Origin of the sequence: Lentzea waywayandensis, from assembly GCF_900115955.1 — a bacterium.
GTDB lineage: Bacteria > Actinomycetota > Actinomycetes > Mycobacteriales > Pseudonocardiaceae > Lentzea > Lentzea waywayandensis.
Genome location: NZ_FOYL01000003.1, coordinates 338045 through 393217 on the forward strand (window position 1 = coordinate 338045; position 55173 = coordinate 393217).

Below are 55173 nucleotides of genomic sequence, written 5' to 3' on the forward strand. Positions count from 1 at the left end.
GCAGGGCATCCGTGCCGTAGCCGCCACCCCAGTGGTCCTTCTCGCCGATGTAGATGTCGACCTCGGCCCGCGCGTTGACCGGGTCCGCGTCCCGCAGCACGACGACGCCGATGAGCTTGCCGTCCTTCAGCGTCTCGATGCAGAAGGTGACCTTCTCGTACGAGTTCTCCTGACGGTCCGCGAAGCGTTTGCGTGCCGACGCCAGCGACGAGTGGTAGTAGCTCTGCAGCCACCGCATGACTTCCTCGTCGTTGTGCCAGCGGTGGAACGCGTCGGCGTCCTCCGGCTCGACGGGCCGCAGCCGGACCAGGTCTCCAGCAAGCATGTTCACACGCTCCAACGCACTCGAACGACACCGTCGTCATCGGGAAGTACCGCTTCGGCCAGCGGAGGATCTTCGTCTTCTTCGTGGAGGGTCAGCACCATCGCGCCGCGCGCCTGTGTCAGTTCGACGGCGATCATGGGGCGCTCTTCGCCGTCGGCGGTGCGGCTGGTGATCACGCCGTCCCGGTCCTCCCAGACGAGCAGGGCGACGTCCCTGTCGTCCAGTGTTCGAAGCTCCCCGACGACGTCCTCGTTCAGCTCCGGCCAGACCGTGAGTGCCGCCCGCGGCGCGATCCCGCTGCGGACGGCCGGGATGTCGGAGGCCCGCAGACGATGCCAGCGCGAGCGGCCGATGAAGGCCCGTTCCTGCAGGAGCACGGTGCCGCAGGCGGTCACGAGCTCGGACACCTCCGCCCAGAACGCGTCGTCGGCCGGGCGCGGGACCTCCAGTTCCACGCCGTGGAAGCCCCACGGCGAGCGAGGGACCATCACGGGGAACAGGCCAAGGTCGCGTACCCGAGCAACAGCGTCATCGCACGGCTCGGAGCTGCCGATGTACATGTACTGGTCGTAGCCGATGTGGACGAAGAACCTCTCGTCCACCTCCAGCCGGCACCAGGCTCCGTTGTCCCGCAACATGGCCCTGACCAGCGCGACCCCGGTGGCGAGCGGAATCCGCGCACCGTCGTGGTAGCCGGTCAGGTCGGGCGGGAACAGCCCGATCAGCCCGTACCCCTCGACGGCCGGCTCCAGCCCGCCTCCTCCGACGCCGGGCTCGCGGATCGTCAGCTCCGTCACGCCGCTGTCCTCGGGCGAACGCCTCGACGGCCGCGAGGTAGGCGGCTTCCACCTGTCCGTGATCACTCATGCTGTCCAAAGGCCCGAAGTACCCGCGATTGCCGAAGTGATCCGGGTTGTACTTCGTCACCTTGTGGACGTGCATGATCCGGAGCCTAAGAGCCGCCCAGCGCGTCCCGCGACCGAGTTTCCGGCTTGCGCGCGAACGGCAGCGAAGGCGACTCCGGCGCGTCGACCTGCAACAGCCCGGCCGCGATCGCCACCGCCCGGTCCCATTCCGGATCCGACGTGTAGTCCGAGTGCGCAGACACCCCGGAGCGCCACCGCCGTCCGGGGAACGGACCCCGCTGCGGATCCGGCAGCCAGTGGTCGCCGCCCAGCACCAACGCCCCTGTGGGCCCGCGCAACGCCGGTGCCAGCGCGCCCTCCGAGCCGTCCTCCCGGTAGCCGACGCCGAGCAGCATGCCGTCGAACACCTGCCGCCGCCACGTCGTCACCGCGCCGCCCAACGGGTCCGTGCCCCGGCACAGCGCGCGCCAGCGCCCGTCCAGCCCGCCGGCCAGCCGGGCCAGCGACGCGTGCGGCACCACGGCGGGAAACGCCCGCGGATAGGCCCACTGCAGCTGCGAACCGGCCGTCAGCAGCCCGATCCGTTCGCGGTCGTGCGCGGGCAGGTCCTCCAGCAACCGGGCGGCGGCGACGGCGACCAGCAGGGACCCCTGGGAGTGTCCACAGAGGACGACGCGGGTGCCGGGGTCGCGCAGGTGGTCCTGCACGCGGGCGACGAGCTCCGGCACGACCTTCAGCGCGTAGCAGGGCGGCACGATCGGGTGTGCTTCGCGCGGCCAGAACTGCGCGATGTCCGCGATGATCCCGAGCCGCCGTCCGGACTCCGGTTGCCGCGCCGCCAGATAGACGGCGCGCAGCAGCGACACGGCGAGCAGGCCGAGCACGAACACGCCGAAAGCCGAGAACACCGTCCACGGCCCCAGCGGGACGTTCTGCACGCGCAGCACGGAAGCCAGCGCGGCGCCGACCACCAGCACGGACGCGATGATCAGGATCATGTGATGGCCGTGGTTGCGTTCCCATCGAGCCCACCACCACGCGCGCGTCGCGGTGCGCAGGTCACGCATCCGGCCGGAGTGCAGCAACGACGCCTCGCGCGCCCACAGCTTGCCCTTGCGGAACGCCCGCCACCGCACGGCGCCGGTGAACGACACCACCGCGAACATGCTCAACAGCGCCAACGCGCCCGCCACACCCCACAACAGGGTGATGTACTCGTAGCCGATCGGCAGCCTCAGCCCGTCGCCCAGAGCCTTGCGCACCGGCAACGCCACTCCGGCACCGAAACCACCGCCGAGCAGCCCGCCGATCGCCAGCACCGGCGCGGAGAACCAGCCGCCCGCCCACGGCCGCAGTTCGCGCGGCAACGACTTCCAGGTGCCCCGCGCGAGCAGGGCGGCAGGGATCAGCAGCAGCCCGAACAGCACCAGCACGAACGCCATCAGCAACGCCACGACCTGCACGGTCACGTCCGCGCCGGGCACCCGCAACGGCAGTTGTTCCTGCAAGCCCAATGTCGTCAGGATCAGTAGCACCGAGAACAACAGCAGCATCCGCCGCGGCTTACGACCCAACGCCGCGCGCAGCCACCGTCCGCCGCGATGAGGCGCACCGCCCGTGGGGTCGTCCAGCAGCAGCACACCGAGCACGGACACGCCGATGAGCACGAGCGACACGATCCAGGCCACCGTGATCGCCACGCCCATGCCGCCGGTGGCCGTGAGCTGCTTCAACGGGCCGCCCAGGGCGATCAGCGCCGTCACCGCGAGCGCCGCCACGACGTGCAGCGACCGCAACGCCGGCGTGTCCGGGTCGGTCGCGACGTGGGCGCCGGGCAGTCCGGACGAGGGCTGTTTCTCCTGCTCCTCGGCGTCGGCGATCGCCTTGCGCTCGATCCGCCACTCGACGTGCGAGACGCGCCGGATCACCGCGATCACCACGATGATCGGCAGCAGCCCCAGGAAGGTCCGGAACCAGGGAAACGTGCGCACATCGGTCGGAATGCTGGTCAAACACGCAGTACCCGGCCGGAGACACTGGGCGGCGAGCAGGTCCAGGCTGACCACGGAGATCTGCGCGACCAGCAATGCCGTCAGCAGCAGGGCGAACACCCGCAACAACGACCGCAGACCGATGCCGAGCAGGTGGGCGGGCAGATTCCGTTCGGGGACGGGAGGGAGCATCCAGTGCGCGACGTTCGCGATGCTGAATGGGAAGAGCAGCGCCCAAGTGGCCTTGGCCACACCTCCGGACGTCATTCCACCCCACAGGTACCCCTCCACCACGCGAGGAATCGGACGTCCCTCGGTCTGCAGCACCGGTCCGGGCGCGGGCCTGCGGAGTCTGTCGGCGGGGCGCACGATGCGCCCGAGCCCGTCTCCCGCAACGTCCACGGCCGCAACGGCGTCGACGAGCGTCTCCGGCGTCGTTCCTTGAACGCCGTGCACGCGCAGCTCGACGACACGTGTGTCCGGGCCGGCAATCAACACCCGAGACCTCCCTCACCCAACGTGGGGGACATAGTGGTGCATCAGCGGGCGGTATGGTCGGACGACACCCTCTCTGAAGTGCCTTGGAGGACTTCGCAATGACCGCGGAACGGTTGCAGACCCGCAACGGCATTGACTTCGCAGTGGCCGACCTGTCGCTCCACGAGTTCGGCCGCAAGGAGATCCGTCTGGCCGAGCACGAGATGCCCGGCCTCATGGCGTTCCGCCGCGAGTACTCCGGGGTGTACCCGCTCAAGGGCGCCCGCATCTCCGGCTCGCTGCACATGACGATCCAGACGGCTGTCCTCATCGAGACCCTGGTTGACCTGGGCGCCGAGGTGCGCTGGGCCTCCTGCAACATCTTCTCGACGCAGGACCACGCGGCGGCCGCCGTCGTCGTGGGCCCCCACGGCACGGAGGAGGAGCCCAAGGGCGTCGCCTGCTTCGCCTGGAAGGGCGAGACCCTGCCGGAGTACTGGTGGACCGCCGAGCAGATGCTCACCTGGCCCGACGGCAAGGGCCCGAACATGATCCTGGACGACGGTGGCGACGCCACCCTGCTCGTCCACAAGGGCGTTCAGTACGAGGCGGCCGGTGTCGTCCCGTCGGCTGAAGCAGACGACCCGGAAGAGTGGCAGATCGTCCTCGAGACGCTGCGCAACTCCCTCGCCGCGGACGGCAAGAAGTGGACCAACATCGCCGAGGGCATCCGCGGCGTCACCGAGGAGACCACTACGGGCGTCATGCGCCTGTACCAGCTGGCCGCCGCCGGTGACCTGCTCTTCCCGGCCATCAACGTCAACGACGCCGTCACCAAGTCGAAGTTCGACAACCGCTACGGCATCCGCCACTCGCTGATCGACGGCATCAACCGCGGCACCGACGTCCTCATGGGCGGCAAGGTCGCGGTCGTCTGCGGCTACGGCGACGTCGGCAAGGGCTCGGCCGAGTCCCTTCGCGGCCAGGGCGCCCGCGTCATCGTCACCGAGATCGACCCGATCTGCGCCCTGCAGGCCGCGATGGACGGCTACCAGGTCGCGCGCCTGGAGACGGTCCTGCCGATCGCGGACATCGTGATCACAACGACCGGCAACAAGGACGTCGTCACCGTCGAGCACATGTCGCAGATGAAGCACCAGGCGATCCTGGGCAACGTCGGCCACTTCGACAACGAGCTCGACATGGCCGGCCTGCAGCGCTACCCCGGCATCCGCAAGAACAACATCAAGCCGCAGGTCGACGAGTGGATCTTCCCGACGGGCCGCACGATCATCGTGCTGTCCGAGGGCCGCCTGATGAACCTCGGCAACGCCACCGGCCACCCGTCGTTCGTCATGTCGAACTCCTTCTCGAACCAGGTGATCGCTCAGATCGAGCTGTTCACCAAGTTCAAGGAGTACGACAACGAGGTCTACCGCCTGCCCAAGGTGCTGGACGAGAAGGTCGCCCGCATCCACCTCGAGGCGCTCGGCGGCGAGCTCACCAAGCTCACCAAGGACCAGGCCGAGTACATCGACGTGGACGTCGAGGGCCCGTTCAAGGCGGACCACTACCGCTACTGAGTTTCTGGTTTGAGGGGCACCCCGGCCAGGGGTGCCCCTTTCGCTTTCCGGAAGAAGCCACATGGCGATCCCCGCCGAACTGAAGTCGGCGTTGAACGAGATGCGCGCGGTCCGCGCCCGCCGTCCACAGGGCCCGTCCACCACGCGGCAGTACGCGGAGTGGCGGATCAACATGGCGGTAGCGCTGGAGTCTCTGTCTGCCGTTCTCTCGCATCCCGCGGACAGGCAGATGGCGACTGAGGAAGCCGCAGCGGCGCGAGCCGAGGCGTCTTCCATAATTCAGGCGATCGAGTCGCCGCACGCGGACCAGGAGCAGTAGTGGGATTCTTCGGCACTTACGCCTACGAGCACGGTTCCTGGAAGACGCTGTCCGAGGGCGAGCTGCCGCCCCTCGCGGAGCCGTTCCTGTGGATCGACATCCACGACAGCGACATCACCTCGGTCGTCTACGCCCCCGCCGGACCCGGCGCCGGCGTCGCCTACCTGGGCCTGACGCCGCGCACCTACTTCGAGAACCCGAAAGCGTCCGATCCGACCGACGTCCTGCGCGAGGCCGCGGGACTGGCCGCGTGGTGGGCGCTGTCGAACTCCGGTGACGTTCCGGCCAAGCAGGCGGAGCTCCTGGCGTTCCTCGCCGAGGACGAGGATCCGAACGGGTTCGAGTGGGACGAGTCGGAGGACGTCGACGAGATCGACGACGGGGAGGTGTTCGTCGAGGTCAAGACTCGGCGGTTCCTCGCGGCGCTCGACCTGCCGCTGCCCGACGGCCTCAGCTGACGGGCGCCAGGTGTGGGAAGTCCGCGGGGATCAGGCCGCCGTGATCGAGGTAGGCCGCCAGCACCACCCGGACGGTTGCCAGCGGAACTTCGCAGCTCGCGGCCACCAACGTCTCATGGCCTTGAAAATCGTAGACACGCTCCCCGGTCGCGTCCGGGGAGCCTGGTGTCGCACGAAGCTCGTCTGCGCCGCTGACGCGGACGTATCCACGGTCAGAACCGATGCCCGCGTTGATGGTGGGGAAGCCGTACGGGTCTTCCGCGATGGACACTTCGACCACCGATGGGCACGGTTGCGCACCAGACCGCTCGCTCACGCGGTCGATGAACGCCGTCAGCTCCTCGTGTGTGGTCACGATGATGGCGGGGTCGCCGGGGCCGTAGTCGTTGTCCGGCTTCTGGTCGTACCAGATCTCTAGCGTTGCCACGGCGGGCGCTTCCCCCTGTGAACGTCTTCCGGTAATTCGGCCCGTACACGGTCAGCGTGCATCCCTCAGGCAGAAGTACCGGCAGCAGGTTGTCACAACCCCACTTTCATGCGGCATGGCGTGTAGTTGATGACCACGCTTGCGTGCCGGACGTTCTCACGCCTCATTCGCACAGCGAGCTTGGTCTCCACGTGGGTGATGGTGAGTGGCGGACCCTTTTCCGGGAACCGTGTTTCTTGCAGGACGCGCCAGACCTCCGCAGACTCGGCGTCCTCGCCGCTCACGATCGAGCGCGGCTCCACGCTGCCGGGCGTGAACCATCGCCCGTGCGTCTTCTGTCCGCTACCTGCCTGTACTGGAGGTGGCAGTTGACGGCGCAGAGCTTCGACCTGCTCAGCGGTGCTCTGAGAAGGCTGCGGCGGGGAGACTTCTTGCGCGAGGCCGTGACGGTGGAGGTAAGAGCGGATTTCGTCGGCGATGGTCGCGAGTGTGGACACCTGACCTTCCGGCTCGCTGATTCCCTCGATCACGCGGGTGAACCACGAGCAGGCCTGTTCCACGTCAGCCTGGCTGCTGCCAGAGCCGACAGCGCGGAGAAGCTCTAGCGCGTGTTCGGCGAGTTCAGAAGCTTCGTGGTGCGCCGTTATCGACTGGTCGATCGTGTGCAGTACGCGCCGCAGCGCGTCACCTACGTCGCCCAGCGAAGCCACACCAGGCCTCCTTTAGCGATCGAACGCCCCCACGAACACCTGCCAGGCTCCGGCGCTGAACCCGAGCTCGGGGCCTGCGGTGTTCTTGGAGTCACGCACGCGCACAGCCTGGGCGAACGCCACCTCGACGCAGTTGCTCCCGTCGGTGCCACCGCTGTAGCTGCTCTTACGCCAGGTGCAGTTTCCGGCCACTGAGGTCCTCCCGCGATCTGCTGGCGAGATCCGCCACCATCGACCGCGATTGTTCCTCATCGAGTGCGAGCGCATCCAGGTGCGCGAAGATCAGCTTGCAGTGCTTGATCCCGGCCAGATCCTGCACGAACACCTGCGCGAGATCCGACTCCGTGTAGGCCGTGCTGCCGCGCTTCTCCCACTCCCACAGCACGTAGTTGGCCGCGAAGACTCCTGACATGCCGATCGCCGCGGGCACGATCCGGATGACGTGCGTGTGGAAGAGCAGTCGCATGAGCTGGTCCTCCATGATCTCGTCGCTGCCGACCTTGAACCTCAGCGCGTGCTCGTGGATGTAGAAGGTGCACTGCGGGCGGTTGTGCCGTCGGAGGATCGCCTGCCGCTCTGTGCGGAAGCGGACATTCCTCTCGATCACGTCCGGAGCGGCCAAGCGTGCCTCGAACAGCGCGGCTGCGTACTCCTCCGACTGCACAAGGCCGGGTATGGACGTCAGGTCGTAGCTGGTGATCTTGTCCGCCGACGACTCGGCCATCGACATCGTGCGCAGGTTGTCGGGCACCTGCACGAAGTAGGGGTTGAAAGCGGATCGGTAGCGGTTCAGGAAGTCCTCGATGAAGTTCTGGGGACGTCCGCACCGCCCCAGGTACTGGATGATGTCGATCTCGCTCGCCCGCACCTTGCCGTGCTCGATGTTGGACACCTTGCCGGGGTCCCACCCGAGCATTCGGGCGATCCGGCGGGCGCGGAAGGTCGTGAAGCGCTCGCGCACCTGACGCAACTCATCGCCCAGGTCACGGCTGTATGGAGTGGACGGATCGCCGTTCATGAGAATCGACGTTAGGCGATGGAGGAAAAACAACAGCGTGCCCAAACGGGTGGAATTACGCTGCCACGCGTGAACGAGTTCGGCCTTACCTTCGAACCGCACGACGTCGTGCACGAGGACGTGATCGTGCCGCTCATCGACGGCGTCCCGCTCACCGAATGGCTCGAACTGCACGACGACCCGTCGTTCAGCGGTGTGCGTAGGGAAGACCTCGACGCCGAGCCGTTCCGGCCGGGCAAGGCGAAGCTGGTGCTCGGTTGCGACTGCGGCATCGCGAGCTGCGGGCCGCTGGTCGCGCGCATCACGGCCGACGGCACCACGATCGTCTGGGACAGCTTCCGACGGCCACATCGTGGTGGCCGGGTGTACGACGAGCTCGGGCCGTTCCGGTTCGACCGCGCGGACTACGAGAAGTTGGTGCTGGAACTCGGTTGACGTGCGGGTTTTACTGACCTGGTGCGGACGACCATCATCAAGAAGACCCTGCGCGTGCCGGCCTCGGACGGTGCGCCGGGTGACGGTGCCGCGGTCGCGAGGCAGTTGGACGCCGCGCTGATCAGCTCGGGCTTCAAGGCGTCGCGCGACCTGCTGGAGCACGTCGGCGGGCTTGCCGAGGCCGAGGACTTCGCCGCCGAAACAGTGCGCGCGGTCAAGGAGCTCATCGGCGCGCGAGGGCAGCACAACCCGTACTTCAAGGAGTTCCCGCACAACGTGCCGGACACCCTCGCGTTCTGGTGGGAGTGCCTGCGGGACGCGCTCGAGCAAGGCATCGAGCCGACGAACAACCTGCTCGACCTGCCGAAGTACGGCCGGGTCCAGCACTCCTACGAGGAGATGCTGCGGGCGCACGACGAGCTGATTCCTTCGCTGAAGGACCGCATCACGGTCGTGCACCTCGGAGGCACGCTCGAGGAAGAGGTGCGGCGCCTCTTCGAGGAACTCGCCACCAGCCCGATTCCGTTGGCGGAGAACGACAGGGTGTTGCTCGGCGAGTTGGCGGTGCTCTGCGTCGACGCCGAAGTAGTTGTTCCCGTTCGGGAGAATCGCGCGATTCTCAACACGGCGCGGCTCGTCGCGCAACGGCCACTCCGGGGCATTGACACCGTCACCGACGTGCTGCGCCTCGCGGCGGAGGCATCCGGGGGAGACGTCACGCTCAAGGAGCCGACGCGGTTTCGGTCGTTTCGCCGGCCGGAGCGCAGGGCGTTGCTCGGCGCGTTGAACGAGGTGGCGGAGAGCAAGTTCGGTGACGTCAATGTCAACCGTGAGGCGTGGAAGCGCCTTGGCGAGCGGTTGCACCCGCACGAGTACCCGTTCGAGCGGGCGCAGGACGTGTTCGCGGTGGCGCGCGGGGAGAAGGTCGCGCGGTCGTTCGCCGGGCAGGTCGAGCTGGCGTTCGTGGAGAACGACGTCGAGCGCGCGATCGGCATTTTGGCCAAGGCGCCGGGCATGTTGCTGCGACAGCTCGACAGGCTTCTCCGGCACGGCGCGGAAAACCTCGCGGAGCACGTTGAAGCTGCCGTGCCCGAGGTGTCGAGCAGGGTCCTCATCTCGGTGCTGGAGCACCTGTCGAACCGCACGACGCCGGACACCGCGCGCGTCTTCGCCAGTCGTGCGCGCAGGGTGTGGATTGCTGACGACGACCGTGAGCCGCTCGAGCCGAAGGCCGTCGAGGCGATCGTCAAGGTGGTCGAGAACGAGCTGATCCGCAGGCTGCCGGAGTACTCCGAGCTGATCGTGGACGACGAGGTGCTCGACGTCGTGGTGCCGGTTTCCGGTACGGAGGAAGGCTTCGGTGTGCTTCCGCGCGGGTCGAAGCTCTGGTTCGGCGGCGACGTGCTGCGGTTCTTCGTGCACTGGCGGCAGCAGGCCAAGCGGACCGACTACGACCTGTCCGCGGTGCTGCTCAACGAGAACTTCGAGTACCAGGGTCAGGTTTCGTGGACGAACCTCAAGCAGGCCGGCGCCTACTACTCGGGTGACCTCACCGATGCCTCGGACGGCGCGACGGAGTTCATCGACCTGCACCGCGACGCGATGAGGGCGAAGTACGTCGTGCCGCAGGTGAACATCTACTCGGGGGAGGGGTTCGACGACGTCGCCGAGTCGATGTTCGGGTTCATGAGTCGCGACCTCGACCAGATGGGCAAGCCGTTCGAGCCGAGCACGGTTCGCGCGCGCTCTTCCATGCGCGGCAAGGGAAAGGTCGCGCTTCCGGTGATGTTCGAACGGGAGGGTGACTCCTGGTTCGGCACGTGGCTGCATCTCTACCTGCGCGGCACGTCGTGGGGCAACCGGGTGGAGGAGAACCGCGACGTCGTGAAGCTGATCGCTGCGGCGGCGTTGCGGCGCAAGTACTTCACCGTGGCGAGGGTGCGGGATCTGTTCGCGCGCAAGGGATCCACAATGGACGCTGCGGTGATCCGCATCGGGTTGACGCAGGACGAGACCGGAACCGTCACCACGGTGGCAGAACTTGGGAAACTCCTGTCGGACTGACCCACATCGCTGCTAACGTGGTAAACGCGAGGCCATGAGAGAGCTTCCTTCTAAATCCGGAACCGGAATGGTCTTCGGACCGCCGGTCTTTAGCCCTCTCGCTTTCCTCGCCCTCACTCAGGGGACGTGTGTCCGCGGAACGCGCGGACCGCGTCGCTCGCAGTGCCTTCTGGGGACACCCCAGACCCCGGGCTCAGCTCCACTCGACGGCGATGCCCGCGATTCCCGGCCCGACGTCGCCGAAGTACGCGCTGACGACGCCGCCGAGCCCGCACACGAGCTCGTCGACGTCGACCGGCGTGGCGTCGGCCGAGGCCAGGAACTGCTTCATGCAGCGCGCGGGCATCGCGCGCCGGTGGAACGAGAGCTGCACGAGGTAAGAGCCGCACGTGTCGCGGAACGTCCGGTGGTGGCCCGGCGTCGCGCTGCCGGTGTCGTCGGCGATCGTGAAGCTGAAGACGTGCTCCTCGCCCGCCGCGAGCCGCCGGTCGAACAACATTTCCACGGCGAGGTTGTGGGAAGCGCTTTCCCGGCGCAGGCGCCCCTGCCGGCAGCCTTCGCCGGATCTCACCATCGCGTTCTCGATCAGCGAGCCTTCGTCGCCGTGGTGCATCGCGAGGTATCGGTCCGGTCCCTGCCGCACGGCGCGCACGACCAGCCGTGTGGTGATGGAGCGTTGCTCGCGGTGCATGCCTATCTGGACGGTGTCGTGCACCGAGAGCACTTCGAGGTCGGCGTTGCCTCGTGCCGCTTCTGGTACGGAGTCGAACGTCGCGAGCAACGGTGCGGGCTCCGGCCAGGTCGCGACCGGACGTGGCGCGTAGGTGTTCGCGGTGCGCGGGCCGATGAGGTCCAACAAGGACGATGGCGGCAAGCGCAGCACGGTCTCCAGCGCGCGCACTGTGCTGATGGCGCGTGGCACCTCGGGATGGCGCAGGCCGCGTTGCCAGTACGAGAGCGTCGACTGGCCCACTTGGACACCCAGTTGCTCAAGATGAGCGCGCAGTCGTGCGAGCGAGAGGCCACGGTGGGCGATCGCCTCGCGCAAAGCGCGGTGGAACGGCCCGTAGCGCAGCGTCTCGGCGAGAGGGGTCGGTAGACCCCCGGTCGGGAGCCCGATCGGTTCGTCGACCGACCCGGCGTGCCCGGAATCCGCGGCCACCGCGGCACCTACCCTTCACACGCGCCGTGTGACTGTTCACCGTAGTCACTCGTTCTGGTGATCGAAAGATCGGATTTCGCCCGTGTGGGGGACGTGCTGCGGCCGTGTGAGTGGCTGGGACCGCTCCCGTTAGGGTTTTGGCGTGGGAAAGCTCGTAGTGATCGAAGGCCTCGACGGTGCCGGCAAGCGCACTCTCGCCAACGGCTTGACCGAGGCGTTGGCCGCTCAGGGCAGGACCGTGGCCGGCCACGCGTTCCCGCGCTACGGCCAGAGCGTGCACGCGGACCTGGTCCGCGACGGCCTCTACGGCAGGCTCGGCGACCTCAGCGACTCGGTCTACGGGATGGCCGTCCTCTACGCGCTGGACCGGCGCGGCGCGGCCGACCAGATCCGGAAGGACCTCGAGGAGCACGACGTGGTGTTGCTCGATCGGTACGTGGCGTCGAGTGCCGCGTACAGCGCCGCGCGCCTGCACCAGGACGAGCACGGCGAGTTCGTGCGGTGGGTGCGCGAGCTGGAGATCGACCGGTTCGGGCTGCCCGTTCCCGACCTGCACCTGCTGCTGCGCGTGCCCGTGGAGGTCGCGGCCGAGCGGGCGGCCAAGCGCGAGCAGGACGACGATTCGCGGGCCCGCGACATCTACGAGTCCGATGGCTCGCTGCAGGCCCGGTGCGGTGTCGTTTACGACGGATTGGCGAAGATCGGCTGGCTCGCCCCCTGGCAAGTGGTCGACGGGCGGTCAAACGTGAACTTTCATTCGCTTCTGGAACCACTCTTCACTCCTTGAGTGGTCGCTCACGTGCGTACCGATTGACACGATCGAGTGTCCGGTAGGTAACGGTGAGTGAATAGGAGATCGTAATTTGAAGCGTGTCCTGCAGCGCCCTCCGGTCGGTGTCGCCCGTACGGCGGTGCTGATCGCTGCCGCCCGCGCCAACGAACAAGGTCATCTCCGCCGCCTCTTCGACGACCCACTGGCCGCAGGACTCGTGGAGGCCGCCGGCTCCGCGAGCGACCTGAACGGCGTCCGCAACCTCGCGGGCGATCACTTCGTCCTGCGCACCCGGTACTTCGACGACGAGCTCCTCGGCACGGCCCAGCCCCAGGTCGTGATCATGGCGGCGGGCCTCGACACAAGAGCGTTCCGGCTGCAGTGGCCGCCGGGCACAACAGTCTTCGAACTCGATCTGCCCGAGTTGATCGAGTTCAAGGAGGACGCTCTGCGCGAACAGCTCGCCCAGCCCGCCTGCGACCGCGTCGTCGTCCCGTGCGACCTGCGTGACGACTGGGCGACAGCGCTCATACGTGCAGGGTTCGACCCGAAGAGGCCCACGGCGTGGTTGCTGGAGGGCCTCTTCATGTTTCTGCCGCCGGACGCGGGCGAGCAGATCCTGTACTGGGTGAGCGCGATGTCCGCCCGCGGCAGCACGCTCGCACTCGAACACGTCAACCGCGCCTTCCGCGAGTTGCCGCAGATGAAGGCGGTGCATCAGCGGTTCGACGCGCTGGACGCCCGCTGGCAGTCCGACGTGGAGGACCCCGTCGAGTGGCTCGGCGGCTACGGCTGGGACGCCACGGTGACGCATCAGGTCGACCTGGCCGCGCGGCACGACCGCGCGGTGCCGGCGATCACCGACCCGCGGAAGGTGGGCGACGCGCGCATCTGGCTGGCCTCTGCCGTCCGCACGGCCTGAGAACACCCGGTAACGAAAGGTGATCCTCGCGCGGATACTCCCGCGACGAACAGGTCAAACGGGGCGAGGTGGGGTACGTGGAACGACAGTTCCGGCCGGTTACCGAACGAGCGCACATCGCCACCAGCAGCAACGGAACGTGGGCGGTGCGCGAACGTACGACCGGGAGTGCGACGATGTTGAGTATGAAGGCACGCGTGCTCGTCGTCGATGACGACCCCGCCCTGGCGGAGATGCTGACGATCGTGTTGCGCGGGGAGGGCTTCGACACCGCGGTGGTCGCCGACGGTGCCCGTGCCCTGCCCGCGCTGCGCGAGCTCAAGCCCGACCTGGTGCTGCTCGACCTGATGTTGCCGGGTATGAACGGCATCGACGTCTGCAAGGCGATCAGGTCCGAGTCGGGCGTGCCGATCGTCATGCTCACGGCGAAGAGCGACACGGTCGACGTGGTGCTGGGTCTCGAGTCCGGCGCGGACGACTACGTCGTCAAGCCGTTCAAGCCAAAGGAGCTGGTGGCCCGCATCCGGGCGCGCCTGCGCCGCACCGAGGCCGAGCCGTCCGAGGTCCTGCAGATCGGCGATCTCACGATCGACGTCCCCGGCCACGAGGTGCTGCGCGAGGGCAGGCCGATCCAGCTCACGCCGCTGGAGTTCGACCTCCTCGTCGCGCTGGCCCGCAAGCCGCGTCAGGTGTTCACCCGCGAGGTGCTGCTCGAGCAGGTGTGGGGTTACCGCCACGCCGCCGACACGCGCCTGGTGAACGTCCACGTGCAGCGGCTGCGTTCCAAGGTCGAACGGGACCCGGAACACCCCGAGGTGGTGTTGACTGTCCGCGGTGTCGGGTACAAGGCCGGCCCTCCGTGACAGGTGGCGTATGAAGTTCGTTCGGCCGGCCATCGCGAAGGCGCAGTTCCTCGTCGAGGAAGCGCGTAAGCGATGGTCCGCGTTTGGTGACCTCTGGCGTCGTTCGCTCCAGTTGCGCGTCGTCGTGTCCACGCTCGCGCTCTCGTCGGCCGTGGTGTTCGTACTGGGCATGGTGCTGCAGATGCAGATCACCAACCAGCTGCTGAACACCAAGGACGAGGCCGCGGTGCGCCAGGCCATGGCCTCGCGCAACCTGATCCAGTCCGATCTGGTCGGTCTGAATCCGGGCCCGGACAGCGTGCAGACGCGGTTCACCAGCGCGATCAACAAGCTCGCCGTCGGTGGCGCCGGTACGGACGCCACGACGGCGGGTGCCGGCGCGTTCGAACCGGTCCTGGCCGACGGGCTGGGCTCCGCCGGCGCCGGGCGCGTGCCGTCCGTCGGCAAGCTCGACGACGTGCCGCGCGGCCTGCGCGAGATGGTCGAGGACGGCGGCTCCGGCACTCAGATCCACACCGTGCAGCGCGACGGCGTGCAGACCACGTTGTTCGTCGTGGGCCTGCCCATCAGCACGTCCGCGCGCTCGATGCAGCTGTACCTGATCTTCCCGCTGACCGCCGAGCAGCGCACGGCCGAGGTCGTGCAGTCGACGCTCGCGGTCGGCGGCATCGTGCTGCTGGTCCTGCTCGCGCTCATCGCGAACCTGGTGACGCGCCAGGTGGTGCGGCCGGTGCGGCAGGCCGCCGAGGTCGCGGAACGGTTCGCGGACGGCACTTTGCACGAACGCATGCACGTCGTGGGCGAGGACGACGTGGCACGCCTGGCCGAGTCGTTCAACGAGATGGCCGAGTCGATCCAGGCGCAGTTCAAACAGCTGGAGGAGTTCGGCCAACTGCAGCGCCGGTTCACCTCGGACGTCTCGCACGAGCTGCGCACGCCGTTGACGACGGTGCGCATGGCCGCGGACGTCCTGCACGCCTCGCGCGAACAGTTCCCCGCCGGACTCGCCCGCTCCACCGAACTCCTGGTCGACGAGCTCGACCGGTTCGAGTCGCTGCTGGGCGACCTGCTGGAGATCTCCCGCCTGGACGCCGGCGTCGAGGAGCTCACCGCAGACCAGGTCGACATCCGCGTGCTGGCGCGCCGGGCGCACGACTCGGTGCGCGCGATCTCGACGAGCGCCGGTTCGCCGGTGGTGCTGGACCTGCCGGACGACGAGCTCGTCGCCGAGCTCGATTCCCGCCGCGTGGAACGGATTCTGCGCAACCTGCTGGCGAACGCCATCGACCACGGCGAGGGCCAGCCGGTCGAACTCACCATGCGCGGCAACGCCGACGCCGTCGCGATGACGGTGCGGGACCACGGCGTCGGCCTGCGCCAGGGCGAGGCCGAACTGGTGTTCAGCCGCTTCTGGCGCGCCGACCCGTCGCGCAACCGCCGCACCGGCGGCACCGGTCTCGGTCTGTCGATCTCGCTGGAGGACGCCCGGCTGCACGGCGGCTGGCTGGAGGCGTGGGGCGAGCCCGGCCACGGTGCCGTGTTCCGGTTGACGTTGCCCCGCAGGCACGGCGAGGAGCTGCGCGAGAGCCCGCTGCCGCTGGCGCCCGCGATCGAGCTGGAGCCCGTCGCAGTCGTGGAGGAGCCGATCGCCGACGAGGAGCCGGGCGAGATCGAGCTGCGGCCGGAGGAGATCACCTGGCAGCCCGCGGAGCCCGTCGACGGGACTCCCGCGGACAAGGCCAAGGCGGCGGACGAGGTTTCGGAGGAAGTGCGGTGAAGCGGCTGTCGTTGCTGGTGCTCGTCCTCGTGACCCTGACCGGGTGCGCCGCGATCCCGACGAACACCCAGCCGAAACCGATCGGGTCGAAGGACAGCAAGGCGTCCAACACCCCGGTCGCGCCGGAACCGCGCCAGAACATCGACCCGTTCATGCTCGTGCGCGACTTCCTCAACGCGACGGCGAACCCGGACAGCGACTACGCGGCGGCCCGCGCGTTCATGACGCCCGAGGCCAACAAGAACTGGGACACCAAGAACCCCACGATCATCGAGACCGGCTTCTCCACCGTGCCGACCTCGCAGGCGCCGCAGGACAAGACGCAGACCGTTCTCTTGCAGGGCAACTACGTCGGCCGGCTGGGCAGCGACAACGCGTTCGTGCCGCAGCTCGGCGAGTTCCGCATCCCGGTGAAGGTCGAGCGCACCAGCGACAACCAGTGGCGGATCTCCGAGCCGCCACTCGGCGTCTACATGCCGCAGAACCTGTTCAACACCACCTACCGCAGGGTGACGCTGTACTTCTACAACCCCGAGTTCACCGTGCTGGTGCCGGATCCGCGCTACGTCGTGATCCCGCCGGCGACGAGCATCCCGACGCGCGTCACCGAACTGCTGATCGCGGGCCCCGGTGACGCGGTGCGCGACACGCTGGTGAGCGCCCTCGGCACGGAGACCGAGAAGTTCGAGGACACCAGGGAGTCCGACGACGGCGCGTTGGAGGTGAACCTCACCAACGTGGGCAAGGACCTGACGCCGGAGAAGCGCAAGCAGATCGTGGCGCAGGTCGTGAAGTCGTACTCGGGCGTCACCTCGTCGCGGGTGCGCGTGCTCGTCGACGGCCAGCAGATCCTGCCGGACCAGCGCGACTATCGGCCGTCCGACGTGTCGGCGACCGCGGGTGAGGCGTTGCTGGCGCTGAATGCGAACCTCCAGGGCATGCTCGTGGCGGACGGGTCGATCAAGTCGCTGACCGACGGCAACCCGATCAAGGGCCCCGCCGGCGCGGGTGCCTACGGCGCCGTGTCGGCAGCGCAGTCCCTCGACGGCTCCCGGCTCGCCGTGGTGTCGCGTGCGGACGGCGGAATGCGTCTGCGCGTGGGTGAGCTGGAGCAGGACCTGTCCGAAGTGGACCAGCGCGCGACCACGCTCTCCAGACCGACGTGGCAGCTCTCGACCGGCCCCGGCACCGAGGTCTGGACGGCCGTGGACGGCACCTCGGTCGCCCGCGTGACCCGCTCCGACAACGGCAGCTGGACCGCCAAGGGCGTCAACATCACCGACATCGTGCCGTTCGGCTCGATCAGCGAACTGCGCCTGTCCCGCGACGGCACGAGGGCCGCGCTGGTGATCGCCGGCAAGCTCTACATCGCGTCGGTGGTGCGCAACAACCAGGACGTGGCCCTGCGCTCACCCCGGCAGCTGCAGCCGTCGATCCTGGACGGGTCCGTGCAGTCGATCGACTGGCTCTCCCAGGACGTGCTGGTGGTCTCCTCCTCGCTGCCCGCGTGGCCGGTCACCAAGATCTACACCGACGGCTACAAGATGGACCGCTACAGCCAGTCGAACCTCACCGTGCCGGTGAGATCGGTGGCGGCGGCCGCGGCGCGTCAGGTGCAGGTGATCGACCCTTCCGGGCTGTGGTCGGCTTCGGACATCACGGACGTGTGGAAGTCGAGCGCGATCCGGGTGCCGGAAGGCGCGCTGGTGTTCTACCCGGGCTGACTCGGCCTGGGCGCGCGCGGTTGGGCTGACGGCAGCCGGGTTCGGGTGGGTGGGCTGACGCCGGCGGGCGGGTGCGCGGTTGGGCTGGCGTAGCAGGGCCTGAGATGGGCGGGCTGACGCCAGCGGCCGATGGCGGTTGGTCTGGCGTGGTTGGCGCGACTCGGTCGCCGTCGGTGTCGGCTGGTCGACTCCGTCGGCGTCGGTGTGGGCTGGTCGATCCGGTTGGGCTGGAGTTGCAGGACCTGAGGTCGGCGGACAGGTCTGATCGAGGTCGTCTCCGCCATTGGAACCGGTCGTCGTGGTGTCGGCGAGGTCAGAGCCGGGCCGAATCGACGTGTGGCCGTGGCGGCAGCAAGCCGTTCCCGTGCCCGCCGAAGCCCGAAGCCCGAAGCCCAGGGCCCTACTGCCCTGGCCGATGCGGCCGGGCCGAGGTCAGCACGAGGACCGCGTTCGTGCGCACTCCCGCCTGGCGTAAGGCGCGAACGCACGCTGACGCCGTGGCGCCGGTGGTGATCACGTCGTCCAGCAGCACCGTGGTGCCCGGCGGCGCCGGACCGCACACCTCCACTCGCCCGGCCAGGTTGCGTCTGCGCGCGATCGCGGTCAGGCCCACGGAATCGGCCACGCCCGGTGCGAGCCGGAGTACCGGTGCGACGGTGGCGATGTCCGTCTCCCGGGCGATCCGGAGCATGTGGTCGCCGCCGCGGTCCCGCGCGGCACTGCGGCGGGAGGGCGCTGGGATGAGCGTCCACGGTGGAGGGCCGACCGCGACCAGGGCGACCGCGACGAGGGCGCCGAACCACGCTGCGAGGGCTCGTGCGCCTCGTTCCTTGAAGGCCAGCACAAGTTCCCTCGCGGTGCCGTGATAGGCCGCCAGCGTCCACACAGGCGGCCCCACACCGGGTACCTGGAGTCGTGCGGGCGGGCCGAAGCCGTCGAGGCACGTGACGCAGCAGGCGGTGCCGGCTACGCCGCAGCCGGAGCAGGTGGCTGGCAGGAGCAGGTCGAAAGCTGTCATGGGATCAGGATGGCGGCGAGGTCTGACAGAAAATCGAGGCTGGGACCGGGGAGCGTCCTAATCGGGCCGCGAAACGGGACGGGCGGGGACTTTCGGCACCGCCCACAAGGGTGAAGTTGCGGTGGCGATGTCGATCTCCGGCGCGGTCGCGGCGGGCGAAAAACCCCAGTTCGGCGCGCGTTCTGTGACGATGCCCCAAGATCTTGTAACTCGTTTCGCCCCGTTTGTCCCAACCTCTGTTGAGCCGACGTTTCAGAACTGAGGCGTCCGCACGTCGGGACGTCGATCAAGGTCCCCGTGGGGCGGCGATCGCCTCGAGGGGTGACCCGAAGACGGGCGTCTCACACCCGCCCGTAGTTAACGATTATTCACGTATGGAGCTGACCAGCGGTTATTCATTGGAATGCCGGTACGTCCCGTCACGACGGTGATCGACTGCCTTGTCCTCCATTGGGCGAAATCCCCCGTTCAGCCGGGCGTGACAGGGCCGTGATCGGGTATCGGGGCCCCTCAGTTCCGTTGGAAGAAGTGCGTCAGGCGTCCGCGGAGTGGTTCGGAATCGATCTCTTCCAGGTTTCGGGAACATGACGCGGGGGTCGCCCGTTGGCTGGGTATGAGGCCGCGACTGGACCCGTTCGACGCAGCGAGACTGCCGTCGAGTGCCGGTCGGGCCGTGCGCCGTTCGGGTGAGCGAGGTGCTGTGGGGTTTGGTTCGGAGCACGCTCGGGAAACGCATGGCAACGCGCTGTCGTCGCGCTGCGTAGTCACCAAAAAATCTCGTTGTTCCCCCGGCAAGGGGGCTTACGCGACGGTGAATCCCAAGCTAACGTGCACCGCTATCAGCGTTCCCGGCCCTCGGGGAGGAGGCGAACAGCCCATGATCCTGGCGCCGTGAGAGCTGAGGGAGACGACCCTCTGCGACACATCCGCGATCCAAGATCGCCACGGCGCTTTTAAAGCAGTCCAGCCATAGCTCGCAGCAAAGCGAGGGAGGTCGTGTATGGACATCGTCGTTAAGGGCCGCAACGTCGAGGTGCCCGATCACTACAGGGTGCACGTCGCCGAAAAGCTGGCCCGGCTTGAGCGCTACGACCGCAAGGTCATCCGCTTCGACGTGGAGCTTTTCCACGAGCCGAACCGCCGACAGTCGAAGAACTGCCAGCGGGTCGAAATCACCGGCAAGGGACGTGGACCCGTGGTCCGTTCCGAAGCCTGCGCGGGTGACTTCTACGCCGCGCTCGATTCTGCGGTCGCGAAGCTCGAGAACCGTCTGCGTCGGTCACACGACCGCAGGCGCGTCCACCACGGGGCCCGCGCCCCGATCTCGGTGGCCGAAGCGACAAGCGGACTGGTTGACCAGTCCGCCGGCGAAAGCATGACGTCGCGCCGCGCCAAGACCGCGGTGCTCGACGCACCCGAGGCCGACTACGAGGGCATGGCGGAAGTGCCCACGCAGCGTTGGGACGACGGCCTCGAAGACAAGTTGCCCGGACGCGTCGTACGCGAAAAGGAGCACGCCGCCAAACCGATGACCGTCGACCAGGCCCTCTACGAGATGGAACTGGTCGGACACGACTTCTACCTGTTCGCCGACACCGAATGCGGACGCCCGAGTGTCGTCTACCGCCGGAAGGGATTCGACTACGGCGTGATCAGGCTGGCCTGACCCGCCCACCACGTTCCTTCGACCGCCGCCGCCCCGCACCCCTCGCGTGCGGGGCGGCGGCGTGCGTCTACCGCCGGTCGGACTCATCTCGTGCCGTGACGTTCACCGTCAAGGTGAAATCGGCCGGACCAGGAACCTTTACGCCGGCCTCATACGTTCTCCACACCAGTAGCCGAGGTGGGGGCACCGTCGACAGGTGGCCTGGGAAGAACGCAGAAACGGCACCTGACCTGCGCAGACCAGGTCGGGCCAGCCAATCCGCCTGTGTCCGTGCACACATCTTGGCGACTTGCCTACGATGGGCAGGGGAAAGGCGTCCGACGTGGGCGCGCCGCGATACAGGTGATGAGGTCTATCCAGATGGTGCTGTCCCGACTGCTCCGCTCCGGCGAGGGCAAGATGCTCAAGCGCCTCCGCAACATCGCACAGCACATCAACCACCTGGAAGACGAGGTGGTGGACCTCTCCGACGCCGAGTTGCGGGGCAAGACCGAGGAGTTCCGGAAGCGCTACGCCGAGGGCGAGTCGCTGGACGAGCTGCTGCCGGAGGCGTTCGCCGTGGCCCGTGAGGCCGCGAAGCGCACCCTCGGCCAGCGCCCCTACGACGTTCAGCTCATGGGTGGCGCGGCGCTGCACCTCGGCCAGATCTCCGAGATGCGCACGGGTGAGGGCAAGACGCTGACCTCGGTCATGCCCGTCTACCTCAACGCCATCGCCGGCAAGGGCGTCCACGTCATCACCACGAACGACTACCTGGCCAAGCGCGACGCGGACTGGATGGGCCGTGTTCACCGCTTCCTGGGCATGTCCGTCGGCGCGATCCTCTCCGAGATGACGCCGGAGCAGCGGCGCGCGTCCTACAACTCGGACATCACCTACGGCACGAACAACGAGTTCGGCTTCGACTACCTGCGCGACAACATGGCGTGGAGCCTGGACGAGTGCGTGCAGCGCGGCCACTACTTCGCGATCGTCGACGAGGTCGACTCGATCCTCATCGACGAGGCCCGCACGCCGCTGATCATCTCCGGCCCCGCCGAGCAGTCGGCCCGCTGGTACACGGAGTTCGCGCGGCTGGTCCCGCGGATGCGCGGCATCGACGTCACCCAGCTCTCCCAGAAGGACCGCATCGAGGTCATCGAGGAGAAGTCGAAGTCGTTCCACTACCAGTACGACGAGAAGAAGCGCACGGTCGCCGTCACCGAGCTCGGTGTGGAGTTCATCGAGGACCAGCTCGGCATCGACAACCTGTACGAGGCGGCGAACACGCCGTTGGTGGGCTACCTGAACAACGCCCTCAAGGCGAAGGAGCTCTACAACCGCGACAAGGACTACATCCTCCGCAACGGTGAAGTCATGATCGTCGACGAGTTCACGGGTCGTGTTCTCTCCGGTCGCCGTTACAACGAGGGCATGCACCAGGCCATCGAGGCCAAGGAGAACGTCGAGATCAAGGCGGAGAACCAGACCCTCGCCACGATCACGCTCCAGAACTACTTCCGCCTGTACGAGAAGCTCGGCGGCATGACCGGTACCGCCGAGACCGAGGCGGCCGAGTTCCACCAGACCTACAAGCTGGGCGTCGTCCCGATCCCGACGAACCGCCCGCCGCAGCGCAAGGACCAGCCCGACCTCGTCTACAAGAGCGAGGAGGCGAAGTTCGAGGCCGTCGCCGACGACATCGCCGAGAAGCACGAGCAGGGCCAGCCGGTCCTGATCGGCACGACGAGCGTCGAGCGCTCTGAGTACCTCTCGAAGCTGTTGGTGCGCAAGGGAATCCCGCACGAGGTGCTGAACGCGAAGCACCACGACCGCGAGGCGCTGATCATCGCGAAGGCGGGCCGCAAGGGCGCCGTCACCGTCGCGACGAACATGGCCGGTCGCGGTACCGACATCGTGCTGGGCGGCAACCCGGACATCATCGCCGACCACGAGCTGCGTGACCGCGGCCTCGACCCGGTGACCACGCCGGAGGAGTACGAGGCCGAGTGGGCCAAGGTCGTCGAGGAGCTGACGACGCAGGGCAAGGCCGAGGCCGACGAGGTCCGCGAGGCCGGCGGTCTCTACGTGCTCGGCACCGAGCGCCACGAGTCGCGCCGCATCGACAACCAGCTCCGCGGCCGCACCGGCCGTCAGGGCGACCCCGGTGAGTCGCGCTTCTACCTGTCCCTTCAGGACGAACTGATGCGCCGCTTCAACGCGTCCATGGTCGAGATGGTCATGACGCGCCTGAACGTGCCGGACGACGTGCCGATCGAGCACAAGATGGTCACTCGCGCCATCCGCAGCGCGCAGACCCAGGTCGAGCAGCAGAACTTCGAGATCCGCAAGAACGTCCTCAAGTACGACGAGGTCATGAACCGCCAGCGCACGGTGATCTATGCCGAGCGCCACCGCGTTCTCGCCGGTGAGGACCTGCGCGAGCAGGTCGAGCACATGATCGTGAGCGTCGTCGAGGAGTACGTCAACGGCGCCACCGCCGACGGCTACGCCGAGGACTGGGACTTCGAGAAGCTCTGGACCGCTCTCAAGACCCTCTACCCGGTCTCGCTGGACGCGAAGGAGATCCTCGAGTCCGATGAGGACGTGACGCGCGAGTACCTGCGCGACCTCCTCGTCGAGGACGCGATGAACGCCTACCGCGCCCGCGAGGCCGACATCGACAGCCGGGTCGGCGAAGGCGCCATCCGTGAGCTGGAGCGCCGCGTCCTGCTGTCCGTCCTGGACCGCAAGTGGCGCGAGCACCTCTACGAGATGGACTACTTGAAGGAGGGCATCGGCCTGCGCGCGATGGCGCAGCGCGACCCCCTCATCGAGTACCAGCGCGAGGGCTTCGAGATGTTCAACGCGATGCTCGACGCGTTGCGCGAGGAGACCGTCGGCTTCCTGTTCAACCTCCAGGTCGAAGCGGCCGAACCGGAGCCCGCCGCCGAGCCCGAGGTCCCCGTGGCCCTGGGTGCGGCCCCGCAGGCTCTCCCGCAGGTCTCCGGCAACGGCGGTGGCGGCGGTGCCCGCGCTCGTGCCCGTGCCGCGGCGGCCGCGCAGCAGCAGGCGCAGCGCGAGCCCGAGGCCCCCGCGGGCCCGGCCATGGCCCAGCTGGCCAGCGGCAACGCCATCCCGCCCGCCCTGCGAGGCAAGGGTCTCGGTGGCCCCGCCCAGCAGAACCTGAACTACAGCGGCCCGGCGGAGGACGGCGGCGTGGAAGAGCACGCCGAGGCAGGCGGCGCGGCCGGCCAGCAGGGCGGCACCCGCAAGGAGCGCCGTGAGGCGGCCCGTCAGGCGGCGAAGAACCAGCGCAAGACCCGCTGACCCGCACCACCACCGCGTGGGCCGTGTTCCTCAGGGAACGCGGCCCACGCGGCTTTTTGTGGCCTTCACTCCAGCACCGTGAACGAGGTGAACCACCACCTCCCGCCCCGGTGCTCGGCCCGACCGGCCACGGCCAGCGCCCGTCCCTCCCTCCGCACGGTCACCGAGACCTCGGCCACGAACCGGGACGGATGACAGACCCTGGGCACCCGGACCATCCGCGTGGTCCGGGGGCGGACCAGTCCGCCCAGCCGTGTGGCCAGAACGGGCACCGCCACCTCCCGCAGCAGCCGGGCGGCACGTCGCCCGTCCAGCACCTCCAGCACGATCCCGACGAGCCGGGAAGCGTCGAACACGGGCGAGGGCGGTTCCGGCACCGGAACCCAGATGGGCCTGGGCCGCGGCCGGGGAATCACGAAGCCGCCGGCGACACCGACCGGAGGCTCGTAGGCGGGCAGACGACGAACTACTGGGGGCATGCCGAACATGGCGCGCCGACAACGACTTCAGGACACCCTGCACCCGAAAGTGGGTACCGTCCCCACGTGCTCAAAGCCCTGGTGCTCGACTACGGCGGCGTCCTGACCGACCCCGGCGAGGACAACCCCGCCGAACCTCCGCTGCTCACCGCGCTGCGCAAAGCGAAGCTGAACGGCCTCAAGACCGCGTTGCTGTCCAACGCGGACGGGTGGTGGCACCCGCCGACCGTCTACACCGGCCTGTTCGACGCCGCGATCGTCTCCGGCGAGGTCGGGCTCGCGAAGCCGGACACCGAGATCTACCTGCTCACGGCGCGGAAGCTGGGCCTCGAACCCCGGGAGTGCGTCTTCGTGGACGACCTCGCGGTCAACGTCCGGGGCGCTGCCGAGGCGGGCATGGTCGGTGTCCACCATCGGTCGACACGGTCCACCCTCGAGGAGCTGGAAATCCTGCTAGCGATCGCGCTCCGCGATTGAGGGTTCACCCCGCCGCGCATTGCCCCAAATTCGGCAACGCACTACCGTCGATTTGGTCAGCAGTCGGAATGCTTAGGGGAGAAAATGCGAAGAATTGTCGCTTGTGTTGCAGTCGCCATTGCAGCCACGGCAATTGCATCACCCGCGCAGGCACAGGAACGCGGTTGCTACGAGGATTACCTGCGGGACGGGCGCACCGTCGAGGTCTTCTGCGACGAGGGCAGGCCGGGGCGCTTCCGGGCCGTCGCGCACTGCACGAACGGCCTGGGCGTCTGGGACCAGTACGGGACGATCGGCCGGGTCAGGGGCGAGCCGTCGGTCGCAGCGTGCACGTCACTGCTGGGCTACCCGAGGGTCAACGGGTACCACGTCGACTGGATCTGAGCGGGTCACTGGGCTCGGCGCACGAGTTCGAAGCAGAGCACGGCCGCCGCTGACGCGACATTCAGCGATTCCACGCCTGCCGCCATCGGAATCGAGAGCCAGGACGTGATGTGTGGACGCACGTCGTCGGTGATTCCGGACGTTTCGCTACCCAGTACGAATGCGGCGCGCGAAGAAAAAGACGCGGAATAAATCGTGTCGGACGCGTGGGAATCCAGCGCGTAAAGCGGATAGCCGGACGCGCGCAACAAAGCCGAGGCCTCCGCCGAGGTGCCGCAGCGCAGCACGGGCGCTCGGAAAGCCACTCCGGCGGAGGCCTTCACCACGAGCGGGTCGATCGAGGCGACGCCTCGGCGCGGTACCACGATGCCGTCGATGCCCGCGGCGGTCGCGGTGCGCAGGATCATGCCGACGTTCGCGGGTGTGGTGATGCCGTCCAGCACCAGCACGGACTTCAGGCCGCCCTCTTCCAACGCCAGCGCCAACGGCTTCATGCGCGGCGCCACGACGTCGGCGAGCACGCCCTGGTCCTGCTTGCCGTTGCCGGCCAGCACCTTCACGCGCTGCGCGGTCGCACGCTGCACCTGGACCCCACGCGAACGGGCGGCGTCGATGATCTCGTGCGCGGCCGCGCCTCGGGCCGTGTCGGCGAGCACCACCTTGTCCACCGTGAGCGCCGGGTCGTCCAGCGCTTCCAGCACTGGCTTGCGGCCGTAGACGGTGACGAAGCGGTCCTTGGGCGAGATCTCCACGGGAAGAGGGTGCCAGACGGCGGTCTGAGCCCAGGCGCCCGGCAGCCGCACCATTCCTGACCAGCGCGAATACGTTCACTCGAACGTGTTTCTCGGGCAGGGCAAGCGATTCCGCGCGTAGCGTCGATGTTCCCACCGCGGAATCGAGGACGCCATGCCCACTCACCAGCACGAGCCCGGCGCCAGACCCGAGGACGTCGCCAACTGGGCCGCCGACACGCTCGACACCGGTTTCGGTGACGGCATGGGTCAGGCGATGAAGGTGCTCGGTGAGGCGATCGGGATGGTCGTCGTCGGCCAGGCGAACGGCCGTCGCGTGCCGCTGTTGGAGGAGGACGACAACGTCTTCGGGCTCGACTGCAAGGCCGCGCCGCCCGTGATCGGCTTGTGAAGGGGCCGGCACACAGGGCTCAAACGGGTGAAGAGCTCCACTAGAGCCGTTCGGCCCTTGTGTTTCGGATCATATCGATGATGATCGTCACATGACGGCAGGTATGCGCAGCGTCGCGCAACGTCAACATCTCGCGAGCGGTCAGGACTCGGATGTGTTCATCCGGTCGGACGGGCTGCTCGTCAAACGCACGCGCACTGGCCGTGACCTGCGGCGCGAGGCCGAGATGATGTCGTATCTGAGCGGCTTCGGCATCCCGGTGCCGCGCGTCCACGACTGCACCGCCGACGAGCTCGTGATGCAGTACGTGCCCGGCCCGCGGATGTCCGAGGAGATCGGCCGCAAGCCGTGGCTCGCGGGCAGCCTCGGCGCGGAGCTCGCCGACCTGCACCACCGGCTCGACGTCATCCCGGCACCGGACTTCCTGAGCGGCGAGGGTGACCTCCTGCACCTCGACCTGCACCCCGGCAACGTCGTGCTCGGCCCGGAAGGGCCCGTGGTGCTCGACTGGGCGAGTGCGACCAAGGGCGACCGCAGGCTCGACGTGGCGCTCAGCTGGGTCTCGCTCGCCGTCGCCCATCTCGCGCCGGTCATGAAGCTCACGCGGTGGCGGTTCCTGCGGTCGTTCATGGCGAACGTGGACCCGGAGGCGAAGGACGCTATCCCGGAGGCCGCGCGCATCCGGCTCGCCCGCCACGACCGTGATCCGCGCGAACGTGCCGCACTTCAGAAGTTGATGGACCGCGAACGCCACTAGGCTAGGTCGTATGCCGGACCGACTGTCAGCGCTGGACGCCTCGTTCCTGTACCTGGAGGACTCCACGACGCCGATGCACGTCGGTGGCGTGGCGGTGTTCCGCCGGCCCAAGGCCGGATTCGACTACGACAAGCTCGTCGACCTCATCGAGCAACGCCTCAGCCTCGTGCCGCGCTACCGGCAGAAGGTCGTGCAGGTCCCGGGCCGCATCGCGCGCCCGGTCTGGGTGGACGACCCGGACTTCGACGTCACTTACCACGTGCGCCGGTCCGCGCTGCCCAAACCGGGCAACGAGACGCAGCTGGACGACCTGGTCGCGCGCCTGATGTCGCGCCCGCTCGACCACTCCCGCCCGCTGTGGGAGATCTACCTGGTCGAGGGGCTGGAGAAGAACCAGACCGCGGTCATCACCAAGACCCACCAGGCCATGATCGACGGCATCGCGTCGCTGGAGATCGGCCAGGTCATGCTGGACGTGTCGCCGACGCCGCGCACGAACGTCGAGAACCTCTGGATGCCGCAGCCGGAGCCCAGCTCGTTGCAGCTCGTGGCCGACGCGGTCACCGACATCGTGCAGCGCCCCGGTGAGCTCGTTGAGAACGTCCGCAGCGCGGCCCTCGACACCGTCAACACGGTCGAGAAGGTCTTCAACGCGTTCGGCGTGCTCGCCTCGGCCGTCCTCACCGTCGCGACGCCCGCGTCCGGCAGCCCGCTGAACGTCCGGATCACCTCGCCGCAGCGCCGGTTCGCCGTCGCCCGCGCCCAGCTCGACGACCTGCGCGCCATCCGCAAGCAGCACGGCGGCACCGTCAACGACGTGGTGCTCGCGGCGCTGAGCGGGGCCCTGCGCAACTGGCTGCTCAGTCGCGGCGAGAACGTCACCGGCAGCACCACGATCCGCGCGATGGCGCCTCTGTCCGTCCGCGAGACCGACCCGGACTCCGGCAACAACGTGAGCGCCTACCTGGTCGATCTGCCGGTCGGCGAACCGAACCCGGTCGTGCGCCTGCACCACGTGAGTCACGCGATGCGCGCCCACCAGGAGTCCGGCCAGTCCGTCGCCGCCGACGCGCTGGTGAAGGTCTCCGGCTTCGCGCCGCCGACGCTGCACGCACTCGGCGCACGTGCCGCCAGTTCGTTCAGCCGCCGGCTGTTCAACGTGATCGTCACCAACGTTCCGGGCCCGCAGGTTCCCCTGTACGCGGCGGGCGCGAGAATGACCGAGATCTTCCCGGTCGTCCCGCTCGCCAAGAACCAGGCGCTGGCCATCGGGGTGACGTCGTACGACGGCGGTGTTTACTTCGGTTTGAACGGCGACCGCGACGCCATGTCCGATGTGGACGTTCTCGCGACCATGGTCGAGGAGTCGGTGGAGGAACTGATGGGGACGGCGAGCGCATGAGGGTCTACATCCCGGCCACGGTGCCGATGCTGCGCGCGTTCGTCGACAGCGGCGAACTGGCGCCGGTCACCGGCACGGCGTTCGCGCTGACGCCAGCGCTGCGCGAGTCCTACGCGGCGGGCGACACCGAGGAACTGGAGTACTCGGCGATGCTCGATGCCGCACGGGCTTCCCTGCGGTTGCTGGCTGCCGACGAGAAGGCGGAGCCGCGTCGCGCGGTGATCGCGGTGGACATGGAGGACGTGACGCTGCGTCCTGACCTCGACTTCTCGGTCGTGAAGGTCGGAGGTTCGTTCACGATGAAGGACGTCGCCGCCGTCCATCTCGACACGGCAGAGGCCGAGCAGGACGTGCGCGCGGCGGTGGAGGTCATCGACGCCGCCGACCTCGGCGACCCGGACGCGGAGTTCGCCCTGGGCAGCGCCGAGGACCACGAACTGGCCTGGTACGCGGCGCAGGAACTGCCGTTCGTGCTGGAGCTGCTCTAGTCCCGGCGCTGGTCGTGCACCTCGGGCAGCGGGTCGAAGCCGGCTGCCCGATAGGTGGCGACGGCGCCGACGTTCGAGCTCGGCGTGCAGACGAGCGCGCTCGACGAGCCGAGTTCGCGCAACGCCGCCGCTCCGGCGACGGTGATCGCCTTGCCGAACCCCCTGCCCCGATGGTCGTGGTGCACGCCCATCGGTTCGATCAGCCCGGGCCTGCCAGGGCCCGCCGACCACACGGTTATCGCTGCCACGGCGTCGCCTCGGTCGAAAGCGACCAGGCTCCGGGCGTCGGCGTACGGCGAGCCGACCGCCATCGCGTGCCAGCGCTCCTCGGTGAACGTCGACTTCTCGAACGACGCCCGGAGCACGGCGGCGTACACATCAGCGTGATCATGTCCGATGACCTCGATCCGCACATCGGGATCCGGTACGGGGGCACCGAGATCACGGCGCAGCGGCGTCCACGGCACGTCGGACTGCCAGCCGCGTTCGAACATCAGCTCCTGGAACCGCGTGCCGCGCGGGGACTCGACGTACACCGTCCCGGCGGGAAGGACACCGCGATCGGGAGTGCGGATGTCGTCGGCCAGGCGCCGCGCCAGTTCCTCGTCCTGCCGGGCGTCCGGCGCGATCGTGAACCGCAGCAGGTCGGCGCCGTCCAGCAGCCCGACGGCGACGATCTGCCCGTCGCCGCGCCAGATCCGGACCGCCGCGTTCGCTTCCTGGAGACCGAAACGCCGGTACCAGCCCAGATCTCCCGGATGCAGCTGGAACGGCTGGTCGTCGCGTTGCCACTCTCGCAACGCGTGGACGGCCTCGTCGAACACGATCACATTCCTTCCGCGGGCTCCCACAGCTCGATCCGGTTGCCCTCGGGGTCGACGCACCACCCGAACCGGCCGAACTCCGAGTCCTCGGTGTCGGGCAGCACCTCGACGCCGCGCGCCTTCAGCTTCGCCATCAGCGACAGCAGGTCGTCCACGCGCAGGTTCAGCATCGTGCGCTGGTGGGGTTCGCCGATGTAGGGCGTGTCCTGAGCGAACAACGCCATCGTCGTGGTGCCGGGGTACTCGTTCGTCGCCGTGTCGAGCCAGTGGAAGGTGACGGTGCCCTTCTCGCTCATCGGCACGCCCAGGTTGTCGCGGTACCAGGCAGCCAGGCGCGCAGGGTCTCTCGAACGCAGGAAAACCCCGCCGATGCCAGTCACCCGCGCCACCCGACGGACCCTACTACCGCGTGCCACGATGGGGGAATGGACGCAGTCACGTCTGCACCCGAACCGGTCAACGAGCCCGTGCGCACCTACGCACCCGGCAGCGCCGAACGGGCGAGTCTGCAGGCACGCATCGCCGAGCTCGAAGGCACCTCGCACGAGCTGACGATGACCATCGGCGGTCAGCAGCGCATGGGCGGCGGCGAGAGCATCGACGTCGTTCAGCCGCACGACCACAGGCACGTTCTCGGCGTGACGGCGCAGGCCACGAACTCCGACGTCGCGGACGCCATGCGCGCCGCCCAGCACGCCGCGCCGGGCTGGCAGGAGCTGCCGTTCGACGAACGGGCCGCGGTGCTGCTGCGGGCGGCCGACCTGCTCGCGGGCCCGTGGCGCGACACCCTCAACGCCGCCACGATCCTCGGCCAGTCGAAGTCCGTGCAGCAGGCCGAGATCGACGCGGCGTGCGAGCTGATCGACTTCCTGCGCTTCAACGTCCACTTCGGCCGCCGGATCCTCCAGGAACAGCCGATCTCGTCGCCGGGCGTGTGGAACCGGATGGACCACCGGCCGCTCGACGGGTTCGTCGTCGCGATCACGCCGTTCAACTTCACCGCCATCGCGGGAAACCTGCCGCTCGCACCCGCCCTGATGGGCAACGCCGTGGTGTGGAAGCCGTCGCCGACGCAGCAGCTGGCCGCGCACTTCACCATGCGACTGCTCGAAGAGGCCGGTCTGCCGCCGGGCGTGATCAACCTCGTCACCGGCGACGGCCAGGCGGTGAGCCAGGTGGCGTTGCGGGACAGGTTCTTCGCCGGTCTGCACTTCACCGGTTCCACGCGCACGTTCAAGGCGTTGTGGCAGACCATGGCGGGCAACCTCGACAACTACCGCGCCTACCCGCGCGTCGTCGGCGAGACCGGCGGCAAGGACTTCGTGCTGGCACACGCTTCCGCCGATCCGCGTGCGCTCGTCACCGGCCTGGTGCGCGGCGCTTTCGAGTACCAGGGCCAGAAGTGTTCCGCGGCCTCACGTGCGTACATCGCGCGTTCGTTGTGGGAGGGCGGCGTCCGCGAGCAACTGCTCGACGTCACGAAGTCGTTGTCCTACGGCGATGTCACGGACCTGTCGGCGTTCGGCGGTGCCGTGATCGACCACCGCGCGTTCGCCAAGCACAAGGAAGCGCTGCTGATGGCGTCCGCGTCCACCTCGGTCGAGGTGCTGGCCGGCGGCTCGTGCGACGACTCGGTGGGCTACTTCGTCGACCCCGCGGTGCTGCTCGGCACCGACCCGCACCACGACATCTTCACGACGGAGTACTTCGGCCCGATCCTCGCCGTGCACGTCTACGAGGACGCGGACTTCCCGAAGATGATGGAGACCATCGACACCTCCACGCCGTACGCGCTGACCGGAGCCATCTTCGCGCGCGACCGGGCGGCCGTCGACCAGGCACATCGCGCCCTGCGGTTCGCCGCGGGCAACTTCTACGTCAACGACAAGCCGACCGGTGCCGTCGTCGGGCAGCAGCCGTTCGGCGGGTCACGCGGTTCCGGCACCAACGACAAGGCGGGCTCGATCTACAACCTTCAGCGCTGGACGAGCCCGCGCGCCATCAAGGAGACCCTGGTGCCGCCGACTGATCACCGCTACCCGCACATGGGCTGATCAGGCCGCGACGAGCCGCTTGAACGCCGTCTTCGCCTTGCCCAGCGCGATCTGCGAGACCTGGGCCGAGTTGGCGCCCGGCAGGCTCACGATGACCTTGAACGACTCGGTGGCGTTGACCGCGACGAGGTAGGTGCACTCCATCACCCCAGGCCCGGTGTTGAACGACACCGCGGCCGAGTGGCCCTCGATGAGCGTCTCCGGCGCCTTCTCCGGCTTGGCGTAGGCGTCCGCGAATCCCACCAGGACGAGCATGTCCGACTCGGCGCCCGTGCCCTCCTGGAACCCGCAGGACCGCGGCAGTTCGGGGTGCGGCCCCGGCGGGCCGGCCAGCGGGGTCTCGAAGTCCGCCGCGGTCAGCATCAGACACGGGTTGGCGGGGAGTTTGCGCGCCAGGTCGATCCGCGGCGACGTCGTGACGACCGTCGTCTCGGTGGTCGTGGTAGTCGTGGCGGAGGGCGCGGTTGCTACGGGAGTGGACGCGCAGCCCGCGAGCAGGAGCAGCAACGGCAGCAGACGCTTCACTTCGGGAGCCTTTCCAGAGCCCTCGCCGCCAGTCCCTGCGTGACCTGCCCGACCACGTTGAGATCATGGCTGCGCTGCAGGACCTTCAACCCGATGAGCTGCCCGTCCCGCACCTCGACGACGGCGTCGCACGTCACCTCGCCCGAGGAGTCGACGCACTTGCTGGTCAGCGGACGGTCGTCCCTCTCGCCCTCTTGACCACCGTCGACCACGCCGCCGTAGCCGCCGCCGGACAGCAGCTTCTGCGACTCGTCCGCGTACTTCGCGCTCAGCATCGTCAGCCGCACGGTCAGCGAGTCGAACGGGAAGTGGCACGACCGGCCGGTCCTGGCGGGGGAGCCGCTCAACTGCCCGGCGTCACCGGACGCGAGCAGGGAACACGGGTCGGTGTCCTCGAACTTCGGGGCGGTCGGCGATGTGGTCGCGCAGGCCGTCAGGGCGAGGAGCAGTACCGGAACCAGTCGGATCATGAGAACAACCTTTGCACCACCGCGACGGACCGGGTGCGGGCGACCATCCCGATGTCGTAGCGGGGCGGGGTTCGCTCCGCGGTCATCACCAGCACGCGGTCCGCGGCCAGTTCGGTCACGACGACACCCAGGCTCGTCTGCGGCACGCTGGACCGGTCGTTCGTGACGCCCCACCACGCCTTGCGGCTCTCGACCGTGAGTTCGGAGCCGTCGCGCACGCGCAGTTTCGCCTGCTCCAGGGACTCGTTCTCGATGCTCATCCAGACGGACTGGGCCTCGATCGTCCATCGGCAGGACAACGGCTCGTTGAGCGGTTCGGGCGCCTTCGTGAAGGGCGTCGCGAAGTCCGGCTCGGCGAGCAGCGTGCAGGCGTCGACCGTGGCGAGGTCACGCAGTTTCGGTGCGGGTGCGGGAACGGGTGGTGGCGCGGGCGTCGAGCACGCGGTCAGCGCAAACAGCAGCGCCACAGCCCCCAGGCGTGTGTACATGCGGGAAGTGTGACTCATGACGTCACCGGCAGGCGGTCGAGCGCGAACTTGATCAAAGTGATGCGCTGGCCCAGCAGCCATCCCTCGTTCGCGCCGGGCATCCGCGCCTTGACGGTCAACGACCGCGCGTAGCCCACGGCAGCCCACACGCCGCAGTCCAGTCCGGACGCGTCCGTGTCGCAGCCGAACCACATGGTGTGCCCGTCGATCTCGCCCTGGTGGCCGTTCGGATGGGCCTTCTTGACCTCGACGTACTCGATCTCCTCCAGTCCGACGAGGACGGTCAGGTCGCCGGAGGGGAAGGTGAAGGTGTACCGGCAGAAGCCCGGGTTCGCCGGGTCGGGCGCGGGCACGACCGTGGTCGCTTTCATGAGCGGGCTGCTGCCGTCCACCGGTATCGCCTTGCACGTGTCGAACGCGGCCAGGTTCCGCGGCTTGTCGATGCGCGGTGACGTGGTCGGCACCGGCTTCGGTGGTGGTCCGGGGATCTCGGCCGTGCACGCGGTGAGGGCAGCGCACAGCACGGCGACCCCCAGAAGTCTGCTCATGCGGAGAGTGTGACTGAGCTGTGCAACCTCAATCCGTGTAATCGTCCATTCCGGCCCGGGACGCGAGCAGCCGCCGCAGCGACGTGAGGCGGCCCGGCGCGTCCGGCACGAGCTCGTCCAGCATGCAGCCGGGATCCTCGGGCGCGCCCAGGTGACCGCAGCCGGGCGGGCACTCCTCGGCGGCCTCGGCGAAGTCCGGGAAGGCCTTCACGATGTCGTCCGGCGTGATGTGCGCGAGGCCGAACGAGCGGATGCCCGGCGTGTCCACGACCCAGCCGCCCCCTGGCAGACGCAGCGCCACGGCCTGGGTCGAGGTGTGGCGGCCCTTGCCGACACCGGACACCACACCCACCGCGCGGTTCGCGTCCGGCACGAGCTTGTTGACCAGAGTGGACTTGCCGACGCCGGAATGTCCGATCAGGCACGACACCGTGTCCGCGAGCCGCGCGCGCAACGCGGCCGGTTCCTCGTCGGAGCGCGTCACGATCACCGGCACGTCGAGCTCCGTGTAGAGCGCCAGCAGCGAGTCCGGCGAGGCGAGGTCCGACTTCGTCAGGCACAGCACCGGTTCCAGGCCGCCCGCGTACGAGGCGACCAGGCACCGGTCGATGAAACCCGTGCGCGGCGGGGGATCCGCCAGCGCGACGACCATGATGAGCTGGGAGGCGTTCGCGACGACGACGCGTTCGAACGGGTCCGTGTCGTCCGCGGTCCGGCGCAGCACCGAGGACCGCTCTCCGACGCGCACGATGCGGGCCAGCGTGTCCGGCTGGCCCGACGTGTCACCGACGATGCCGACCTGGTCGCCGACCACCACGGGCGTGCGGCCCAGTTCGCGCGCACGCATCGCCGTGACGACGGCACCGGACTCCATCGCGCACGTCCAGCGGCCGCGGTCCACGCCGATCACCATCGCGGTCTCGGCGTCGGCGTGTTCGGGCCTTATCTTGCTGCGCGGTCGCGTCCCCCTGCCGGGGCGCACGCGCACGTCGGACTCGTCGAGCTTGCGCCAGTCCTGCTTGCCCACTTCTACGCGTCCCTGCCGAGCATCGCGTTCCACATCCCTGGGAAGTCGGGAATCGTCTTGGTCGTGCTGCCGATGTCGTCGACGGACATGCCCGGCACCACCAGGCCGATGATCGCGCCCGCGGTGGCCATCCGGTGGTCGGCGTAGGCCTTCCACACCCCGCCGTGCAACGGCCGCGGGTCGATGATCAGGCCGTCCTCGGTCTCGGTCGCGTCGCCGCCCACCGCGTTGATCTCGTTGACGAGAGCCGCGATCCGGTCGGTCTCGTGGCCGCGGATGTGCGCCACGCCCCGGATGACCGTGCGGCCCTCCGCCAGCGCGGCCAGCGCGGCGACGGTCGGCGTCAGCTCGCTCTCGTCGCGCAGGTCGATGTCCACACCGGACAGCTTCGCCGGACCGCGCACGGTCAGGCCCTGGTCCGACACCTCGACCGCACAGCCCATGCGCTCCAGGATGCCGCGCACGGCGTCACCGGGCTGGGTCGTGACGGAGGGCCAGTGCGGAATCGTCACCTCGCCACCGGTCACCGCGGCCGCCGCCAGGAACACCGTCGCGTTCGACAGGTCGGGCTCCACGTGCCACGTCCGCGCGTTGATCACGCCGGGCTCGACGTGCCACACGTCCGGCACGCTGGTGTCGACCTGAACGCCGACCGAACGCAGCGTCTGGACCGTCATGTCGATGTGCGGCAACGAGGGCACGGGCTTGCCGGCGTGCCGGACCGTCACGCCCTTGTCGAACCGGGCACCGGACAGCAGCAGCCCGGACACGAACTGCGACGAGCCTGAAGCGTCGATCGTCACCTCGCCACCGGGCACCGACCCCGTGCCGTGCAACGTGAACGGCAGTGCGTCGCCCTCGATCTCGACGCCCAGCGACCGCAACGCACCCAGCACGGTGCTCATGGGTCGCGTGCGGGCGTGCGGGTCGCCGTCGAACCGGATTCCACCCTCGGCCAGCGCGGCGGCGGGCGGCAGGAAGCGCATGACCGTGCCCGCCAGACCGCAGTCGACGTCGGCCGGCCCGCGCAGCAGACCGGGCATGACGTCCCAGCCGCCGTCCTCGCGATCGGTGATCCCGACACCGAGGGACGACAGCGCGGCGACCATCAGCACCGTGTCGCGACTGCGCAGCGGCGCGTGGACCGTCGAGGGTCCATCGGCCAGTGCCGCGAGCACCAGAACGCGGTTCGTGATCGACTTCGAGCCGGGCACCGGCACCGTCGAGTGGACTGGGCCGGACGCGCTGGGGGCTGACCAGTGCTGAGTCATGCACAGATGATCCCGCATCTGTCCTGGGACAGTTCGCACTGGTGTGCGGGACGTGGGATTATCGCAACTTCGGAGGTGATCGGTTTTGTGCGGTAGGTACGCCTCCACCAAGGACCCGGCGCTGCTGGCGGCCGAGTTCGACGCGGTGGACGGGACCGGCGACGAGGCACCGGGGGCGGACTACAACATCGCTCCCACCAAGCACGTCATGGCCGTGGTCGAGCGACAGCCCGAGGACGCGGAGCTGGAACGCAGCGTCCGCGTCATGCGCTGGGGCCTCGTCCCGCACTGGGCCAAGGACCTCTCCGGCGCGGCCAAGATGATCAACGCCCGCGCCGAGAGCGTGCTGACCAAGCCCGCGTACAAGCAGTCGGCGATCAAGCGGCGCTGCATCATCCCCGCCGCCGGTTGGTACGAATGGCAGCCGGGTGAGGGGCGCAAGCAGCCGTACTTCATGACGCTCGGAGAGGACACGTCGCTCGCGATGGCGGGCCTCTGGTCCGTGTGGTGGAAGGACGACGTCCCGACCGTCACGTGCGCTGTGCTCACCACAGAATCCATCGGCGCGTTGACCGACGTGCACAACCGCATGCCGTTGCTGCTGCCCCAGGACCGCTGGTCGGCGTGGCTCGACCCGACGTCGCGGGACCCGTCGGAACTGCTCGCCCCGGACCTGTCGATCGTCGAGGCGCTGGAGCTGCGCCCGGTGTCGACCGAGGTGAACAGCGTGAAGAACAACAACGCCTCCCTGATCGAACGAGTAGTGCTGTCGTGACCACGCTGTTGGTGGACACGCCGCACGGCCCCGCGAGGGCCTCACTGCACTGTGCCCACGAACCGCGTGCGGCTCTGCTCCTGGGGCACGGCGCCGGTGGCGGCGTCGAGGCTCCGGATCTGGTCGCCGCGTGCCGCGCCGCGAACTCCGTCGGCGTGCACGTGGCGTTGATCGAACAGCCCTACCGCGTCGCGGGCCGTCGTGCCCCGGCGCCGGCGGGCCAGCTCGACACGGCTTGGTTGTCCGTGGTCGAGGACCTGGGCGAACGCTGGTTCGACGGCCTGCCCCTGGTGTTCGGGGGCCGGTCGTCGGGCGCGCGCGTGGCCTGCCGCACCTCGGTCGAGGGCCAGGCCGTGGCGGTGCTGTGCCTGGCGTTCCCGGTGCACCCGCCGGGCAAGCCGGAGAAGTCCCGGATGGCCGAGCTCGACGGCGTCGAGGTCGCCACGCTGGTCGTGCAGGGCGAGAACGACCCGTTCGGCCTGCCTGCGGGCGCCCCTCACCGCGAGGTCGTGCTGCTCAAGGGTGACCACTCGCTGAAGGCGTCGGTCGCGGACGTCGGCCGTTATGTCGGCGAATGGATGGACCGAGTGCTGCGGCCGCTCGATTAGTGGCGTGGCCGAGAACGTTGCCGGGCGAATTCGCGGTCAGACGGGTGCATCGTCGTACCACGAGGTGCCCTGCTGAGCGTGAATTACCCAGTCAACGTTCTGGGGCGCGCCACTAGCGGGCCATGCGGGTCCAGGTGTGCCTGCGGCCCCGGACCGCGACCGAGTAGGCGTAGAGCAGCTCGGGGTCGCCCATGCCCGGCAGGAAGCAGTCGCCGATGTGGTGGGCGTCGACCCCGATCTCCTTGGCGGTGAGGGCCAGCTGCGGCACCACGTTGGTGTGCGCGCCCTCCTGTGACGTGCCGATCGCGCCCATGACGACCGCCCCGGCCTCGTGCACGGCCTGGACGGCGACGGCTGCGGCCTCCCTCGTGATGCCGGGCAGCGTGCCGGGGATCGGGAGGATCACCCCGTCCGCGCCCGCTTCGACGAGGGCGACGAGCTTCTCCGCGGTGATCGGTTCCGGATGGCCGGCGTGGTGCATCTTGCCGACCCAGAGCGCGGCCTGCGTGCGGATCTTCTCGGTGGCGCGGGCCATGCCGTCGAGTGAGCCGTCGGTGCTGGGGTTCGCGGTCAGCACGATGAGCGCGGCGCCGGAGTCGGTGAGCCGCTGGGCGTTGTCGTGGGTCGCTTTGCGCAGGCCGGGAACGGTTCCGGGCTCCAGGTTGACGCCGATCGGCCGCCCGATCCGCTCGGCCAGCGCGGTCAGGCTGGGCAGCTCGCCGAGGCCGGGGAAGCGGAACGTGGCACCGTCCCAGACCCGGTCGATCATGTTGAGCACGATGACGTCGGCGCCGAACGCGGCCATCAGCTCGGCGTTGTGCACTCCGGTCTGCCCGTCGAACGACAACGCGGCGCGGTCGGCGAACACCTCGGCGACCATGGTCCTGCCCTCGGACGCCGCCACGGCGCTGGAGAGTTCCTGCCCGCGGAGCGCGGCGAGCCCGGTGCGGTCGAGGTCGAGGATGCGCACGTCTGCCTCCTGCTGTGGTCTAGACCATGTGGTGACACTCTACGTCTTCGACTGAGATCACACCCATGACCGACTTCGACGAGCAGGGCCGCCCCGAACCGCCGCTGGACGGCGACGAGCTCGCCACCCTGAACGGCTTCCTGGAGTTCCAGCGCGCCACCCTCGGGTGGAAGACCGCCGGCCTGAGCGCCGAGCAGCTCGCCCAGACCGCCGCGAAGTCGTCGATGACCCTCGGCGGGCTGATCAAGCACATCGCGTACGTCGAGCAGCAGTGGTTCCACGTCGTCCTGCACGACCGCGAGCCGCTGGAGCCGTGGGCGAGCGTCGACTGGAAGGCCGACAACGACTGGGACTGGCACTCGGCGGCCCAGGACACCCCGGAGCAGCTCAACGCCCTGTGGCAGGACGAGGTCGACCGCGCCCGCAAGGCGGTGGAAGAGGCCCTGGAGACGGGTGACCTCGGTCAGCTCTCCCAGCGCGCGCCGTGGCCGGACGGCCGCAAGGTGAGCCTGCGCTGGATCCTGACCCACATGGTCGAGGAGTACAGCCGCCACAACGGCCACGCCGACCTGATCCGCGAGGCGATCGACGGCCAGACGGGCGAGTGACAACCGATCGCGGCTCAGCGGCGTTCATTTGGGTGTGGACGAACGCCACTCGAGCGCACAATCGGGGAGAAACTCGTGAACAAGATCCGTCTGACCGCGGTCGCGCTGGCCGGCGCCACCCTGCTGACCGTCGCGGGCACGCCCGCTCAGGCCGAGACGCCGTGGTGCACCGGGAGCGACCTGGTCGTCAGCGCCCACGACATGCGGTCCCCGTCGAGCGCGAGCAAGGCGCACCAGATCAGGTTCGCCGCCGCGGAAGGTGTGTCCTGCACGATCGGCGGGAGCCTGAGCGACGTGCGCTTCCTCGACGCCGACGGTGAGGACCTGGGCATCGAGCCGACCGTCCAGAGTGGTGAGTACGTCGAGGTGCCGGTCGGCGGGTACCGCGAGGCCGCCGTCTACGTGGCCTCGCAGATCCACGGCCCGCGGGTGACCCCCGCGTCCATCCGCATCACCCTGCCCGGCCAGGACGGCCCTGGTGACTCGGTCACCGTCGCGTGGCCGTCCAACCTCAGCCCGGTCGTCCGGCTGGGGAGCCTGACGGCACCCGTCAGCTAGCGATCCGCGCGACCACCGCGCCGGTGAGCCGCACCAGGTCGGCAGGCGTGATCTCGACTTCGAGGCCACGCCTGCCGGCACTGCAGAACAAGGTCTCGAACTGCAACGCCGACTCGTCGAGCACGACCGGCAGGCGCTTCTTCTGGCCAAGAGGTGAAATACCTCCGGCGACGTAACCCGTCGCGCGCTCGGCGTCGGCGACGACCGCCATCTTCGCCTTCTTGCCCTTCAACGCGGCGGCGAGGCCTTTCAGGTCGAGCTGCCCGGTGACCGGTACGACGCCGACCGCGAGCTTGCCGTCCACCTCGGCCACGAGCGTCTTGAAGACACGTCCCGGCACCAGCCCGAGCGCCTCGGCCGCCTCCAGCCCGTAGGACTCGTGGCGGGGGTCGTGCTCGTACGAGTGCAAGGTGTGCGCCACCCGCTGCTTGTCCAGCAGCGCTGTGGCGGGGGTCCCACGTCCGGCCATGCGGAATTACTACCAGCCCCTCCGTTGTTACTCGGAACGTGGCAACGAACATGCTTGAGCGGTCACGCGTAAAGTCAGTCCCGACCCAGAACCTGTGGGAAGGGAGCGCGGTGCCCGCCACCGGCACGACAGAGACGACGGCGGAGCGCGCTGCACGTTTCGAGCGCGACGCGATGCCCATGCTCGACCAGCTGTACTCGGCTGCCCTGCGCATGACGCGCAATCCGGCGGACGCCGAGGACCTGGTGCAGGAGACGTTCCTCAAGGCCTACTCGGCGTTCGCGTCCTTCTCGGAGGGCACGAACCTCAAGGCCTGGCTCTACCGGATCCTGACGAACACCTACATCAACGGCTACCGCAAGAAGCAGCGCCAGCCGATTCAGCAGCCGACCGACGAGATCACGGACTGGCAGCTGGCGCAGGCGGAGAGCCACACCTCGTCCGGGCTGCGCAGCGCCGAGGTCGAGGCACTCGACAACCTGCCCGACAGCGACGTCAAGGAAGCATTGCAGCGGTTGCCGGAGGAGTTCCGGATCGCGGTCTACCTCGCCGATGTCGAAGGCTTCGCGTACAAGGAGATCGCAGACATCATGGGCACCCCGATCGGCACGGTGATGTCCCGGTTGCACCGGGGCCGTCGCCAGCTCCGCGACATGCTGGCGGACGTCGCCCGCGACCGCGGTTTCCTCCGTAGCGGCAACGGCAGCAACGGAGACGCGTCATGAACTGCGGCGAACCCCACGACACCGACTGCTCAGAGGTGCTGTCCGAGGTCTGGCTGTTCCTGGACCAGGAATGCGACCAGGGCCGGCGCGCGGCACTCCAGACGCACCTCGACGAGTGCCATCCGTGCCTGGAGCAGTTCGGGCTGGAGGAGCACCTCAAGGCGCTGCTCGCCCGCAAGTGCGGTGGGGACTACGCCCCCGCGGATCTGAAGGCGCGCATCCGCGCCACGATCGTGACGATCCGCACCGAGGAGTGAGCTCGGTCCCAGAACGACAAAAAGGCCTGGTCACCGTGATGGTGTCCAGGCCTTTTCGCAGCACTCAGGCGTTGGGGCGCTTGCCTCGGTTGGCGCCGCCCTTTTTGCGGTCGCGGCGCTTGCGAGCACGCTTCGACATGGGTGTCTCCTAGGATTGAACTGCTTCATCCACCAGTTTCTCATGGAGGAGTTCTGAGCACGCTCACGGACCTGCTGGCCGAGCACACCAAGCTCTCCGGCGCCGCCGTCGACCACCTCCAGCTGGTGGTCGCGGAGTGGCAACTCCTCTCTGACCTGTCGTTCGCGGACTTCGTCATGTGGGTCCCGCTCGACGACGACAAGTTCCTCTGCGTCGCCCAGGCCCGTCCCACCACGGCGCCGACGGCACACCCGGAGGACGTCGTCGGCAGCGAGGTCGACTCCGACGAGCATCCGCAGCTGCGCAGAGCCATGGACGAGTCGCGGATCTGCCGCGAGGAGGACCCGCGCTGGCACCTGGGCGTCCCGGTGCGGCGCGAGACCATCCCGGTGCGGCTGGGCAAGCAGGTCATCGCGGTGCTCAGCCGCAGCACGAACCTGGCCGTGCCGCGCGTGCCGTCACCGTTGGAGATCTCGTACCTCGGCAGTGCGGCCGACCTGTGCCAGATGATCGCGGACGGCACGTTCCCCGCGCCCGAACCCTCACCGGACGTGCACACCAGTCCGCGCGTCGGCGACGGCCTGATCAGGCTCGATCCGTCCGGCGCGGTGGTGTTCGCCTCACCGAACGCGTTGTCGGCGTTTCACCGCATGGGGCACGCCTCGGACCTCGTCGGCGTGCATCTCGCACCGCTGACCCGCAGCCTGATCGGCGACCCGTTCGACGCCACCGAGGTCGCCCAGCGCATCAGGCAGGCGCTCGAAGGGCAGCCGTCGATGCGGATGGAGGCCGAGTCACGGCGCGGCGCCGCGGTGCTCTTCCGTGCTCTGCCTCTTCGGCCACGCGGCCAGGCCGCGGGCGCCATCGTGCTGTGCCGCGACGTGACCGAGGTGCGCCGACGTGACCGTGCGTTGATGTCGAAGGACGCCACGATCCGCGAGATCCACCACCGGGTGAAGAACAACCTGCAGACCGTCGCGGCCCTGCTGAGGCTGCAAAGCCGCAGGCTGAGCAACCCGGAGGCGAAGGAGGCGCTCGCCGAGTCGGTTCGCCGTGTGACCTCCATCGCACTGGTTCACGAGACGTTGTCGATGTCCGTCGACGAGCGGGTCGATCTCGACGACGTGGTCGACAAGGTCATCCCGATGATGAGCGACGTGGCGGTCACCGAGACCCAGGTCAGCGTGCGCCGCGAGGGCGGGTTCGGCATCGTGCCCGCCGAGATCGCCACCCCGCTGGTGATGGTGCTGACCGAGCTCGTGCAGAACGCCTTCGAGCACGCCTACGCCCCTGGCCAGCGCGGAGAGGTCGTCGTGCACTCCGAGCGCTCCGCCAAGTGGCTCGACGTGACGATCACCGACGACGGCAAGGGCCTTCCGCAGGGTTTCTCTCTCGAACGCACCGATCGGCTGGGTCTGCAGATCGTTCGGACCCTTGTCGATTCTGAATTGAGAGGCTCTTTGAGCTTGCGGCGGCGGCCCAGAGGCGGTACTGAGGCGGTCCTGCGCGTGCCCCTCAGAGGGCGGCGCTAAACTAACGCCGTGCACACGTGACGGCCAGCCTCAGCGGTCTCACGTGGTCATGCGGGAGGGTGTGCAAACAAAGAAAAAGCCCGACACCTGGCACGGTGTCGGGCTTCTTCTTTATGTGTTGTTCGCGGCTAACTGCCTGCTCAGGCGTTGCTGCGGGCCCGCGTGCGGGCGTTGCGGCGCTTGAGTGCGCGGCGCTCGTCTTCGCTCATCCCGCCCCAGACGCCGGCGTCCTGGCCGCTCTCGAGAGCCCACGCGAGGCAGTCGGAGACGACGGGGCAGCGGCGGCAGACGGTCTTCGCCTCGGCGATCTGAAGCAGCGCGGGACCACTGTTCCCAACGGGGAAGAACAGCTCGGGGTCCTCGTCGCGGCAGATCGCGCGGTGGCGCCAGTCCATTGGAACTACTCCTCAGCGATAGGCGCGCACAAGGGCACGCCGGTTGTCAGCGGTCGTTTTTGGGGTGCTTGTGAATGCTTTCACGAACGGCTGGGATGTCAAGGGGTAAGCACTGACCCGGTGAGTGAACTCACCCAAAAGATCGACAGCGTTCACCTGGGGTTTCACGCTCTGCTGTCACTCGACTGCAGTACATCCCGGGAAGGTACCGAGACGGTCACGAACCGATCACGGACTGTCAAGTTCCTTACAGGGCAACAGTCAACGCATCGGGAACCGCCCGGAACTCCACCGCGGTGGTCGTTCCGAGGAAGTCTCCGTCAACCTGGAGGTTCGCGGGCTCCTCGCACTTCACTCTGACATAACCCACGTCGTCACGCCGAACGAGATTCCCGCCCTTCGGGTTCCCCGTCGCGAGGATCTGGGCGATGTAGCGCCCGACCGTGGGTACCCGCATCGTCCTCAAGGCACTCAGGCCGAGGCCGCCGTCGAACGACGTGCTGGGGTTGAGCTGGATCGGCTTGTCGCCGAAGTACGTCCACGGGTCGGTGTTCGACACGAACACCATGCCGACGTCGTCGAACGGTGCCTCGTCCGGCACCTCGACGACGAAGTGCTGCGGCTTGCGCACGATCTGCGCGTACGCCCTGAGGGCGACGCTCAGATAAAGAGCGGGGCTGGCGTTGCGGCCCTTGGCCCGCTTGCGCTCCACACCGGCGACGACGTCGGCGTCCAGGCCCATGCCCGCGTTGAAGGTGAACCAGCGGCCGCCTTCGATGACGTTCGCGAAGACCTGGCCGAGCCCGATGCTGCGCCTGGTGCCGTGCTCGATCGCCTGGAGAAGGACGTGCGTGGCCTCGACGGGGTCGCGCGGAATGCCGAGCGCGCCCGCGAAGACGTTGGCCGAACCGCCGGGCACGACGCCCAGCATCGGCTTCTCGGGACGGGGGCCGCCCCGCAGGATTCCGTTGACCACCTCGTTGACCGTGCCGTCGCCGCCGTGGGCGATGACCAGGTCGAACCCGTCCGCCGCGGCCTGGTGGGCGGCGTCCGCCGCGTGGCCGCGGTAGGAGGTCTCGATGACCTCCAGCTTCACGTCACTGGCGAGCGCGTGCGCCAATACGTCACGGCCCGCGGGCGTCGTTGTAGTCGCCTGCGGGTTCACCACGAGAAGAGCGCGCACTACTTGAGAGTAAGACAGTGCGTGACCGTCCGCGGCTCGCATGTCCTCCCTAAGGGTGGCTACAGCCTCACGAAAGTGGCGTAAATCTCCCTTCCGTCAGCACCGTGTTCACCTCGCAGCCGAGTGCACCCCGGACGACCGCCGGCTCGCTGAAGGCCCCTTGATCTTCCCGCGCCGGACGTGCCGGGAGAGCCCTCCAACCGGGTGGCCTACGATCCGTGACCAGTACAGAACGTGAGGAAAGGTCTCCCGTGACCACTCAGACCCAGGCGCCACCGCGCCCGGTGCGCATCGCGTCCGCGCTCACCTTCGTGCAGGGTCTGGGCGGCATCGCGCTGGCTGTCGCGCTCGTCATCCGGGTGATCGGGGGATCGACGCCCGCGGGCCCGATCCTCGGTGCCGCCGGCGTGCTCGTGCTCTGGTTCGGCGGGGTGATCTTCGCGACGATCATGTTGTTCCGCGGTCACCACGGCGCTCGCACGCCGGTGATCGTCACGCAGCTGCTGCTGCTCGGCTGCGCCTGGTACGCGTACGGGCCGTCGGAGCAGCAGCTGCTCGGCTCGCTGGGTGGCATCTACTGCGTCGTCGTGCTCGTGTTCCTGTTCACGAACGAGAGCCGCAAGTGGGCGATCGGCCTGGACGACGTATCGGAAGGCGACAAAGCCGACTAACGGAGGGTGGTCACGGTCACACGTCCGAGTGAAGCTGTGGGTGGTTGCTTAACCACTCCCTGCACTCACGAGGTGACCAACCATGCGTTTCACTGTTGCGATCGCGGGCGCCGTCCTTGCAGCGCTCTCCCTCGCCCCTGCCACCGCCACGGCCGCTCCGGAAAACCCGGACATGTCGCCGATGATCATCGGCGGCGGTTACGCGTCGAACTTCCCGTACGCCGCCCGCCTGTTCTTCAACGGGCGGGAGAACTGCTCCGCCACGAAGATCGCCCCTCGGTGGATCCTGACCGCCGAGCACTGCGTCGCGGGCAACGGCACGTACACGTTCCGCGCGGGCAGCCTGGACCAGACCTCCGGCGGTCAGGTCGTCACGGGCACCCGGATCATCAAGCACCCGTCGGCGGACCTGGCGCTGGTGCAGGTCGGCACGGCGATGTCGGCTCCGTTCTCGCCGCTGGCCTCCAGCAGTGACGGCGTGGCCGTCGGCCAGACCGTGCAGCTCTACGGCTGGGGCGCCACCTGCACCAACCAGCCGGAGATCAACTGCCAGTCGCGCTACCTGAAGGTCGCGAACACGCGGGTCACCAACCCCAACGGCACCGACTACCGCGGTGGTCGTGCGATCTCCGTCCAGCGCGTCGACGGCATCGCCGCCGGTGGTGACTCGGGCGGCCCGATGTTCGGGGCCGGTCGCCAGATCGGCGTCGCGTCCACCTCGGACCGCGCGACGCGGTCCAACTACACCCGCATCGCCACCTACCGCTCCTGGATCACCACCAACGCGGGCGTCTGACACACAGCTTGACCAGCGGTAACCCTGCGATGGCCCTCGGCTCCGGCCGGGGGCCATCACCCTGCGTGTTCACGAATGGTGGATGGACACGAACGGAGTAGCCAGTTACCGTGCCTCCAGCGTTCGCGCCGCTCGGCAGCAGGGTGAGGTGCGCAGTGCAGGACGGCCCGCAGCGGGTGACGACAAACGGCGATTCCGAACGCCCAAATGGTGCCCGGCTGTTCGACTACTACCTCGGCGGGGCGCACAACTTCGCGGTTGACCGCGCGTTGGCCGAGGAGAGCATCAAGAAGTTCCCCGTCGCCGAGATGGCGCGCACGATCAGGTCCTTCTCCCGCCGCGTGGTGCGCCTGTGCGTCGAGGAGTACGGCGTCCGGCAGTTCCTCGACCTGGGCAGCGGCATCCCGACCGCCGGCAACGTCCACGAGGTCGCCCAGTCCCTCGACCCGTCGTGCAACGTCGTCTACGTCGACCACGACCCGGTGACCGTGGCCCACGCCCGCACGATGCTGCGCGACAACCTCAACGCCGCCATCGTGCAGTCCGACGTCGCCGACGTCGGCGCCGTGCTGCGCCACCCGGAGACGCGCCGCCTCATCGACTTCACCCAGCCGACCGCCGTGCTGATGGTCGGCATCCTCCCGTACGTCATCGACGAGCCCGCGGGTGTCGTCGCGCGCTACCGGGCCGCGTTGGCCGAGGGCAGCATCCTCGCCTTAACGCACCTCACGAAGGACGTGGAACCGCAGTTGGTCGGTCAGTTGGTCGACCTCTCGGACGGCATGGGCTCCAAGCTCGTGCCGCGGTCCAAGCAGGACGTGGAGGAGTTCGTCTGCGGCCTGAAGCTGCTGGAGCCCGGTCTGGTGCTCGCCGCCCACTGGCGGGCGGACGGCGAGCTCCCCGGTACTTCCGCCGCGGCCGACGCGTCGACGTACGGCGCGGTGGGGATGGTCTAGCTGTTCTTCGCCCGCAGCGCTTGACCGCTCGTGCTCGTGCTGTCGGTGACCGAAGTTCCGCTGCTCTTGCGCCATTGCAGGTCGTTCGCGCCGGTGCTGCGTTCCACCTTCACGCCGTTGAGCGAGATGTTCTGCACGCTGTCGGTGGTGATGGCCGGGCGCCCGTCGTTCTTCTCGAACTCGACGGTGCTGTTCAGGAACTTCACGTCGGTCGCGTTGCGGATCCAGAACCCGAACGCCGGCCGCACGCCGAAGATCCGCGGCGGGTACTCGCCGGACACCTCGGGCGGGCTCTTCGAGGCGTCGGACTCCTTGTGGTTGCCGGGAACCGTCAGCTTCACGTTGTCGAACGTCAGACCGGTGATCTTCGAGTCGGACCGGCCGGAGACGGTCGACGCGTACTCCGGGTCGCCGGGGATGTCGCGCGGCGCGGTCAGGTTCGTGCCGGTGATGTTGCGATAGGTGATGTTGCGGATCTTGCCGGTGGGCGGGCTGTTCGGGCAGCGGCCGCGCTTGCCGACGTGGAGGTAGATCGGTGAGGCGGTCCTGGTGAGCTGGATGTTGTCGTAGAGGACGTCCTCGATCACCGCGCCGTCCATCGACACCATGCCGAGGCCGGCCTTCGAGGCGCCGGTGACCTTGAGGTTGCGGAACTGGATGTTCTTGAAGCTGCCGCAGGTCTCCGAGCCGAACTGGATCGCGTTGTTCTCCGTCGACTGGATGGTGGAGTCGCGCACGACGTTGTTCTCGCTCAGGAACGTCTTCCCGGTGGCGTAGTCGCTCTTGAACGCCACGGCGTCGTCGCTGGAGATGACGGTGGAGTTCGAGAGCTCGACGTTGGAGCTGTTGATGAAGTTGATGCCGTCGCGGTCGTCCGGGGTGTCGACGGTGATGCGGTCGAGCTTCATCCCGTTGCAGCCGTTGGTGATGATCGCGAAGTGACCGGCTTCCCTGAAGGTCACGTCGGTGATGTTGACGTTCTTGCAGAACTTGAGCGACAACATCTTGTCGCCCTTGCCCGCCGGGATGTTCTCGCCGGTCTCCAGCTTGTTGGCGCCGTCGATGACGCCCTTGCCGGTGAAGTGGATGTTCTCGACGTTCTCGCCCCACAGCAGGGCGTTGCGGAAGTGGCTGTGCCCGAAGTCCTGGTACTTGCCGTAGGTGGGGTTGGGCTCCGGCGCGTCGATGCCGCTGCCGGACGCCACGATCCGCGCGCCCTGCTGGATGTTGATCGTGACGTTGCTCTTGAGGTGGATCGAGCGCGAGAGGTACGTGCCCGGCGGAATTTCGACGGTGCCGTTGCCGGCCGCGCTGGCCGCCGTGATGGCCTTGTCGATGGCGACCGAGTCGATCGCCTTGCCGTCGCCCTTCGCGCCGTAGTCCTTGACGTTGAAGCTGGCCGCCTTCGCCACGCCCACCGGTGCCACGACCACCGCTAGTGCGACGAACGCGCCGGTCAGTCGACGCCTCATCGTTGAGAGGTCCTTCCACTTGTGTCGAGGGCGGCGGCTGCTCGGCGTCTGAAACACTATGAAAACGATTTCATTCTCGACCATAGTGAAGGCCGGGCCCGAAGTACAGGGGTTGTCCCTCCGGCCCGGCCTTCGCGGTCTTGCTCAGCCCTTGTACGCGCCCTGCGCGCCGGCGAGGGCGGCCGGGCCGCGGTACTGCGCGCCACCGAACGCGAGGATCGCGTAACCGATGATGCTGAACAGCCACAGGCCGACGACACCGAAGATGGTGTCCTTGCCGAACGACTTCGCGACATCGATCGAGACGATCGCCAGGATGACGATGTTGACGATCGGGATCAGCAGCAGGATCAGCCACCAGCCCGGACGGCCCGCGACCTTCAGCAGGACGTAGATGTTGTAGATCGGGATGATCGCCGCCCAGCCCGGCTGACCGGCCTTGGTGAAGGTCTTCCAGAACACGACGATGCCGAAGACGGCCAGCGCCAGGTAGATGATCGTTCCGACGACACCGATGCCGGTCGAGACGGCGGGGTCAATCGTAGTCGGGTCAGTGCCCACGGTCTTTCCTTCTTTCCACGCTTACTTTGTGCCGGGGGATCGGCGAGCGGGGACGCTGCCAGCACCGGGGACCCGTCCTGAGTGGAATCCCCGTTTCGTGAGCGTTTCGAGACCTTCCGTCAACCTTCAGAGTGACGAGCCGAGCTTCTGCAGGGCCTCGTCCGCGACCCGCATCGTCGTCCACTCGTCCATCGGTATGGCGCCCAACGACTTGTAGAACCCGATGCTGGGCTCGTTCCAGTTGAGCACCCACCACTGCAAACGGGTGTACCCCCTGGCGACGCACTCCCGGGCAAGCGCTTCCAGGAGCTGCTTGCCCAGGCCGTTGCCGCGCTGGTCCGGCGTGACGTAGAGGTCCTCGAGGTAGATGCCGTGGACGCCGTCCCACGTCGAGAAGTTGAGGAACCACAACGCGATCCCGACGACCTGACCGTCCACTTCGGCCACGTGACCGAACAGCGCGGGGCTCTCGCAGAACAGCGCGGTGTGCAGCTGTTCCGCGGTGAGGTGGCACTGCTCGGGCGCCTTCTCGTACAGCGCCAGTTCGTGCACCAGCCCCACGACCGCGTCGACGTCACGCGGTTCCACCCGCCGGATCATCACACCTCCCAGGCAGGCACGTTGAGCCTGCGCACCTGCGGGTCGCCCCGCTCGTCGCCCAGCTGGCAGATGCCGGCCGGGTCCAGTCCGAAGTGGACGCCCTGGTCGGGCGCGAGGCCCAGCCACGCCGCGATCAGCACCCGGCTGAAGTGCCCGTGGCCCACCAGCACCACGTCACCGCCGGGCAGGATCTTGCGCACCTCGCTGAGCACGTTGCGGGCCCGTTCCTGCACCTCCGCGTGCGTCTCGCCGTTCGGCATCGGGTGCGACCACACCGTCCAGCCGGGCACGCGCTCGCGGATCTGCGGCGTGGTGATGCCCTCGTAGTCGCCGTAGTTCCACTCGGCCAGGTCCTCGGTCATCGCGTTGACCTCCAGCCCGGCCAGGGAGGCCGTTCTGGTGGCGCGCTGCCGCGGACTGGTCAGCACCAACGCAGGTGCCTGGTCCGTACCCCTCAGCCGGGCGAGCGTGGCGCCCGCGCGGCGTGCCTGCTGCTCGCCCTCAGGCGTCAGCTCGATGTCAGTGCGTCCCGTGTGCCTGCCGCTCTCGGACCACTCGGTCTGGCCGTGACGCAGCAGGTAGAGGTGGGTGCTCACCTGGTTGATCCTAAGGAGTGACGGGGAGCACGTTTGGAGTAGTACACCGTCGAGGTACCCCGCCCGCCATGAGCGGCGAGCATCACGACCACGGCGCCCCCGACGAGGTCGACGCCCAGGAGATCCGCGAGGCCTTCGGGGTTCGCGTCGCACGCATCCGGGCGGAACTCACCTCGACGTGGAACAAGCTGAGCCAGAACGAGCGCGACACCGACGACAGAGGCCGGTGACATTTCGGTTCTGCTCGAAATGCGGGCGCATTGCGGATGCAGCCTGCTTTTCTGGGAGGCCTGATCGCGGTTCTGAGGGGGAATGACGTGGGATACGTGCTGGATTGGCAGGAACTGGAGCCGTCGGACGAGATCGGACACGGTCCTCAAGCGACGCACACCATCGTGAGCAGCGTGGTCAGCGTGGGCGCCGGCACCTGGCCCACGATCGACGCCTTCCGCTTCGATGAGGGAAATCACCCGCCGTTGGGCTGAACGGCGTAATACTCCCGTCTGGTTGTCGTTTTGATTGGCGGATTCCGGGCGGAATTGCGTGCCGTGTGCTGTGCGGCGTGGCTAGAACGGAGTGGACAGTCCTTTTTGAGGGGGACCCGCTCATGCGTCGCACAGTCGCGCTTTTGCTACCTGTTCTGCTGGCCGCGGTACTACCGGCGCTTCCCGCGTCGGCCGCGCCGGAACCACTTCCTCCACCTGGCTGGACCGTCTCCGGCGACGAGATCCGGTGGACCACCGCCACGTCGATGCCGTTGCTCGAAGCGGGCGTGGAGTTCTGGGAGGGCGACCGGTTCCTCGGGCGTGCCCAGGAGTCGGCGAACCTGCGGACCTACACGGTGAAGGCCGCGTTGAAGGACCCCGCCGCGCTTCAGGTGCGGTCGGCCGGGAAGCGGCTGGACGTGCCGGAGCCTCCGGCGGCCGGTCTGTCCGTGCCCGAGCTGCCGGCGTTGCAGCCCGAGGCCGGGGTGGATCCCGGCAGGCCGGGGCCGTACGCCACCAGCACCGGTGAGTACGCGCTCGACTCGATCAAGCTGCCCGAGTACGCGGCGCCGATCGAGATGGAGGGTGTCGTCGTCGCGCCCAAGGGTGCGCCGGGCAAGCGGCCGCTCGTGCTCTTCCTGCACGGCAGGCACTTCACCTGCTACAGCAAGTCGGATCCGAACCGGATCGCGATGAACTGGCCGTGCCCCAGCGGGTTGACGGCCGTGCCGAGCCACAAGGGGTACCTGAAGGCGCAGCAGTTGCTGGCGTCGCAGGGATATCTGACGGTGTCGATCTCCGCCAACGGTGTCAACGCCCAGGACGCGATGACCGCCGACGCGGGTGCGCAGGGCCGTTCGTCGCTGGTGCGCCACCACCTGGCGAAGTGGGCGGACTGGGCCTCCTCCGGTCGCGGTTCCGCACCTGCCGCCGTGAAGTCCGCGCCGGCCGCCGACATGTCGAAGGTGCTGCTGGTGGGCCACTCTCGCGGTGGTGAGGGCGTCAACCGCGCCGCCACCGACAGCCTCACCCCGCCGCCCGGCGACACGGGGTTCTCCGGTCCGGTGCGCTGGAACATCCGCGGCGACGTGCTGATCGGTCCCACGATCTTCGGCCACAACCCGGCGCCGGACGTGCCCTCGGTGACGTTCCTGCCCGGTTGCGACGGTGACGTGTCCGACCTGCAGGGCCAGATGTTCGTGGACCAGACGCGCGGCCTGAGCCGTGGCGACGCGGTGCACAGCGCCCTGTACATGATCGGCGCGAACCACAACTACTTCAACAGCGAGTGGACCCCCGGCCAGGCCGAGGCACCGGCGTCCGACGACTTCTGGCCCGGCCAGCAGCCGGACCCGCTGTGCACGCCCGGTACCGCCACCCGCCTGACCGCCGACCAGCAGCAGACCATGGGCGCCACCTACATCGCGGCGTCCACGCGCCTGTTCCTCGGCCGTGACGAGTCCGTGCTGCCGCTGCTCGACGGCTCCGGCGTCCGCGCCCCGTCCGCCGACCCGGCCCGCGTTCTCTCGCACGCGATCGGCGCGGATCGCAAGTCGCTCGTCGTGCCGGACGGGTCCACCGGTGTTTCCGGCAGTGCGCGTGTCTGCCAGCAGACGTCCCGTGACGCCGCCGTCGGGTGCAGCACGTCGCGTTCACCGCACTTCGTCGGTTTCCGCGGCGCGGTGGCGCAGCCCGAACGCCTTTCGGTCGCGTTCAAGTGGTCTGCAGCGGGCCAGGCCGGTGTGGTCACGCCCTCCGCACCGGTGTCGCTGCACGGTTCCAGTGATCTGGCCTTGCGCCTGGCCGTTCCGCCGAACTCCGCGGCCTCCCGGTTCGGTGTGTCCGTGACCGACCACAATGGACGGAAGCACTCGCTCGGCTCCGTCTCGGTGACCGGCCTGCCCGGCTCGGATCGCACGAGTTCGTTGTGGGGCCAGGAAGTCCGCGTGCCACTGCCCTCGGGCGTCGGCCGCGTCGCCTCGTTGGAACTGGTCCCCGAGGCCGCGTCCGGCGAGGCGTGGCTGATCGACGCCTACGGCTGGGAAAAGGGGCTTGTCCCGGTGGTTCCCACGCGGCTGGCTCGGGTCGACGCCGCCGTCACGACGGTCGACGAGGGCGACTCCGGCACGCAGACCCACAACATCGTCGTCACCGCGACCGGCAACGGCACCCGTGTGATCCGGCTCTTCTACACCGACCCGGCGACCAAGCAGCCCACGACCAAGCTCGTGACGCTGAAGCCGGGCGAGAACCGCGCCGAGGTGCCGGTGACCTACACCGGCAACACCAGGTGGAGCGGCGACGTCCGCTATCCCGTCTCCGTTCTGGCGATCTCCAACGCGGTCGTCGGTTCGGCGACCGGTGGACTGCTGGTGCGCAACGACGACCCCGCGCCCAAGGTGACGGTCACCCCCGTCGCCGGCAGCGTGGTGGAGGGCGGCGCGCTGAAGTGGAAGCTGACGCTGTCCGAGGCCGTCGACTCGCCGGTCTCGCTCTTCGGGATACCGGTGGCACCGGTATCCGGCACGGAACTGTCCACAACGGACGTCAAAGCCGAGTGGCTGCTGCGGAACTCGGGTGAGGAAGCGCTGCCCTCGCGGCCGTTGTCCTCCACGCAGGTCGGGATCTACGCGTTCATCCAGTCGGGCCAGACCTCCGTCGAGTTCGAGGTGCCGACCGTGGCCGACACCGAGACCGAGACCGAGGAGCAGGTCCGGCTGAAGTTCGAGGGGATCTCGCCCACCGGCACCGACTTCGAGGTGACGGGCAAGGTCACGGAGGCGGCGTGACCGTCCGCGGGTGGTCGCTGCGGCGGCCACCCGCGTTCTCCGCCGTCCAGCTGTTCAGCAGGCGGAGCTTCTCCTCCGAAGGAGAGCCGGTGTCGGCGCTGTAGATGACGATGGTCTGCCCCTGGGAGTCCGGCAGGCGCAGCGTCTGCCAGTTGAGCCGCAGGTCGCCGACGGCCTCGTGGAAGAAGCGCTTGACGCCGTGCTGGTGCTCGGACAGGCGGTAGTCCGCCCACATGCTCGCGAACTCCTCCGAACGGGTGCTCAGATCGCCGACGATCCGCGACAGGGCTTCGTTGTCACGGCCGGGGATGACCGAGGCGCGCAGCGTGGCCACGATGTCGGCGGCGATCTCGGCCCAGTCGCGGTACACGACGCGGGCGCGCGGGTTCAGGAACATCCACTTGGCCAGGCTGCGGTCCTCGGCAGGCATGGCCTCGAAGTCGTCCAGCAGCGCCTTGCCCGCGTGGTTGATGCCGAGCACTTCCAGGTACGGCCCGTGGATGACGGCGGGCACGTCGATGGCGCGGATCATGGACTGCAACGCGGGCCTGGCCCTGAGCGTCGTGGACGGGCGGGCCGCCTCCGGCTGGAGCAGTGAGGCGAAGTAGCGGCTCTCGACGTCGTCGAGCCGCAGCGCCCGCGCGACCGCCTCGGCCACCTGCTCGGAGACGTTGCGCGCACGGCCCTGTTCGAGCTTGACGTAGTAGTCGACGCTGACGCCGGCGAGGATCGCGACCTCCGCGCGCCGCAGCCCCTTGACCCGGCGGGGTGTCGTGGCGGCGGGCAGGCCCACGTCCTCGGGGGACAGCGCCGCACGGCGCGAGGTGAGGAAGTCGCGCAGTTCGTTGCCGCTGGTCATGCCCCGATTATGGTCGCCTTTCGTGCTGGCCGGCAGTTCCTGGGTGGTACTGCCAGAGCCACGACGAGGGGTACCACTCATCCCCTTCGAATCGGCGTTCTGCTGGGACGTAATGGAAAGCGTCAACAACGTCCCGCAAGGAGAACATCGTGTCCGTTTGGTTTGTCACCGGTGCGTCGCGCGGCCTGGGCCTGGAGATCGTGAAGGCCGCGCTGACGCGTGGCGACTCGGTGGTCGCGACCGCCCGCGACCCGAAAGCGATCGAGCAGGCGTTGCCCGGCCACGCCGGGAACCTGCTCGCCCTGCCCCTGGACGTCACCGCCCAGTCCCAGGCCGACGCGGCCGTGCAAGCCGCCGTCGCCCGGTTCGGCGGCATCGACGTCCTGGTCAACAACGCCGGCCGCGGCCTCGTCGGCGCGGTCGAGGAGACCAGCGACGCCGAGGCCCGCGCGGTCTTCGACATCAACGTCTTCGGCCTGCTGACCGTGGTCAGGGCAGTCGTGCCGGTCATGCGCACCGCACGCCGCGGCCGGATCCTCAACATCAGCTCGACCGGCGGCGTGGTCGCGTGGGCGGGCTGGGGCGTCTACAGCGCCACGAAGTTCGCGCTAGAAGGCATCACCGAGGCGTTGCGCCTCGAACTGGCCCCTCTCGGCATCCAGGTCACCTCGGTGCAGCCGGGCCCGCTGCGCACCGATTTCCTCGCCTCGTCGTCACTGGGGCAGGTGGAACGGGTCATCGACGACTACGCCACCACCGGCGGCGCGTCCAGGGCGTGGGCAGGGGAGAACCACGGCCTGCAGGAAGGCGACCCGGTCAAGGCTGCGGCCGCGCTGCTGACCCTCGCCGACCTGGCCGAGATGCCGGCGCGACTCCCGCTCGGCACCTCCACGCTGGCGGACATCCGCACCAAGCTCGCGGCCGTCGGCGCGGACCTGGAGACCTG

62 protein-coding genes (2 of these 62 only partly in view) are annotated in these 55173 nt (G+C 68.5%); 33 read left to right on the forward strand and 29 right to left on the reverse strand.

The annotated features are described in order from the left end of the window. The 3 genes from BM417_RS12350 to BM417_RS12360 all read right to left on the reverse strand — a co-directional run. A protein-coding gene (locus tag BM417_RS12350; RefSeq protein ID WP_093593611.1) for a GNAT family N-acetyltransferase crosses the window boundary here: on the reverse strand, nt 1-325 show its 5' portion. Its footprint begins 200 nt before the window's first position; only the first 325 of its 525 coding nucleotides appear in the window; the start codon lies at nt 323-325; its stop codon lies beyond the left edge, outside the window. Between the two features lie 2 nt (nt 326-327). After that, on the reverse strand, nt 328-1122 hold the full coding sequence (locus tag BM417_RS12355) for an RNA-binding protein (RefSeq protein WP_218164453.1): 795 nt from the start codon (nt 1120-1122) through the stop codon (nt 328-330). A gap of 155 nt (nt 1123-1277) precedes the next feature. Next, the gene (locus BM417_RS12360; RefSeq protein WP_093591908.1) at nt 1278-3680 is read right to left on the reverse strand and encodes a hypothetical protein; all 2403 of its coding nucleotides are present in this window, start codon (nt 3678-3680) and stop codon (nt 1278-1280) included. Nucleotides 3681-3778: 98 nt separating this feature from the next. On the opposite strand from BM417_RS12360, the gene ahcY reads away from it, so the two are divergent. The 3 genes from ahcY (at nt 3779) to BM417_RS12375 (ending at nt 6019) form a co-directional block, all read left to right on the forward strand. Next, nucleotides 3779-5242, forward strand: a complete 1464-nt coding sequence (ahcY, locus tag BM417_RS12365) for an adenosylhomocysteinase (protein WP_093591910.1) — start codon at nt 3779-3781, stop codon at nt 5240-5242. 61 nt (nt 5243-5303) lie between these two features. Further along, entirely contained in the window at nt 5304-5561 is a 258-nt protein-coding gene (locus tag BM417_RS12370) for a hypothetical protein (RefSeq protein ID WP_093591913.1), read from the forward strand. Continuing rightward, nucleotides 5561-6019, forward strand: a complete 459-nt coding sequence (locus BM417_RS12375; protein ID WP_093591916.1) for a hypothetical protein — start codon at nt 5561-5563, stop codon at nt 6017-6019. Before BM417_RS12370 ends, BM417_RS12375 begins: the two co-directional genes overlap by 1 nt. Here the strand turns inward: BM417_RS12375 and BM417_RS12380 are convergent. The 4 genes from BM417_RS12380 to BM417_RS12395 form a co-directional block, all read right to left on the reverse strand. Next, nucleotides 6012-6446, reverse strand: coding sequence for an Imm1 family immunity protein (locus BM417_RS12380; protein ID WP_245821877.1), 435 nt, complete (start codon nt 6444-6446; stop codon nt 6012-6014). The genes BM417_RS12375 and BM417_RS12380 overlap by 8 nt on opposite strands. Before the next feature lie 92 nt (nt 6447-6538). Then, nucleotides 6539-7156 carry a DddA-like double-stranded DNA deaminase toxin gene (locus BM417_RS12385; RefSeq protein ID WP_093591919.1) on the reverse strand — a complete coding sequence of 206 codons (618 nt, stop codon included), beginning with the start codon at nt 7154-7156 and terminating at the stop codon, nt 6539-6541. Nucleotides 7157-7168: 12 nt separating this feature from the next. Continuing rightward, on the reverse strand, nt 7169-7348 hold the full coding sequence (locus BM417_RS12390) for a DUF397 domain-containing protein (RefSeq protein ID WP_245821878.1): 180 nt from the start codon (nt 7346-7348) through the stop codon (nt 7169-7171). After that, entirely contained in the window at nt 7323-8174 is an 852-nt protein-coding gene (locus BM417_RS12395) for a helix-turn-helix domain-containing protein (protein WP_093591925.1), read from the reverse strand. Before BM417_RS12395 ends, BM417_RS12390 begins: the two co-directional genes overlap by 26 nt. A 69-nt stretch (nt 8175-8243) precedes the next feature. On the opposite strand from BM417_RS12395, the gene BM417_RS12400 reads away from it, so the two are divergent. Then, nucleotides 8244-8609: a hypothetical protein gene (locus BM417_RS12400; protein ID WP_093591928.1), complete on the forward strand. Its 366-nt coding sequence runs from the start codon at nt 8244-8246 to the stop codon at nt 8607-8609. A gap of 21 nt (nt 8610-8630) precedes the next feature. Next, complete coding sequence (locus tag BM417_RS12405; protein WP_093591931.1) at nt 8631-10673, forward strand: TerD family protein; 2043 nt, start codon at nt 8631-8633, stop codon at nt 10671-10673. 193 nt (nt 10674-10866) lie between these two features. On the opposite strand, the gene BM417_RS12410 is transcribed toward BM417_RS12405, so the two are convergent. After that, nucleotides 10867-11835 (reverse strand): helix-turn-helix domain-containing protein, encoded by a 969-nt coding sequence (locus tag BM417_RS12410; RefSeq protein WP_093591934.1) that lies wholly within the window; start codon nt 11833-11835, stop codon nt 10867-10869. Nucleotides 11836-11977: 142 nt separating this feature from the next. On the opposite strand from BM417_RS12410, the gene BM417_RS12415 reads away from it, so the two are divergent. From BM417_RS12415 to BM417_RS12435, 5 genes are all read left to right on the forward strand, one after another. After that, nucleotides 11978-12622, forward strand: coding sequence for a dTMP kinase (locus BM417_RS12415; protein ID WP_093591937.1), 645 nt, complete (start codon nt 11978-11980; stop codon nt 12620-12622). Nucleotides 12623-12698: 76 nt separating this feature from the next. Then, a complete protein-coding gene (locus BM417_RS12420) occupies nt 12699-13529 on the forward strand; it encodes an SAM-dependent methyltransferase (RefSeq protein ID WP_218164454.1) in 831 nt (276 codons plus the stop codon). A gap of 185 nt (nt 13530-13714) precedes the next feature. Further along, on the forward strand, nt 13715-14392 hold the full coding sequence (gene mtrA / locus BM417_RS12425) for an MtrAB system response regulator MtrA (protein ID WP_030471262.1): 678 nt from the start codon (nt 13715-13717) through the stop codon (nt 14390-14392). Between the two features lie 10 nt (nt 14393-14402). After that, nucleotides 14403-16169 carry an MtrAB system histidine kinase MtrB gene (gene mtrB / locus BM417_RS12430; protein WP_093591940.1) on the forward strand — a complete coding sequence of 589 codons (1767 nt, stop codon included), beginning with the start codon at nt 14403-14405 and terminating at the stop codon, nt 16167-16169. Then, a complete protein-coding gene (locus tag BM417_RS12435) occupies nt 16166-17893 on the forward strand; it encodes an LpqB family beta-propeller domain-containing protein (protein ID WP_093591943.1) in 1728 nt (575 codons plus the stop codon). Before mtrB ends, BM417_RS12435 begins: the two co-directional genes overlap by 4 nt. 400 nt (nt 17894-18293) lie before the next feature. Here BM417_RS12435 and BM417_RS12440 read toward each other — a convergent pair whose 3' ends face one another. Further along, complete coding sequence (locus BM417_RS12440) at nt 18294-18911, reverse strand: ComF family protein (protein ID WP_093591946.1); 618 nt, start codon at nt 18909-18911, stop codon at nt 18294-18296. Between the two features lie 1000 nt (nt 18912-19911). Here BM417_RS12440 and hpf point away from each other — a divergent pair. Beyond that, complete coding sequence (gene hpf, locus BM417_RS12445; protein ID WP_093591948.1) at nt 19912-20577, forward strand: ribosome hibernation-promoting factor, HPF/YfiA family; 666 nt, start codon at nt 19912-19914, stop codon at nt 20575-20577. 360 nt (nt 20578-20937) lie between these two features. Continuing rightward, nucleotides 20938-23886, forward strand: a complete 2949-nt coding sequence (gene secA, locus BM417_RS12450; protein ID WP_093591951.1) for a preprotein translocase subunit SecA — start codon at nt 20938-20940, stop codon at nt 23884-23886. A 65-nt stretch (nt 23887-23951) separates the two neighbouring features. Here the strand turns inward: secA and BM417_RS49155 are convergent, their stop codons facing one another. Further along, nucleotides 23952-24365: an Rv3235 family protein gene (locus BM417_RS49155; protein WP_245821879.1), complete on the reverse strand. Its 414-nt coding sequence runs from the start codon at nt 24363-24365 to the stop codon at nt 23952-23954. A gap of 66 nt (nt 24366-24431) precedes the next feature. Between BM417_RS49155 and BM417_RS49160 the strand changes: the two genes are divergently transcribed. Beyond that, nucleotides 24432-24842 (forward strand): HAD-IA family hydrolase, encoded by a 411-nt coding sequence (locus BM417_RS49160; RefSeq protein WP_245821880.1) that lies wholly within the window; start codon nt 24432-24434, stop codon nt 24840-24842. Nucleotides 24843-24926: 84 nt separating this feature from the next. Next, on the forward strand, nt 24927-25226 hold the full coding sequence (locus BM417_RS12460; protein ID WP_093591957.1) for a hypothetical protein: 300 nt from the start codon (nt 24927-24929) through the stop codon (nt 25224-25226). 5 nt (nt 25227-25231) lie between these two features. Here the strand turns inward: BM417_RS12460 and BM417_RS12465 are convergent, their stop codons facing one another. Then, nucleotides 25232-25978 carry a TrmH family RNA methyltransferase gene (locus BM417_RS12465; protein ID WP_245821881.1) on the reverse strand — a complete coding sequence of 249 codons (747 nt, stop codon included), beginning with the start codon at nt 25976-25978 and terminating at the stop codon, nt 25232-25234. A 154-nt stretch (nt 25979-26132) separates the two neighbouring features. Here BM417_RS12465 and BM417_RS12470 point away from each other — a divergent pair, with 154 nt between their 5' ends. The 4 genes from BM417_RS12470 (at nt 26133) to BM417_RS12485 (ending at nt 29016) form a co-directional block, all read left to right on the forward strand. Then, complete coding sequence (locus BM417_RS12470) at nt 26133-26369, forward strand: hypothetical protein (protein ID WP_093591963.1); 237 nt, start codon at nt 26133-26135, stop codon at nt 26367-26369. Nucleotides 26370-26460: 91 nt separating this feature from the next. After that, nucleotides 26461-27126: a phosphotransferase gene (locus tag BM417_RS12475; RefSeq protein WP_093591966.1), complete on the forward strand. Its 666-nt coding sequence runs from the start codon at nt 26461-26463 to the stop codon at nt 27124-27126. A 10-nt stretch (nt 27127-27136) separates the two neighbouring features. Next, the gene (locus BM417_RS12480) at nt 27137-28528 is read left to right on the forward strand and encodes a WS/DGAT/MGAT family O-acyltransferase (RefSeq protein WP_093591969.1); all 1392 of its coding nucleotides are present in this window, start codon (nt 27137-27139) and stop codon (nt 28526-28528) included. Beyond that, nucleotides 28525-29016, forward strand: coding sequence for a DUF6912 family protein (locus tag BM417_RS12485; RefSeq protein ID WP_093591972.1), 492 nt, complete (start codon nt 28525-28527; stop codon nt 29014-29016). Before BM417_RS12480 ends, BM417_RS12485 begins: the two co-directional genes overlap by 4 nt. Here the strand turns inward: BM417_RS12485 and BM417_RS12490 are convergent. Together BM417_RS12490 and BM417_RS12495 are read right to left on the reverse strand one after the other, a co-directional pair. After that, entirely contained in the window at nt 29013-29840 is an 828-nt protein-coding gene (locus tag BM417_RS12490) for a GNAT family N-acetyltransferase (protein WP_245821882.1), read from the reverse strand. The genes BM417_RS12485 and BM417_RS12490 overlap by 4 nt on opposite strands. A 2-nt stretch (nt 29841-29842) precedes the next feature. Further along, on the reverse strand, nt 29843-30229 hold the full coding sequence (locus BM417_RS12495) for a VOC family protein (protein WP_177320398.1): 387 nt from the start codon (nt 30227-30229) through the stop codon (nt 29843-29845). 36 nt (nt 30230-30265) lie between these two features. Between BM417_RS12495 and pruA the strand changes: the two genes are divergently transcribed. After that, on the forward strand, nt 30266-31894 hold the full coding sequence (pruA, locus tag BM417_RS12500) for an L-glutamate gamma-semialdehyde dehydrogenase (RefSeq protein ID WP_093591978.1): 1629 nt from the start codon (nt 30266-30268) through the stop codon (nt 31892-31894). Here pruA and BM417_RS12505 read toward each other — a convergent pair whose 3' ends face one another. From BM417_RS12505 to aroA, 6 genes are read right to left on the reverse strand one after another with little or no spacing between them, the layout of a single operon-like run. Further along, nucleotides 31895-32419, reverse strand: a complete 525-nt coding sequence (locus BM417_RS12505; RefSeq protein WP_093591981.1) for a DUF3558 family protein — start codon at nt 32417-32419, stop codon at nt 31895-31897. It abuts the gene before it with no gap. Then, nucleotides 32416-32889, reverse strand: a complete 474-nt coding sequence (locus BM417_RS12510) for a hypothetical protein (RefSeq protein WP_093591984.1) — start codon at nt 32887-32889, stop codon at nt 32416-32418. The genes BM417_RS12505 and BM417_RS12510 overlap by 4 nt, the downstream gene beginning before the upstream one ends. Further along, complete coding sequence (locus BM417_RS12515) at nt 32886-33377, reverse strand: hypothetical protein (protein WP_143138616.1); 492 nt, start codon at nt 33375-33377, stop codon at nt 32886-32888. Before BM417_RS12515 ends, BM417_RS12510 begins: the two co-directional genes overlap by 4 nt. Before the next feature lie 14 nt (nt 33378-33391). After that, on the reverse strand, nt 33392-33925 hold the full coding sequence (locus BM417_RS12520) for a DUF3558 domain-containing protein (protein ID WP_093591990.1): 534 nt from the start codon (nt 33923-33925) through the stop codon (nt 33392-33394). A gap of 28 nt (nt 33926-33953) precedes the next feature. Continuing rightward, nucleotides 33954-34952 carry a ribosome small subunit-dependent GTPase A gene (gene rsgA, locus BM417_RS12525; protein WP_093591993.1) on the reverse strand — a complete coding sequence of 333 codons (999 nt, stop codon included), beginning with the start codon at nt 34950-34952 and terminating at the stop codon, nt 33954-33956. A gap of 2 nt (nt 34953-34954) precedes the next feature. Next, on the reverse strand, nt 34955-36223 hold the full coding sequence (aroA, locus tag BM417_RS12530; RefSeq protein WP_093591996.1) for a 3-phosphoshikimate 1-carboxyvinyltransferase: 1269 nt from the start codon (nt 36221-36223) through the stop codon (nt 34955-34957). A gap of 85 nt (nt 36224-36308) precedes the next feature. On the opposite strand from aroA, the gene BM417_RS12535 reads away from it, so the two are divergent. Next, nucleotides 36309-36998, forward strand: a complete 690-nt coding sequence (locus tag BM417_RS12535) for an SOS response-associated peptidase (protein WP_093591999.1) — start codon at nt 36309-36311, stop codon at nt 36996-36998. Further along, nucleotides 36995-37606, forward strand: coding sequence for an alpha/beta hydrolase family protein (locus BM417_RS12540; RefSeq protein ID WP_093592002.1), 612 nt, complete (start codon nt 36995-36997; stop codon nt 37604-37606). The genes BM417_RS12535 and BM417_RS12540 overlap by 4 nt, the downstream gene beginning before the upstream one ends. Nucleotides 37607-37718: 112 nt before the next feature. Here BM417_RS12540 and BM417_RS12545 read toward each other — a convergent pair whose 3' ends face one another. Next, nucleotides 37719-38576 (reverse strand): DUF7916 family protein, encoded by an 858-nt coding sequence (locus BM417_RS12545; protein ID WP_093592005.1) that lies wholly within the window; start codon nt 38574-38576, stop codon nt 37719-37721. Nucleotides 38577-38641: 65 nt separating this feature from the next. Here BM417_RS12545 and BM417_RS12550 point away from each other — a divergent pair, with 65 nt between their 5' ends. Beyond that, nucleotides 38642-39184, forward strand: coding sequence for a DinB family protein (locus tag BM417_RS12550; RefSeq protein WP_093592008.1), 543 nt, complete (start codon nt 38642-38644; stop codon nt 39182-39184). A 75-nt stretch (nt 39185-39259) separates the two neighbouring features. After that, nucleotides 39260-39742 (forward strand): hypothetical protein, encoded by a 483-nt coding sequence (locus BM417_RS12555; protein ID WP_093592011.1) that lies wholly within the window; start codon nt 39260-39262, stop codon nt 39740-39742. Here the strand turns inward: BM417_RS12555 and ybaK are convergent. Beyond that, nucleotides 39735-40211: a Cys-tRNA(Pro) deacylase gene (gene ybaK / locus BM417_RS12560; RefSeq protein WP_093592013.1), complete on the reverse strand. Its 477-nt coding sequence runs from the start codon at nt 40209-40211 to the stop codon at nt 39735-39737. The genes BM417_RS12555 and ybaK overlap by 8 nt on opposite strands. A gap of 50 nt (nt 40212-40261) precedes the next feature. Between ybaK and BM417_RS12565 the strand changes: the two genes are divergently transcribed. Together BM417_RS12565 and rsrA are read left to right on the forward strand one after the other, a co-directional pair. Further along, nucleotides 40262-40936: a sigma-70 family RNA polymerase sigma factor gene (locus BM417_RS12565; protein ID WP_245821883.1), complete on the forward strand. Its 675-nt coding sequence runs from the start codon at nt 40262-40264 to the stop codon at nt 40934-40936. Beyond that, on the forward strand, nt 40933-41193 hold the full coding sequence (gene rsrA / locus BM417_RS12570; protein ID WP_093592019.1) for a mycothiol system anti-sigma-R factor: 261 nt from the start codon (nt 40933-40935) through the stop codon (nt 41191-41193). The genes BM417_RS12565 and rsrA overlap by 4 nt, the downstream gene beginning before the upstream one ends. Nucleotides 41194-41257: 64 nt before the next feature. Here the strand turns inward: rsrA and BM417_RS50285 are convergent, their stop codons facing one another. Beyond that, nucleotides 41258-41332, reverse strand: a complete 75-nt coding sequence (locus BM417_RS50285) for a 50S ribosomal protein bL37 (protein WP_369809028.1) — start codon at nt 41330-41332, stop codon at nt 41258-41260. Between the two features lie 53 nt (nt 41333-41385). Between BM417_RS50285 and BM417_RS12575 the strand changes: the two genes are divergently transcribed. Continuing rightward, complete coding sequence (locus BM417_RS12575) at nt 41386-42864, forward strand: PAS domain-containing sensor histidine kinase (RefSeq protein ID WP_093593623.1); 1479 nt, start codon at nt 41386-41388, stop codon at nt 42862-42864. A 140-nt stretch (nt 42865-43004) separates the two neighbouring features. On the opposite strand, the gene BM417_RS12580 is transcribed toward BM417_RS12575, so the two are convergent. Both BM417_RS12580 and BM417_RS12585 read right to left on the reverse strand, forming a co-directional pair. Next, nucleotides 43005-43259: a WhiB family transcriptional regulator gene (locus tag BM417_RS12580; protein WP_015104912.1), complete on the reverse strand. Its 255-nt coding sequence runs from the start codon at nt 43257-43259 to the stop codon at nt 43005-43007. 247 nt (nt 43260-43506) lie between these two features. Then, nucleotides 43507-44442, reverse strand: a complete 936-nt coding sequence (locus BM417_RS12585; RefSeq protein ID WP_093592022.1) for a diacylglycerol/lipid kinase family protein — start codon at nt 44440-44442, stop codon at nt 43507-43509. Between the two features lie 251 nt (nt 44443-44693). On the opposite strand from BM417_RS12585, the gene BM417_RS12590 reads away from it, so the two are divergent. The 3 genes from BM417_RS12590 to BM417_RS12600 all read left to right on the forward strand — a co-directional run bounded on the left by BM417_RS12590 (nt 44694) and on the right by BM417_RS12600 (nt 46865). Next, nucleotides 44694-45113, forward strand: a complete 420-nt coding sequence (locus BM417_RS12590; RefSeq protein ID WP_245821884.1) for a hypothetical protein — start codon at nt 44694-44696, stop codon at nt 45111-45113. Nucleotides 45114-45195: 82 nt separating this feature from the next. Beyond that, complete coding sequence (locus BM417_RS12595) at nt 45196-45909, forward strand: S1 family peptidase (protein ID WP_093592028.1); 714 nt, start codon at nt 45196-45198, stop codon at nt 45907-45909. Between the two features lie 176 nt (nt 45910-46085). Beyond that, a complete protein-coding gene (locus tag BM417_RS12600; protein ID WP_245821885.1) occupies nt 46086-46865 on the forward strand; it encodes an SAM-dependent methyltransferase in 780 nt (259 codons plus the stop codon). Here BM417_RS12600 and BM417_RS12605 read toward each other — a convergent pair. The 4 genes from BM417_RS12605 to BM417_RS12620 form a co-directional block, all read right to left on the reverse strand. Beyond that, nucleotides 46862-48337, reverse strand: a complete 1476-nt coding sequence (locus BM417_RS12605; RefSeq protein WP_177320400.1) for a glycoside hydrolase family 28 protein — start codon at nt 48335-48337, stop codon at nt 46862-46864. The two genes, BM417_RS12600 and BM417_RS12605, sit on opposite strands and share 4 nt — an antisense overlap. Nucleotides 48338-48481: 144 nt before the next feature. Then, nucleotides 48482-48898 (reverse strand): DUF5684 domain-containing protein, encoded by a 417-nt coding sequence (locus BM417_RS12610; RefSeq protein ID WP_218164455.1) that lies wholly within the window; start codon nt 48896-48898, stop codon nt 48482-48484. Nucleotides 48899-49024: 126 nt separating this feature from the next. After that, nucleotides 49025-49498, reverse strand: coding sequence for a GNAT family N-acetyltransferase (locus tag BM417_RS12615; RefSeq protein ID WP_093592034.1), 474 nt, complete (start codon nt 49496-49498; stop codon nt 49025-49027). After that, complete coding sequence (locus tag BM417_RS12620; protein ID WP_093592037.1) at nt 49498-50094, reverse strand: histidine phosphatase family protein; 597 nt, start codon at nt 50092-50094, stop codon at nt 49498-49500. The genes BM417_RS12615 and BM417_RS12620 overlap by 1 nt, the downstream gene beginning before the upstream one ends. Before the next feature lie 68 nt (nt 50095-50162). Between BM417_RS12620 and BM417_RS47690 the strand changes: the two genes are divergently transcribed. The 3 genes from BM417_RS47690 to BM417_RS12625 all read left to right on the forward strand — a co-directional run bounded on the left by BM417_RS47690 (nt 50163) and on the right by BM417_RS12625 (nt 53368). After that, entirely contained in the window at nt 50163-50324 is a 162-nt protein-coding gene (locus BM417_RS47690; RefSeq protein ID WP_177320401.1) for a hypothetical protein, read from the forward strand. Nucleotides 50325-50411: 87 nt separating this feature from the next. Beyond that, complete coding sequence (locus BM417_RS47695) at nt 50412-50579, forward strand: hypothetical protein (protein WP_177320402.1); 168 nt, start codon at nt 50412-50414, stop codon at nt 50577-50579. Between the two features lie 122 nt (nt 50580-50701). Further along, nucleotides 50702-53368, forward strand: a complete 2667-nt coding sequence (locus BM417_RS12625; RefSeq protein ID WP_143138617.1) for an alpha/beta hydrolase family protein — start codon at nt 50702-50704, stop codon at nt 53366-53368. Here the strand turns inward: BM417_RS12625 and BM417_RS12630 are convergent. Further along, the gene (locus BM417_RS12630; protein ID WP_177320403.1) at nt 53352-54227 is read right to left on the reverse strand and encodes a helix-turn-helix transcriptional regulator; all 876 of its coding nucleotides are present in this window, start codon (nt 54225-54227) and stop codon (nt 53352-53354) included. The two genes, BM417_RS12625 and BM417_RS12630, sit on opposite strands and share 17 nt — an antisense overlap. Nucleotides 54228-54376: 149 nt before the next feature. Between BM417_RS12630 and BM417_RS12635 the strand changes: the two genes are divergently transcribed. After that, on the forward strand, nt 54377-55173 hold the 5' portion of the coding sequence (locus BM417_RS12635; RefSeq protein ID WP_093592045.1) for an oxidoreductase. The gene runs 40 nt beyond the window's last position; the window shows 797 of its 837 coding nt (coding positions 1-797); its start codon is at nt 54377-54379; the stop codon falls past the right edge of the window.

Bases quoted from the DNA above. Each gene is read 5' to 3' on its own strand.
- ahcY (WP_093591910.1), top strand. From the start codon at position 3,779: ATGACCGCGGAACGGTTGCAGACCCGCAACGGCATTGACTTCGCAGTG.
- BM417_RS12370 (WP_093591913.1), top strand. From the start codon at position 5,304: ATGGCGATCCCCGCCGAACTGAAGTCGGCGTTGAACGAGATGCGCGCG.
- BM417_RS12395 (WP_093591925.1), bottom strand. From the start codon at position 8,174: ATGAACGGCGATCCGTCCACTCCATACAGCCGTGACCTGGGCGATGAG.
- mtrA (WP_030471262.1), top strand. From the start codon at position 13,715: ATGAAGGCACGCGTGCTCGTCGTCGATGACGACCCCGCCCTGGCGGAG.
- mtrB (WP_093591940.1), top strand. From the start codon at position 14,403: ATGAAGTTCGTTCGGCCGGCCATCGCGAAGGCGCAGTTCCTCGTCGAG.
- BM417_RS12440 (WP_093591946.1), bottom strand. From the start codon at position 18,911: ATGACAGCTTTCGACCTGCTCCTGCCAGCCACCTGCTCCGGCTGCGGC.
- hpf (WP_093591948.1), top strand. From the start codon at position 19,912: ATGGACATCGTCGTTAAGGGCCGCAACGTCGAGGTGCCCGATCACTAC.
- secA (WP_093591951.1), top strand. From the start codon at position 20,938: ATGGTGCTGTCCCGACTGCTCCGCTCCGGCGAGGGCAAGATGCTCAAG.
- BM417_RS49155 (WP_245821879.1), bottom strand. From the start codon at position 24,365: ATGCCCCCAGTAGTTCGTCGTCTGCCCGCCTACGAGCCTCCGGTCGGT.
- BM417_RS12460 (WP_093591957.1), top strand. From the start codon at position 24,927: ATGCGAAGAATTGTCGCTTGTGTTGCAGTCGCCATTGCAGCCACGGCA.
- BM417_RS12470 (WP_093591963.1), top strand. From the start codon at position 26,133: ATGCCCACTCACCAGCACGAGCCCGGCGCCAGACCCGAGGACGTCGCC.
- BM417_RS12475 (WP_093591966.1), top strand. From the start codon at position 26,461: ATGACGGCAGGTATGCGCAGCGTCGCGCAACGTCAACATCTCGCGAGC.
- BM417_RS12480 (WP_093591969.1), top strand. From the start codon at position 27,137: ATGCCGGACCGACTGTCAGCGCTGGACGCCTCGTTCCTGTACCTGGAG.
- BM417_RS12485 (WP_093591972.1), top strand. From the start codon at position 28,525: ATGAGGGTCTACATCCCGGCCACGGTGCCGATGCTGCGCGCGTTCGTC.
- pruA (WP_093591978.1), top strand. From the start codon at position 30,266: ATGGACGCAGTCACGTCTGCACCCGAACCGGTCAACGAGCCCGTGCGC.
- BM417_RS12510 (WP_093591984.1), bottom strand. From the start codon at position 32,889: ATGATCCGACTGGTTCCGGTACTGCTCCTCGCCCTGACGGCCTGCGCG.
- BM417_RS12515 (WP_143138616.1), bottom strand. From the start codon at position 33,377: ATGTACACACGCCTGGGGGCTGTGGCGCTGCTGTTTGCGCTGACCGCG.
- BM417_RS12520 (WP_093591990.1), bottom strand. From the start codon at position 33,925: ATGAGCAGACTTCTGGGGGTCGCCGTGCTGTGCGCTGCCCTCACCGCG.
- aroA (WP_093591996.1), bottom strand. From the start codon at position 36,223: ATGACTCAGCACTGGTCAGCCCCCAGCGCGTCCGGCCCAGTCCACTCG.
- BM417_RS12550 (WP_093592008.1), top strand. From the start codon at position 38,642: ATGACCGACTTCGACGAGCAGGGCCGCCCCGAACCGCCGCTGGACGGC.
- ybaK (WP_093592013.1), bottom strand. From the start codon at position 40,211: ATGGCCGGACGTGGGACCCCCGCCACAGCGCTGCTGGACAAGCAGCGG.
- BM417_RS12565 (WP_245821883.1), top strand. From the start codon at position 40,262: ATGCTTGAGCGGTCACGCGTAAAGTCAGTCCCGACCCAGAACCTGTGG.
- rsrA (WP_093592019.1), top strand. From the start codon at position 40,933: ATGAACTGCGGCGAACCCCACGACACCGACTGCTCAGAGGTGCTGTCC.
- BM417_RS12580 (WP_015104912.1), bottom strand. From the start codon at position 43,259: ATGGACTGGCGCCACCGCGCGATCTGCCGCGACGAGGACCCCGAGCTG.
- BM417_RS12595 (WP_093592028.1), top strand. From the start codon at position 45,196: ATGCGTTTCACTGTTGCGATCGCGGGCGCCGTCCTTGCAGCGCTCTCC.
- BM417_RS12605 (WP_177320400.1), bottom strand. From the start codon at position 48,337: ATGAGGCGTCGACTGACCGGCGCGTTCGTCGCACTAGCGGTGGTCGTG.
- BM417_RS12615 (WP_093592034.1), bottom strand. From the start codon at position 49,498: ATGATCCGGCGGGTGGAACCGCGTGACGTCGACGCGGTCGTGGGGCTG.
- BM417_RS47690 (WP_177320401.1), top strand. From the start codon at position 50,163: ATGAGCGGCGAGCATCACGACCACGGCGCCCCCGACGAGGTCGACGCC.
- BM417_RS12625 (WP_143138617.1), top strand. From the start codon at position 50,702: ATGCGTCGCACAGTCGCGCTTTTGCTACCTGTTCTGCTGGCCGCGGTA.
- BM417_RS12630 (WP_177320403.1), bottom strand. From the start codon at position 54,227: ATGACCAGCGGCAACGAACTGCGCGACTTCCTCACCTCGCGCCGTGCG.